At 72.7% G+C, this 54,827-nt stretch carries 59 protein-coding genes, 1 tRNA gene and 4 pseudogenes (2 of these 64 running past the window's edge); 21 read left to right on the forward strand and 43 right to left on the reverse strand.

Annotated features, from left to right (window positions below; genetic code table 11):
• A protein-coding gene (rsmA, locus tag AB0O48_RS02925; protein WP_357241345.1) for a 16S rRNA (adenine(1518)-N(6)/adenine(1519)-N(6))-dimethyltransferase RsmA crosses the window boundary here: on the reverse strand, positions 1 to 177 show its 5' portion. 693 nt of this gene lie to the left of the window's left edge; only the first 177 of its 870 coding nucleotides appear in the window; it begins with the start codon at positions 175 to 177; the stop codon falls past the left edge of the window.
• Between the two features lie 46 nt (positions 178 to 223).
• Positions 224 to 1,123 (reverse strand): TatD family hydrolase, encoded by a 900-nt coding sequence (locus AB0O48_RS02930; protein ID WP_365062535.1) that lies wholly within the window; start codon positions 1,121 to 1,123, stop codon positions 224 to 226.
• Positions 1,124 to 1,224: 101 nt separating this feature from the next.
• Between AB0O48_RS02930 and AB0O48_RS02935 the strand changes: the two genes are divergently transcribed.
• A complete protein-coding gene (locus tag AB0O48_RS02935) occupies positions 1,225 to 2,472 on the forward strand; it encodes a hypothetical protein (protein ID WP_365062537.1) in 1,248 nt (415 codons plus the stop codon).
• Positions 2,473 to 2,517: 45 nt separating this feature from the next.
• Here the strand turns inward: AB0O48_RS02935 and metG are convergent, their stop codons facing one another.
• Complete coding sequence (metG, locus tag AB0O48_RS02940; RefSeq protein WP_357241336.1) at positions 2,518 to 4,320, reverse strand: methionine--tRNA ligase; 1,803 nt, start codon at positions 4,318 to 4,320, stop codon at positions 2,518 to 2,520.
• Between the two features lie 479 nt (positions 4,321 to 4,799).
• On the opposite strand from metG, the gene AB0O48_RS02945 reads away from it, so the two are divergent.
• Positions 4,800 to 5,672, forward strand: a complete 873-nt coding sequence (locus tag AB0O48_RS02945; RefSeq protein WP_365062540.1) for a hypothetical protein — start codon at positions 4,800 to 4,802, stop codon at positions 5,670 to 5,672.
• Between the two features lie 24 nt (positions 5,673 to 5,696).
• Here the strand turns inward: AB0O48_RS02945 and rsmI are convergent, their stop codons facing one another.
• Positions 5,697 to 6,545 carry a 16S rRNA (cytidine(1402)-2'-O)-methyltransferase gene (gene rsmI, locus AB0O48_RS02950; RefSeq protein WP_357241330.1) on the reverse strand — a complete coding sequence of 283 codons (849 nt, stop codon included), beginning with the start codon at positions 6,543 to 6,545 and terminating at the stop codon, positions 5,697 to 5,699.
• Between the two features lie 132 nt (positions 6,546 to 6,677).
• Between rsmI and AB0O48_RS02955 the strand changes: the two genes are divergently transcribed.
• The 4 genes from AB0O48_RS02955 (at position 6,678) to AB0O48_RS02970 (ending at position 11,755) form a co-directional block, all read left to right on the forward strand.
• Positions 6,678 to 8,339 (forward strand): phospholipid carrier-dependent glycosyltransferase, encoded by a 1,662-nt coding sequence (locus AB0O48_RS02955; protein WP_357242355.1) that lies wholly within the window; start codon positions 6,678 to 6,680, stop codon positions 8,337 to 8,339.
• A gap of 367 nt (positions 8,340 to 8,706) precedes the next feature.
• The gene (locus AB0O48_RS02960; RefSeq protein ID WP_357241327.1) at positions 8,707 to 9,990 is read left to right on the forward strand and encodes a VWA domain-containing protein; all 1,284 of its coding nucleotides are present in this window, start codon (positions 8,707 to 8,709) and stop codon (positions 9,988 to 9,990) included.
• Positions 9,990 to 10,769, forward strand: coding sequence for a peptidase (locus AB0O48_RS02965; protein WP_357572723.1), 780 nt, complete (start codon positions 9,990 to 9,992; stop codon positions 10,767 to 10,769). Before AB0O48_RS02960 ends, AB0O48_RS02965 begins: the two co-directional genes overlap by 1 nt.
• A 329-nt stretch (positions 10,770 to 11,098) precedes the next feature.
• Entirely contained in the window at positions 11,099 to 11,755 is a 657-nt protein-coding gene (locus AB0O48_RS02970) for a 4'-phosphopantetheinyl transferase superfamily protein (RefSeq protein ID WP_365062543.1), read from the forward strand.
• 251 nt (positions 11,756 to 12,006) lie between these two features.
• Here the strand turns inward: AB0O48_RS02970 and AB0O48_RS02975 are convergent, their stop codons facing one another.
• From AB0O48_RS02975 to AB0O48_RS03065, 19 genes are read right to left on the reverse strand one after another with little or no spacing between them, the layout of a single operon-like run.
• The gene (locus AB0O48_RS02975; protein WP_357572724.1) at positions 12,007 to 12,888 is read right to left on the reverse strand and encodes a beta-ketoacyl synthase N-terminal-like domain-containing protein; all 882 of its coding nucleotides are present in this window, start codon (positions 12,886 to 12,888) and stop codon (positions 12,007 to 12,009) included.
• Entirely contained in the window at positions 12,881 to 14,068 is a 1,188-nt protein-coding gene (locus AB0O48_RS02980) for a beta-ketoacyl-[acyl-carrier-protein] synthase family protein (protein WP_357241314.1), read from the reverse strand. Before AB0O48_RS02980 ends, AB0O48_RS02975 begins: the two co-directional genes overlap by 8 nt.
• 21 nt (positions 14,069 to 14,089) lie before the next feature.
• Positions 14,090 to 14,998 (reverse strand): alpha/beta fold hydrolase, encoded by a 909-nt coding sequence (locus AB0O48_RS02985; RefSeq protein ID WP_357241311.1) that lies wholly within the window; start codon positions 14,996 to 14,998, stop codon positions 14,090 to 14,092.
• A gap of 25 nt (positions 14,999 to 15,023) precedes the next feature.
• A complete protein-coding gene (locus AB0O48_RS02990; RefSeq protein ID WP_357572725.1) occupies positions 15,024 to 15,704 on the reverse strand; it encodes a DsbA family protein in 681 nt (226 codons plus the stop codon).
• Positions 15,705 to 15,711: 7 nt separating this feature from the next.
• On the reverse strand, positions 15,712 to 16,452 hold the full coding sequence (fabG, locus tag AB0O48_RS02995) for a 3-oxoacyl-[acyl-carrier-protein] reductase (protein ID WP_357241305.1): 741 nt from the start codon (positions 16,450 to 16,452) through the stop codon (positions 15,712 to 15,714).
• The gene (locus tag AB0O48_RS03000; RefSeq protein ID WP_357241302.1) at positions 16,449 to 16,949 is read right to left on the reverse strand and encodes a beta-hydroxyacyl-ACP dehydratase; all 501 of its coding nucleotides are present in this window, start codon (positions 16,947 to 16,949) and stop codon (positions 16,449 to 16,451) included. The genes fabG and AB0O48_RS03000 overlap by 4 nt, the downstream gene beginning before the upstream one ends.
• Positions 16,946 to 17,326: a hypothetical protein gene (locus AB0O48_RS03005; RefSeq protein ID WP_357241299.1), complete on the reverse strand. Its 381-nt coding sequence runs from the start codon at positions 17,324 to 17,326 to the stop codon at positions 16,946 to 16,948. The genes AB0O48_RS03000 and AB0O48_RS03005 overlap by 4 nt, the downstream gene beginning before the upstream one ends.
• Positions 17,323 to 17,586 (reverse strand): acyl carrier protein, encoded by a 264-nt coding sequence (locus AB0O48_RS03010; protein WP_357241296.1) that lies wholly within the window; start codon positions 17,584 to 17,586, stop codon positions 17,323 to 17,325. The genes AB0O48_RS03005 and AB0O48_RS03010 overlap by 4 nt, the downstream gene beginning before the upstream one ends.
• Before the next feature lie 7 nt (positions 17,587 to 17,593).
• The gene (locus AB0O48_RS03015) at positions 17,594 to 17,878 is read right to left on the reverse strand and encodes a hypothetical protein (protein WP_357572726.1); all 285 of its coding nucleotides are present in this window, start codon (positions 17,876 to 17,878) and stop codon (positions 17,594 to 17,596) included.
• The gene (locus AB0O48_RS03020) at positions 17,871 to 18,986 is read right to left on the reverse strand and encodes a beta-ketoacyl synthase N-terminal-like domain-containing protein (RefSeq protein ID WP_357241289.1); all 1,116 of its coding nucleotides are present in this window, start codon (positions 18,984 to 18,986) and stop codon (positions 17,871 to 17,873) included. Before AB0O48_RS03020 ends, AB0O48_RS03015 begins: the two co-directional genes overlap by 8 nt.
• Positions 18,987 to 19,019: 33 nt before the next feature.
• Positions 19,020 to 19,838: an SDR family oxidoreductase gene (locus AB0O48_RS03025; RefSeq protein ID WP_357572727.1), complete on the reverse strand. Its 819-nt coding sequence runs from the start codon at positions 19,836 to 19,838 to the stop codon at positions 19,020 to 19,022.
• The gene (locus tag AB0O48_RS03030; protein ID WP_357241283.1) at positions 19,822 to 20,757 is read right to left on the reverse strand and encodes a beta-ketoacyl synthase N-terminal-like domain-containing protein; all 936 of its coding nucleotides are present in this window, start codon (positions 20,755 to 20,757) and stop codon (positions 19,822 to 19,824) included. Before AB0O48_RS03030 ends, AB0O48_RS03025 begins: the two co-directional genes overlap by 17 nt.
• Positions 20,754 to 21,944, reverse strand: coding sequence for a beta-ketoacyl synthase N-terminal-like domain-containing protein (locus AB0O48_RS03035; protein WP_357241280.1), 1,191 nt, complete (start codon positions 21,942 to 21,944; stop codon positions 20,754 to 20,756). The genes AB0O48_RS03030 and AB0O48_RS03035 overlap by 4 nt, the downstream gene beginning before the upstream one ends.
• Positions 21,928 to 22,908: a thioesterase gene (locus AB0O48_RS03040; RefSeq protein ID WP_357241277.1), complete on the reverse strand. Its 981-nt coding sequence runs from the start codon at positions 22,906 to 22,908 to the stop codon at positions 21,928 to 21,930. The genes AB0O48_RS03035 and AB0O48_RS03040 overlap by 17 nt, the downstream gene beginning before the upstream one ends.
• The gene (locus AB0O48_RS03045) at positions 22,905 to 23,696 is read right to left on the reverse strand and encodes an alpha/beta hydrolase (protein WP_357572728.1); all 792 of its coding nucleotides are present in this window, start codon (positions 23,694 to 23,696) and stop codon (positions 22,905 to 22,907) included. The genes AB0O48_RS03040 and AB0O48_RS03045 overlap by 4 nt, the downstream gene beginning before the upstream one ends.
• Before the next feature lie 5 nt (positions 23,697 to 23,701).
• On the reverse strand, positions 23,702 to 24,625 hold the full coding sequence (locus tag AB0O48_RS03050) for a beta-ketoacyl synthase N-terminal-like domain-containing protein (protein ID WP_357572729.1): 924 nt from the start codon (positions 24,623 to 24,625) through the stop codon (positions 23,702 to 23,704).
• On the reverse strand, positions 24,622 to 25,761 hold the full coding sequence (locus tag AB0O48_RS03055) for a beta-ketoacyl synthase N-terminal-like domain-containing protein (RefSeq protein ID WP_357572730.1): 1,140 nt from the start codon (positions 25,759 to 25,761) through the stop codon (positions 24,622 to 24,624). Before AB0O48_RS03055 ends, AB0O48_RS03050 begins: the two co-directional genes overlap by 4 nt.
• Positions 25,758 to 27,008, reverse strand: a complete 1,251-nt coding sequence (locus tag AB0O48_RS03060) for a beta-ketoacyl-[acyl-carrier-protein] synthase family protein (protein ID WP_357241265.1) — start codon at positions 27,006 to 27,008, stop codon at positions 25,758 to 25,760. Before AB0O48_RS03060 ends, AB0O48_RS03055 begins: the two co-directional genes overlap by 4 nt.
• 11 nt (positions 27,009 to 27,019) lie before the next feature.
• Positions 27,020 to 27,292: an acyl carrier protein gene (locus tag AB0O48_RS03065; protein ID WP_357241262.1), complete on the reverse strand. Its 273-nt coding sequence runs from the start codon at positions 27,290 to 27,292 to the stop codon at positions 27,020 to 27,022.
• A 1,234-nt stretch (positions 27,293 to 28,526) separates the two neighbouring features.
• Between AB0O48_RS03065 and AB0O48_RS03070 the strand changes: the two genes are divergently transcribed.
• From AB0O48_RS03070 to AB0O48_RS03090, 5 genes and pseudogenes are all read left to right on the forward strand, one after another.
• Positions 28,527 to 29,231, forward strand: coding sequence for a response regulator transcription factor (locus AB0O48_RS03070; protein ID WP_357241259.1), 705 nt, complete (start codon positions 28,527 to 28,529; stop codon positions 29,229 to 29,231).
• Positions 29,232 to 29,265: 34 nt separating this feature from the next.
• Entirely contained in the window at positions 29,266 to 30,012 is a 747-nt protein-coding gene (locus AB0O48_RS03075) for an SGNH/GDSL hydrolase family protein (protein ID WP_357241256.1), read from the forward strand.
• Positions 30,009 to 30,686: a TetR-like C-terminal domain-containing protein gene (locus AB0O48_RS03080; RefSeq protein ID WP_357572732.1), complete on the forward strand. Its 678-nt coding sequence runs from the start codon at positions 30,009 to 30,011 to the stop codon at positions 30,684 to 30,686. The genes AB0O48_RS03075 and AB0O48_RS03080 overlap by 4 nt, the downstream gene beginning before the upstream one ends.
• A 312-nt stretch (positions 30,687 to 30,998) precedes the next feature.
• Positions 30,999 to 31,454 (forward strand): MaoC family dehydratase, encoded by a 456-nt coding sequence (locus AB0O48_RS03085; protein WP_357241247.1) that lies wholly within the window; start codon positions 30,999 to 31,001, stop codon positions 31,452 to 31,454.
• A gap of 62 nt (positions 31,455 to 31,516) precedes the next feature.
• Positions 31,517 to 31,645 (forward strand): annotated as a pseudogene (locus AB0O48_RS03090) (peptidase); the annotation flags it as partial.
• Between the two features lie 78 nt (positions 31,646 to 31,723).
• Here AB0O48_RS03090 and AB0O48_RS03095 read toward each other — a convergent pair.
• Positions 31,724 to 31,993, reverse strand: coding sequence for a hypothetical protein (locus AB0O48_RS03095; protein ID WP_357241244.1), 270 nt, complete (start codon positions 31,991 to 31,993; stop codon positions 31,724 to 31,726).
• Positions 31,994 to 32,193: 200 nt separating this feature from the next.
• Here AB0O48_RS03095 and AB0O48_RS03100 point away from each other — a divergent pair.
• Positions 32,194 to 32,674, forward strand: a pseudogene (locus AB0O48_RS03100) (4-phosphopantetheinyl transferase).
• A gap of 78 nt (positions 32,675 to 32,752) precedes the next feature.
• Positions 32,753 to 33,118 carry a hypothetical protein gene (locus tag AB0O48_RS03105; RefSeq protein WP_365062555.1) on the forward strand — a complete coding sequence of 122 codons (366 nt, stop codon included), beginning with the start codon at positions 32,753 to 32,755 and terminating at the stop codon, positions 33,116 to 33,118.
• An 81-nt stretch (positions 33,119 to 33,199) separates the two neighbouring features.
• On the opposite strand, the gene AB0O48_RS03110 is transcribed toward AB0O48_RS03105, so the two are convergent.
• Positions 33,200 to 34,207 carry a hypothetical protein gene (locus tag AB0O48_RS03110; protein ID WP_365062557.1) on the reverse strand — a complete coding sequence of 336 codons (1,008 nt, stop codon included), beginning with the start codon at positions 34,205 to 34,207 and terminating at the stop codon, positions 33,200 to 33,202.
• 495 nt (positions 34,208 to 34,702) lie between these two features.
• Here AB0O48_RS03110 and AB0O48_RS03115 point away from each other — a divergent pair, with 495 nt between their 5' ends.
• A complete protein-coding gene (locus AB0O48_RS03115; protein ID WP_365062560.1) occupies positions 34,703 to 35,491 on the forward strand; it encodes a hypothetical protein in 789 nt (262 codons plus the stop codon).
• A gap of 88 nt (positions 35,492 to 35,579) precedes the next feature.
• Positions 35,580 to 36,326, forward strand: a complete 747-nt coding sequence (locus AB0O48_RS03120; protein ID WP_365062562.1) for a hypothetical protein — start codon at positions 35,580 to 35,582, stop codon at positions 36,324 to 36,326.
• Between the two features lie 171 nt (positions 36,327 to 36,497).
• Here the strand turns inward: AB0O48_RS03120 and AB0O48_RS03125 are convergent.
• The 6 genes from AB0O48_RS03125 to AB0O48_RS03150 form a co-directional block, all read right to left on the reverse strand.
• Positions 36,498 to 36,571: transfer RNA gene (locus AB0O48_RS03125), tRNA-Ala, on the reverse strand.
• Positions 36,572 to 36,840: 269 nt separating this feature from the next.
• Positions 36,841 to 37,623, reverse strand: a complete 783-nt coding sequence (locus AB0O48_RS03130) for a hypothetical protein (RefSeq protein ID WP_357572095.1) — start codon at positions 37,621 to 37,623, stop codon at positions 36,841 to 36,843.
• 180 nt (positions 37,624 to 37,803) lie between these two features.
• Positions 37,804 to 38,454, reverse strand: a complete 651-nt coding sequence (locus tag AB0O48_RS03135) for a GNAT family protein (protein ID WP_357241219.1) — start codon at positions 38,452 to 38,454, stop codon at positions 37,804 to 37,806.
• Between the two features lie 79 nt (positions 38,455 to 38,533).
• A complete protein-coding gene (gene glp / locus AB0O48_RS03140) occupies positions 38,534 to 39,847 on the reverse strand; it encodes a gephyrin-like molybdotransferase Glp (RefSeq protein WP_357241216.1) in 1,314 nt (437 codons plus the stop codon).
• The gene (locus AB0O48_RS03145) at positions 39,844 to 40,806 is read right to left on the reverse strand and encodes a UTP--glucose-1-phosphate uridylyltransferase (protein ID WP_357241213.1); all 963 of its coding nucleotides are present in this window, start codon (positions 40,804 to 40,806) and stop codon (positions 39,844 to 39,846) included. Before AB0O48_RS03145 ends, glp begins: the two co-directional genes overlap by 4 nt.
• 9 nt (positions 40,807 to 40,815) lie before the next feature.
• On the reverse strand, positions 40,816 to 43,134 hold the full coding sequence (locus AB0O48_RS03150; RefSeq protein WP_365062565.1) for a diguanylate cyclase: 2,319 nt from the start codon (positions 43,132 to 43,134) through the stop codon (positions 40,816 to 40,818).
• Between the two features lie 85 nt (positions 43,135 to 43,219).
• On the opposite strand from AB0O48_RS03150, the gene AB0O48_RS03155 reads away from it, so the two are divergent.
• Together AB0O48_RS03155 and AB0O48_RS03160 are read left to right on the forward strand one after the other, a co-directional pair.
• On the forward strand, positions 43,220 to 43,897 hold the full coding sequence (locus AB0O48_RS03155) for a 5-formyltetrahydrofolate cyclo-ligase (RefSeq protein WP_365062567.1): 678 nt from the start codon (positions 43,220 to 43,222) through the stop codon (positions 43,895 to 43,897).
• A pseudogene (locus tag AB0O48_RS03160) lies at positions 43,894 to 44,100 on the forward strand (FmdB family zinc ribbon protein); the annotation flags it as partial. The gene AB0O48_RS03155 and the pseudogene AB0O48_RS03160, both read left to right, overlap by 4 nt.
• 14 nt (positions 44,101 to 44,114) lie before the next feature.
• Here AB0O48_RS03160 and AB0O48_RS03165 read toward each other — a convergent pair.
• Positions 44,115 to 44,372 carry a hypothetical protein gene (locus AB0O48_RS03165; protein ID WP_365063302.1) on the reverse strand — a complete coding sequence of 86 codons (258 nt, stop codon included), beginning with the start codon at positions 44,370 to 44,372 and terminating at the stop codon, positions 44,115 to 44,117.
• A 302-nt stretch (positions 44,373 to 44,674) separates the two neighbouring features.
• Between AB0O48_RS03165 and AB0O48_RS03170 the strand changes: the two genes are divergently transcribed.
• The gene (locus tag AB0O48_RS03170; protein WP_357241205.1) at positions 44,675 to 45,286 is read left to right on the forward strand and encodes a flagellar biosynthesis protein FlgA; all 612 of its coding nucleotides are present in this window, start codon (positions 44,675 to 44,677) and stop codon (positions 45,284 to 45,286) included.
• Positions 45,287 to 45,315: 29 nt separating this feature from the next.
• On the opposite strand, the gene AB0O48_RS03175 is transcribed toward AB0O48_RS03170, so the two are convergent.
• The gene (locus AB0O48_RS03175; RefSeq protein WP_357242431.1) at positions 45,316 to 45,495 is read right to left on the reverse strand and encodes a hypothetical protein; all 180 of its coding nucleotides are present in this window, start codon (positions 45,493 to 45,495) and stop codon (positions 45,316 to 45,318) included.
• A 105-nt stretch (positions 45,496 to 45,600) separates the two neighbouring features.
• Between AB0O48_RS03175 and AB0O48_RS03180 the strand changes: the two genes are divergently transcribed.
• Positions 45,601 to 45,933: a hypothetical protein gene (locus tag AB0O48_RS03180; RefSeq protein ID WP_357241202.1), complete on the forward strand. Its 333-nt coding sequence runs from the start codon at positions 45,601 to 45,603 to the stop codon at positions 45,931 to 45,933.
• Positions 45,934 to 45,939: 6 nt separating this feature from the next.
• Here AB0O48_RS03180 and AB0O48_RS03185 read toward each other — a convergent pair whose 3' ends face one another.
• Positions 45,940 to 46,422, reverse strand: a complete 483-nt coding sequence (locus AB0O48_RS03185; RefSeq protein WP_357242351.1) for a hypothetical protein — start codon at positions 46,420 to 46,422, stop codon at positions 45,940 to 45,942.
• A gap of 185 nt (positions 46,423 to 46,607) precedes the next feature.
• On the opposite strand from AB0O48_RS03185, the pseudogene AB0O48_RS03190 reads away from it, so the two are divergent.
• Positions 46,608 to 46,916, forward strand: a pseudogene (locus AB0O48_RS03190) (transcriptional repressor); the annotation flags it as partial.
• Between the two features lie 60 nt (positions 46,917 to 46,976).
• On the forward strand, positions 46,977 to 47,840 hold the full coding sequence (locus AB0O48_RS03195) for an oxygenase MpaB family protein (protein ID WP_365062570.1): 864 nt from the start codon (positions 46,977 to 46,979) through the stop codon (positions 47,838 to 47,840).
• A gap of 21 nt (positions 47,841 to 47,861) precedes the next feature.
• Here the strand turns inward: AB0O48_RS03195 and AB0O48_RS03200 are convergent, their stop codons facing one another.
• The 9 genes from AB0O48_RS03200 to AB0O48_RS03240 form a co-directional block, all read right to left on the reverse strand.
• Positions 47,862 to 48,782 (reverse strand): PD-(D/E)XK nuclease family protein, encoded by a 921-nt coding sequence (locus AB0O48_RS03200; protein ID WP_365062572.1) that lies wholly within the window; start codon positions 48,780 to 48,782, stop codon positions 47,862 to 47,864.
• Positions 48,783 to 48,826: 44 nt separating this feature from the next.
• On the reverse strand, positions 48,827 to 49,441 hold the full coding sequence (locus AB0O48_RS03205) for a MarC family protein (protein ID WP_357241193.1): 615 nt from the start codon (positions 49,439 to 49,441) through the stop codon (positions 48,827 to 48,829).
• A 41-nt stretch (positions 49,442 to 49,482) separates the two neighbouring features.
• A complete protein-coding gene (locus tag AB0O48_RS03210; protein ID WP_365062574.1) occupies positions 49,483 to 50,355 on the reverse strand; it encodes a PHP domain-containing protein in 873 nt (290 codons plus the stop codon).
• A gap of 61 nt (positions 50,356 to 50,416) precedes the next feature.
• Positions 50,417 to 51,676, reverse strand: a complete 1,260-nt coding sequence (locus AB0O48_RS03215; RefSeq protein WP_365062576.1) for a hypothetical protein — start codon at positions 51,674 to 51,676, stop codon at positions 50,417 to 50,419.
• A complete protein-coding gene (locus tag AB0O48_RS03220; RefSeq protein ID WP_365062578.1) occupies positions 51,673 to 52,455 on the reverse strand; it encodes a SigE family RNA polymerase sigma factor in 783 nt (260 codons plus the stop codon). Before AB0O48_RS03220 ends, AB0O48_RS03215 begins: the two co-directional genes overlap by 4 nt.
• Positions 52,456 to 52,558: 103 nt before the next feature.
• Positions 52,559 to 53,434, reverse strand: a complete 876-nt coding sequence (locus AB0O48_RS03225) for a PH domain-containing protein (RefSeq protein WP_357241182.1) — start codon at positions 53,432 to 53,434, stop codon at positions 52,559 to 52,561.
• A gap of 6 nt (positions 53,435 to 53,440) precedes the next feature.
• Complete coding sequence (locus tag AB0O48_RS03230) at positions 53,441 to 53,599, reverse strand: hypothetical protein (RefSeq protein WP_007455302.1); 159 nt, start codon at positions 53,597 to 53,599, stop codon at positions 53,441 to 53,443.
• A 116-nt stretch (positions 53,600 to 53,715) separates the two neighbouring features.
• Positions 53,716 to 54,462: a DUF6758 family protein gene (locus AB0O48_RS03235; protein ID WP_365062581.1), complete on the reverse strand. Its 747-nt coding sequence runs from the start codon at positions 54,460 to 54,462 to the stop codon at positions 53,716 to 53,718.
• A gap of 10 nt (positions 54,463 to 54,472) precedes the next feature.
• Positions 54,473 to 54,827, reverse strand: the 3' portion of a protein-coding gene (locus tag AB0O48_RS03240; protein WP_365062583.1) for an RNA methyltransferase. 269 nt of this gene lie beyond the right edge of the window; the window shows 355 of its 624 coding nt (coding positions 270-624); the start codon falls outside the window, past its right edge — the gene reads right to left on this strand; it ends in the stop codon at positions 54,473 to 54,475.

Below are 54,827 nucleotides of genomic sequence, written 5' to 3' on the forward strand. Positions count from 1 at the left end.
GCCGAGCCCGGGGCCGACCTCCAGTGCCACGTCGTCGGGGGTCAGCCCGGCGGCGGTGACGATCCGGCGGACGGTGTTCGGGTCGTGCACGAAGTTCTGGCCCAGCTTCTTGGTGGGCGCGACGCCCAGCCGGGCGGCGAGTTCCCGGATCTCCGCCGGGCCGAGGAGACCGGTCATGGTTGGCAGCGTAGCGACGGGGTCGGGGCCGACCGTCGGGCCGGGCTCACCACGGGCCGAAGGCCCGGTCACCGGTGGCGGAGATGGCCGCGCACAGCTCGTCCAGGTCACTGCCGGTGGTCGCGGCGAGCGCGCGGACGGTGAGCGGGATCAGGTACGACGCGTTCGGCCGGCCCCGGTGCGGCGTCGGCGTGAGGTACGGCGCGTCGGTCTCCACCAGTAGTTGGTCCAGCGGGGTGAGCGCGGCGGCCTCGCGCAGCGCCGTCGCGCTGCCGAAGGTGACGGTGCCGGCGAAGCTCAACAGGTAGCCCCGGCGCACGCACTCACGGGCGAACTCGGCGTCACCGGAGAAGCAGTGCAGCACCACCGTCTCCGGCGCGCCCTCGTCGTCGAGGATCCGCAGCACGTCGGCGTGGGCGTCCCGGTCGTGGATGACAAGCGCCTTGTCGTACCGCTTGGCGATGGCGATGTGCGCCCGGAAGCTGGCCTCCTGCGCGGCACGCCCCTCGTCGCCGGTCCGGAAGAAGTCCATGCCGGTCTCGCCGATCCCCCGGACCCGGTCGCGGGCGGCGAGGGACTCGATCTCCCGCAGCGCCTCGTCGAGGTCGGTCAGGCGGGGCGCCTCGTTGGGGTGCAGCGCCACGGTGGCCAGCACGGCGGGATACCTGTCGGCGGTGTCCGCGCCCCATCGCGAGGAGGCGACGTCGACCCCCACCTGGACCAGCCGGTCCACGCCGACCGTGGCGGCGAGCGCGATGGCCACCGCGACCGGGTCGTCGGCCGGGCCGCCGCCCGGCACACCGGCCTCACTGACCGTGATGTCCAGGTGGGTGTGGCTGTCCAGCACCGGCCGGGGCAGCGGCTCGGGGGCGGGCGGAAACTCTCCGGCCCGCCGGGCGGCACGCTCTCGACGGGATTCAGTGGGCTCGCTCATCAGCGACAGCATCACACACCGGGCCTGTCCATCTGCCCGCCACCCGACGTTCACCCCGACTACGCCGCGCGACTCTACCGTCGCCGCGTGAGCGAGCGAAGCGAGGCGGCGGCGTGAGCGTCACACCCCACGCGAGCGGCGCGGCCGAAGAACGCACCGGGCTGCACGTGGCGTTCGGCGGGGGCGTCTACCCGGCCGAGGAGATCGCCCGGGGTGCCGCGTACGAGTTGTTCAGCGCCGACGAGGTGGCCGGCTTCGAGTGGGCGCCCCGACCGGGCAGCGCCCTGCCGTGGCACCGGTTCGTGCACGTCACCGAGGTGACCGCGGTGCACGGCGCCACGGAGCCCTCCGACGAGCCGGAGACGCCGCTGATGGTGCCCGCGCACCGCGAGCGGGGTTGGGCGTACCTGCACCAGCTCAGCCAGCAGCCCGCCGCGGCGGCCGATCCGACGCTGGCCGCGGCACGGGCGTCGGCGGTGGTCCGGCGGGGCACCCGGATGGTCAAGGTGCTCTCCGCCCAGCAACTCGCCGGGTACGTGCGGGGCTGGTTGCCGCACGGCTTCTGCTACCGCGAACACGACGTGGCGCACCTGCGTACGCCGGCGACGACGACGGTGCTGCGGACCGACGGTGAGGTCAGCAGGGACGGTCCGGAGGTGGCGTACGCGTTGCGCTGGCGGGCGTCCGACCCGGGCGACTACGACGTGCCGGTGGGTGAGGCGCACCGCGGCCTGACCGCGCTGGGATCCCGGGACCGGATCGGCGCGCCGGTGCTGGGCACGGGCTTCGTGCCGAGCAACGGTCACCTCATCCCGGAGTTCATCACCCGCGACTTCGCCGACCTGCCGATGCCGGCGAACGCCGCCCTGATCGCCTATCCGGCGGAGGGGGTGGAGGTGGTGCTCTACACCTACCAGGCCGAGCAGCGCGGTTGGCTGCGGATGGTGGGCCCGCAGTGGCGGCACCTGCTGGCCGCGGTGCCGGGCCTCTCCCCGGACCAGGAGTACGTGCCGAACGCCGACGCGCCGCGTTCCACCCAGCTTGTCGGTTGGTACGGCGACAGCGAGTACGAGGCGGTGGCCGACCTGCCCGGCGGGTTCCGGGTGCTGGCGAAGACCCGGGCGGCCCGTTACCCGGTGAGCGCGGTCGCCCGTCGGGTCCGGTTCGCCCAGTGGCGGGGCGTGCCGTGCCTGGTGCTGCGGGAGGAGGCCGGTTGGTTGCGGCTGCGGCTGCGCTACCCGAACCCGGACGCGGTGGTCGCGGCCGGTGCGCAGTGCCAGGAGCGGGGGGTCTACGAGGCTTGGGCGCCGGGCGCCGAGGTGACCGACGACCAGGTGATGGACGCCCGGTACGTGATGTGACGGCCCCGGGCGGCAGGATGACCCGCCGCCCGGGGCGTCGCGCGTTCAGTCGGCCAGCCGGGCCAACTCCTCGTCGACGATCGACGGGTCGAGCTTGCGGAACACCGGCTTCGGCGCGGCCAACGGCCGGCCCGACTCGATCGACACCGACTCCCAGCGCGCGCCGACGGTGTAGTCCCCGGTCAGCACCGGGTACGCCGGACCGCCGTCCAGGTCGTCGACCTGCTCGATGACCGGCATCGGCGCGTGTACGCCGGTGCCGCCGAGCAGCTCGTGCACCTGCTGCGCGGAGTGCGGCAGGAACGGGGTGAGCAGCGTGTTGGCGTCGCTGATCACCTGGAGGGCGACGTGCAGGATGGTGCCCATCCGGGGCTTGTCCGCCTCGGCCTTGAGCTTCCACGGGGCCTGCTCGGACAGGTACCTGTTGGCCTCGGCGACCACCTTCATGGCCTCGCCGATGGCCTGCTTCTGCCGGTGCCGGCCGATCAGGTCGCCGACCGTGGTGAACCCGGTCCGGGAGACGGCGAGCAGCGCCTCGTCGGCCTCGGTGAGCCCGGCCGGGTCGACCGGCGGGATCGCGCCGAAGTTCTTCGCCGCCATCGAGACGCACCGGTTGACCAGGTTGCCCCAGCCGGCGACCAGCTCGTCGTTGTTGCGGCGGAGGAACTCGGCCCAGGTGAAGTCGGTGTCGTTGCTCTCCGGACCGGCAGCGGCGATGAAGTACCGCAACGCGTCGGCGTCGTAGCGGTCCAGGAAGTCGCGAACGTAGATGACCACCTTGCGGGACGAGGAGAACTTGCGCCCCTCCATGGTCAGGTATTCGCTCGACACCACCTCGGTGGGCAGGTTGAGCCGGCCCAGCTGGCCCGGCTCACCGTCGCGGGAGCCCTCGCCGGAGTATCCGGAGAGCAGCGCCGGCCAGATGACCGAGTGGAAGACGATGTTGTCCTTGCCCATGAAGTAGTAGGAGCGGGAGTCCTTGCCCTCCCCGTCGGTCGACCACCACTTCCGCCACGCCTCCGGGTCGCCGGAGCGGCGGGCCCACTCGATGGAGGCGGACAGGTAGCCGATCACCGCGTCGAACCAGACGTAGATCCGCTTGTCGGACCGGTCCCGCCAGCCGTCGAGCGGGATCGGCACGCCCCACTCCAGGTCCCGGGTGATTGCCCGGGGCTGGAGGTCGTCGAGCAGGTTGCGGGAGAAGCGCAGCACGTTGGGTCGCCACCCGTCCCGGGTGTCCAGCCACTGCCGCAGCACCTCGGCCAGCGCGGGCAGGTCCAGGAAGAAGTGCTCGGTCTCGACGAACTTCGGGGTCTCCCCGTTGATCCGCGACTTGGGGTCGATCAGGTCGATCGGGTCGAGCTGGTTGCCGCAGTTGTCGCACTGGTCGCCGCGCGCGCTGTCGTACCCACAGATCGGGCAGGTGCCCTCGATGTAGCGGTCGGGCAGGGTGCGCCCGGTGGACGGGGAGATCGCGCCCATGGTGGTCTTCGGCACGATGTAGCCGTTGCGGTACATCCCCTCGAACAGCTCCTGCACCACCGCGTAGTGGTTGCGGGTGGTGGTGCGGGTGAACAGGTCGTAGGAGAGGCCGAGGCCGTGCAGGTCCTCGACGATCACCCTGTTGTACCGGTCGGCCAGCTCGCGCGGGGTCACCCCGTCGGCGTCGGCCTGCACCTGGATCGGGGTGCCGTGCTCGTCGGTGCCGGAGACCATGAGCACGTCGTGGCCGGCCATCCGCATGTACCGGGCGAAGACGTCGGAGGGAACGCCGAAACCGGAGACGTGGCCGATGTGGCGGGGGCCGTTGGCGTACGGCCAGGCCACTGCCGCGAGAACGTGACTCATGAGCAGCAAGCCTAGTGACCCGGCCGGGGCGACCGCGAACCAATAGGGGGTGCCGGGCCGACGGACCGGACCGACCACCCCGCCAATTGGTCCGATTTGTCGCCGACACGCGGCTCAACTGCCCGATCCGCCCTCCCGATCGGTGTGCAATGAACCTCGTGACTGGCAGACGAGCGGCGCGGGATCACGAGGACCCTCCCACCGGCCCGACGGTCGACGGCGACCCCGAACCGGCCGCACCCCGCGGTGCCGGGGTCGCGCCCCAGCCCAGGCCGGTGCCCGGTGTCGACCCGGCCTCCGCGCCGCGACCGAGCCCGGCCGCACGACCGGGCGCTGCCACCCGTCCGAGCCCGGCCCCACGACCGGGCGCTGCCGCACGACCGGGCACTGCCGCACGACCGGGCACTGCCGCCGACCGGCCGGCGGAACAGCAGCACACACCGTCCGGACGGGCGGTCGCGCCGAGACGCGACGACGCCATGAATCTCGCCGCCACCCCGGCCCGGCCCACGCCGGCCGCACCGACGCCCACCCCGGTCCGTCCGACCCCGGCGGCACCCGTACCCAGCCCAGCCCGGCCCGACCCGCCGGTCCCACCGGTCGGCGCGGAGGCCGTCGAGGTGGAGCCGACCACCGGGGCGCCGGTGGACGCGGTGCCGAGTCGGGTGCCCGTCCGGCAGCAGAGCAGCCGGGAGCGGGGCCTCCGGGCCGGCGGTGACCAACCGGACGACGACGGCGCCTTCTGGGCGCCGATCGAGCAGGTGCACTGGGACGGCACGCCGGTCCGGGAGGACCCGTCGCCGCAGCGCGACCGCGGCTCACGCCAGGCGCGACGGCGCGCGCCGAGCCGTGGCGTCCCACCGCCGGATCCGCTGCCCGGGCTCGCCGCGCTGGTTTCGCTGACCCTGGTCACGGCCTTCTTCGCCTGGGTCAGCGCCGGCCCGTTCTGGCTGGCGGTCGGGCACGCGCGAGCGGGCACCGTGGTGATCGCCGAGTGCACCGGCGGCGGGCTCACCCAGCGGTGCCGGGGGATCTTCACGGAACGGGACGGGCGGTTCGTCGCGCACGGGGTACGCGTCAGCGGCGTGCCCGCCGGGGCGGACGCGACCGGCACACCGCTACCGGCGCGGATGACCGGCTCCGACGGCGGTACCGCGTACGCGGACACCGGACTGGTCCGGCACCTGCGCTGGCTGCCCGGCCTGCTGGTGGTGCTGTGCTGCACCGCCGGCATCGTCCGGTGGACCGGGTCGGCCCGACTGCCCGGCCGCCGGCACCGCCGCTGGGCCGTGGCGGTCGCCGTCACCGGCCCGGCGCTGATCACCGTCGGCTTCCTGGTCGCCGCCTGGTAACCCGCCGTCCGCCGGGACCCTCGGTCAGCTGTGCACGATCGTGTAGACGTCCCGGCGGCGCAGCGCGTACTCGGTCGCGACGTCGGTGATGGCGTCGCGGCGGGACCGGCCGGCGGCCTCCCGCTCGGCGACCGCCGCGCGCAGGGTGTCGTCGTCGGGGCGCTCCGGTGCGGTCACCGGCGCCCCGGCCACCACCAGGGTGATCTCACCGCGCGGGTCGCCCTCGGCGGCCCACCGGGCCAACTCGCCGAGGGGGCGGCGGACGACCTCCTCGTAGGTCTTGGTGAGTTCGCGGCAGAGCGCGGCCGGCCGGTCCGCGCCGAACGTGTCGGCCAGGTCGGTGAGCGCCGCGCCGATCCGGTGCGGGGCTTCGAAGAAGACGAGCGTGCGTTCCTCGGCGGCGAGGGCGCGCAGCCGGGATCGGCGGGCGCCGGGGGTGCGGGGCAGGAAGCCCTCGAAGCAGAACCGGTCGCAGGGCAGCCCGGACACCGCCAGGGCGGTGGTGACGGCGCTCGGCCCGGGAGCGACGGTGACCGGCGCGCCGACGTCCAACGCGGCCCGCACCAGCCGGTAGCCGGGGTCGGAGACGCTCGGCATCCCCCCGTCGGTGACAAGTGCCACCACGTATCCGCCGAGGATGACCTCGACCAGCTCGGGCGTACGCCGCTCCTCGTTGCCCTCGAAGTAGGAGACGATGCGACCGCCGACGGTGATGTCGAGATCGCGGGCCAGCCGGGTGAGCCGGCGAGTGTCTTCGGCCGCGACGACGTCGGCGCTGATCAGCACCTCCCGAAAACGGGCCGAGGCGTCGGCGGGGTTGCCGAGCGGGGCACCGAGCAGGATCAGGCGCCCAGCTTCGGACATTTCACCCACGAATTCGTCTCCTTCATCGACAGCGAGTACCGGTATCGGGGACGACGGGCGCCACCGAGCACCTTGGCAGCCTACGATCGCCGGGTGACGAGTGCGTCGACTGCGCAGAGCCCGAGCGCCGATCCTGCCAAGATGGTCGAGGTGACGGGCGAGCCCAGCCCACACCAGGAGCCGACGGCGCCGCCCGCCGGTGACGGCGGCGTGCCCGCCCAGATCCGGCGACGGTTCGCCACCATCGACAGCCAGGTGGACCGGTTCTCCTGGGCGGCCACAGCCGTGGTCGTGGCCATCGCGGCGATCCTGCGCTTCGTCGGGCTGTCCAGCATCAAGGGCAAGATCTTCGACGAGACGTACTACGCCAAGGACGGCTACGGGCTGATCAGCCGGGGCGTCGAATGGAACTACAAGGACAACGGCCCGTCGTACGTCGTGCACCCACCGCTGGGCAAGTGGCTGATCGGCCTCGGCGAGTGGGCCTTCGGCTACCAGGACGCCGACTCGAAGGTCTCGGTCCCCGGGCACCTGATGACCACCGCGCCGGAGTTCGGCTGGCGGTTCTCGGCGGCCGTGATCGGCACGCTGTCGGTGTTGCTGCTGGTGCGCATCGGTCGGCGGATGTTCCGCTCGACGGTGCTCGGCTGCGCCGCCGGCCTGCTGCTCGCCCTGGACGGCTTCCACCTGGTGCTGTCCCGGGCGGCGCTGCTCGACATCTTCCTGCTCTTCTTCGTGCTGGCCGCGTTCGGCGCGTTGGTGCTCGATCGGGACGCCCGCCGCCGCCGCTGGGCACGGGCGCTTGACGACGGGCTCGACCTGAGCCAGCCGGGCCGGGCCGGCCGACCGCCGACCGGCTGGCGCACCTGGCCGTGGTGGCGGTTGGCTGCTGGCGTCCTGATCGGCTGCGCCTGCGCCGTGAAGTGGAGCGCCCTGTACTTCGTCCCGGCCTTCGCGCTGCTGGTGATTCTCTGGGAGGTCGGCGTCCGCCGCTCGGCGGGGGTCCGCCGGCCGTGGCGGGACGCCCTGCTCGACGAGCTGCCCTGGTTGGTGCTGGCCGGCGTGCTCATGATCGGCACCTACCTGGCCACCTGGTCGGGCTGGCTGATCACCGACGACGGCTACTACCGGCTCGCGTCGGCCTACCCGGCCGCCCCGCTCAGTGACCGCCCGGTGATCGGGCCGCTGATCAACCTCTTCGAGTACCACCGTGCGGCGTACGGCTTCCATGCCCAGCTCGACGACGCGCACAAATACCAGTCGTGGCCGTGGCAGTGGTTGCTGCTCGGTCGGCCGGTGGCGTTCCACTGGACCGGTGACGGCGCCTGCGGCGCGCCGACCTGCGCCTCCGAGATCCTGCTGTTGGGCACCCCGCTGCTCTGGTGGTCCTTCCTGCCCGCCCTGGCGGCGCTGGCCTGGCTGGGCGTGGCTCGTCGCGACTGGCGGGCCGGCGCGATCCTGCTCACCGTGGCCGCCGGGCTGCTGCCGTGGTTCTGGTTCGCCCTCGACGGCCGGACGATGTTCTCGTTCTACACCGCGCCGGCGCTGCCCTTCCTGGTGCTGGCGGTGGTGTACGTGCTGGGCGCGCTCATCGCTCCCGCCGGGGGTGACGTGGGCACGGTGACGCCGCTGGTGCCCGGTGACCCGAGTTACGAACGCCGACTGGTGGGCAGCATCGCGGCCGGGGCGTACGTGCTGCTGGTGGCGCTCTGCTTCGCGTACTTTTATCCGATTTTCGTCGGCAAGACCATCCCGTATGCGGACTGGTTGTCCCGAATGTGGCTCGACGGCCGGTGGATATAAGCACCGACAGGCGACGCGCCGCATAGCGCGACGGAGAAGGGCCCGCACGCCGAAGCGTGCGGGCCCTTCTGACATAGACGCGCGCCCCGATCGCCTGCCACGGGGGAAGCGGGCGATTGGGGCGCGCATGAAGAGCTTAACCACCGCGCACCACCGGCACAACGGGTCAACTTAAGTCAGATTTCCGACCGATGGCGGCCGAGCCGATGCTTACCATCGGGCAGTTGACCGAGGGTGACCTGGCGTGGACCCAGCGCGCGATGGGGGCCGGCCAGCGGGGCTCGTCGATTCAGGCCGGGGGTGGCGGGCCGCCAACCCCCGCCATCCCAAGTGATCATCCAAAGTGGATCTCACTACACTGCGGGCCGTGATCAACTTCAAACGATCGGCGGCTGTCCTTCTCGGACTGTTGGCGACCACCGCGCTGGCCGGGCCGGTCCCGGCGCAGGCCGACGAGGAGCCGGTTCCCGAGCCTCCACGGGTTGAGCTCGTGCTCGACGTCAGCGGCTCGATGCGCGCCGCCGACATCGACGGACGCAGCCGGATCTCGGTCGCCCAGCAGGCCTTCAACGAGGTGGTGGACGCGCTGCCGGAGGACACCCAGCTCGGCATCCGGGTGCTCGGCGCGACCTACCGTGGCAAGGACAAGAAGGTCGGCTGCCAGGACACCCAGCAGATCGTGCCGGTCGGTCCGGTGGACCGCTCCGCGGCCAAGGCCGCGGTGGCGACGCTGCGGCCGACCGGGTTCACACCTGTCGGCCTGGCACTGCGCTCGGCCGCGCAGGACCTGGGCACCGGGGCCACCACCCGACGGATCGTGCTGATCACCGACGGGGAGGACACCTGCGCGCCGCCGGACCCGTGCGAGGTGGCCCGCGAACTCGCCGCCCAGGGCACCAGCCTGGTCGTCGACACCCTCGGCCTGGCCCCCGACGAGAAGGTCCGGCGTCAACTGCTCTGCATCGCCAGCGCGACCGGCGGCACCTACACCGCCGCCCAGAGCGCCGAGGAGCTGACCGGCCGGATCAAGCAGCTCGTCGAGCGGGCCGGCGACACCAACACCCGGGCGCCGACGGTCGTCGGCGGCGCGAACGCCTGCGACACGGCACCACTACTCGCCCCCGGCGTCTACGCCGACCGGGAGGCGTTCTCCGAGCACCGCTACTACCGGGTGCCGGTACGCCCCGGGCAGGAACTTCGCGCATCGGTGAGCATGGCGCTGGACCGAGCGGTCAACCGGGACTACGGGGTGCTGCTGCGGGCCACCGCAGCGGACGGCCGGGAACTGGTCCGGGGCGCGGACGCCGGCAGCGGGCGAGCCGACGTGCTCTCCGCCGGACTGCGCTGGTCGGCCACGGCCGACGACGAGGACGCCGCGCGAATCAAGGAGAGTGCCACCCCCGTCGTCGAACCCACCACCGTCTGCCTGGTGGTGAGCAACTCGTTCGCCCCACGCCCCGGCACCGCGGCGACTCCGGGCATGCCGGTGGAGTTGACCATCGACGTGGTCGCCGCCGCGCCCGAGCCGGACGGGCCGGATCTCGGCCGAGGTTGGGCCCTGCTCGCCCTGCTCACCGTCGTCGGGCTGCTCGCCGGCCTGCTCGCCGGCCTGCTCACCCGCTGGTGGGTCGCCACCTGGAGGGAAAACTGATGCGTACCGCACTGTCGCGTTCGCTGGCGGCCCTGCTCGCCGCAGGCGGAGCCGCGCTGCTTCCCGCCCCGGCCGTCGCCGCGCCGACCCCCTCCCCCGGAGCCACGCCGGTGAACCGGGCCGGTACGTCGTTCCTCGGCGCCACCCCGATCGCCGCCGGACAGCCGGTGCGGGTGGACGCCTCGATCGGCGACCACCTCTACTGGTCGTTCCCGGCGACCGCCGGTCAGGTGCAGGAGATCAGCGCCACCGTCACCTTCCCGAAGGGGCGCAGCGGCGCATCCACCTGGACGGTCGACGTCTTCGACGGTCTGCGGCGGCGTCAGGCGTGCACGGCGGGGGCGCAGACCCCGACCGTGGACGCCACGGCGACGAGCGTGGCGCTGGGCTGCACGCTGCGCGAGGTGCGGCCGTGGGCCGAGCCCTGGTCGGCCGACCCGCTGCCCGGCTCGTACGTCGTCCGGCTCTCCGTGATCGACCTGCCCGAGCCGGACCTGGGCGCGCCGATCGACGTGGACCTGCTGGTCGGCACCATCGCCGACCGGGGCGCCTCGACCGACGACGGCGAGCTGGCCGCGCCGCTGGTGCCGAACACCAAGGCGGGCACGGTGCTCAACGCCGTACCCCCGGCCGACCCGGACGCCGACGGCGAGGGTGACGCGGCGGACTGGTTGCCGGATCTCGGCTCGCGGTGGATCTGGACCGGCATCGGCGGCGTGCTCGCCGCGGTCGCCGGCGTGGTCGGCTTCGGTCTGACCCGGCGTCCCCGGCGCGGCTGACCCGCACGCACGCCCTGGTGGCCGCCGCCGGTCGGCGGCGGCCACCGGTGTGTTGCGCAGATCCTCGGAGGCGGCAGCGAGGCAGGAGCCCGGGTAGACGCTGAGGATCGCCCGGCCGGCCCAGTACTCCTCCAGCAACCGGCTGCGCTTGGTCGCGCGCGGCCGAGCGGATGGTGCTCGCCCTCCCCCGGTGGCGACCGGAGAGCGCTGCGGAAAAATCCGGCGTTACATCCCTGCGGTACCTTCACCCCTCATGGCAGTCGGAAATTTGACGGTTGACCAGGTGCTGGCGTGGCGGCCGGGCCGGGCATGCCTGGTGGGAGGCGGCGATGCGTGATCTGCTGCCCGCCACGGTCGCGGTGGCCGTCGCCCGGCCGGACGACTTCGGCGGGGAACTGCTGGCGGCCGAGCTGGCCTGCCTCGGCGAGCGGGCCGTGGAGAGCCGCCGGCGCGACTTCACCGCCGGGCGCGTCTGCGCCCGCCGGGCCATGGCCGGGCTGGGTCTGCCGCCGGCGGCCGTGCCGGCCGCCGCCGACCGGGCGCCGGTCTGGCCGGTCGGGCTGGTCGGTGCCATCACCCACACCCAGGGCTACTGCGCGGCCGCCGTCGCCCGCCGGGCCGACATCCGGTCCGTCGGCATGGACGCCGAGCAGCACCGCGAGCTCAACGCCGGGGTACGCCGACTCGTCCTGCTGCCCGAGGAGGAGGCCGACTGCGCGCGGTTGCCCGGCGGCACCTTCTGGCCGATGGTGCTGTTCAGCATCAAGGAGACCGTCTACAAGGTGTGGTACCCGGTTGTCGGCAGTTGGCTGGACTTCCACGACGCCCGGGTAAAGATCGACGCGGAGGCCGGTACGTTCACCGCGCGCATCGCGCCGGCCCGGGTCGACGCGGCGGCCGTCGCCGACCCGCCGAGCACGGTGGCCGGCCGGTTCGCGCTCGCCGACGGACTGGTCCGCACCGCCGCGATCCTCGAACACCGCTGACCGTCCAACGGGTCAACGAGTGGTCGCCGCCGGGTGGGACGGCGCCCGGCGCGACGATCGGGTGGTCATGAGCGCACGGTAGCGTCGGCGGGTTCGGAGAGGCGATGGCATCGAGGCTGGTGGGCTGGCTCTAGGTGGCTCGCAGCGCCAGCGCCGAGTTCCGCCAGGACGGTTGGTAGGAGTTCGGGTTGGCTGCAGTCGCTGTTGGCGCGTAACAGCAGCGTGGTCAGCGCCTCGTCCTGCGGCCGCCGTCACCGAGCCGGGGTGAGCCGGACCGCCGCCGCGTGGCCGGCGGGGTCGCTCACGGCGATCAGAGTGGCCGCGGGCAGCGGGCCGGTCAGTGCCTCCGCGACGGTCAGCAGCCCGCCGGCGCCGGCGCGGTCGACCGGTTGCGGCCGCGGGACGAATGTCGCGGTCCGGCCGGCCGGGTCGGCCCCAGCGGCCGCCCGGCGGGCCCCGGCGGCCGGGTCGCGGTCCCAGGTCTCGGCGACCCCGGCCAGGACGGCCAGGGCACGCGCACCCCGGGCGGCCACGTGGCCGGCCGACTCGAGCACCACCACCACCACCACCTCGGCCTGCGGGAAAGAGCCGCGGACCGGCGACGGGACGTCCACCGCCGCCACGACGGCGACGTCGAGGTCACCCGCCGCCACACAGTCGGCCGCCGCCACCAGCGCACTCAGACCCGAGCACGAGCCGCTCGCGAAGGTCATCACCGCGCCCTGAGCGCCGAGCCCTTTGGACAGCTCGGAGGCGGCGCCGTTGTAGCTGGACTGCGGCGCCAGCACCGGGCTCAGCGTCGTCGGGCCGGCGCAGAATCCGTCGCGCAGGGCCTCGAGGTACATGCCGAGGCCGGCCGCCGTCGACCCGACGAAGACACCGGTCCGTTGCGGATCCGCCGGAGGCACCTCCAGGCCGGCCGAGTCGGCGGCGTGGTGCAACAGGCGCGCTTCGGGGCTGAGCCGGCGCAGTTGACGCCGTCCGAGCGGCGCCGGAGCCGGGTACGCCTCGGCCGGAATCCGGACCGGCCACGTCGTCCGCGAGCCGGGGTAGGTGTCGGCCGCCGAGATCTCCGGTCCGGTCGGGACGGCGCCGGTGAGCGCGTGGACCCTGGTCAGCAGCAGCTCAGTCACGGCCGTACCCCGATCCGATCCGCGCGAAGACACTGCAGGAAATGTTGCCGCCGAAGCCGAACGCGTTGTTCAGCGCGACGTCGACCCGGCCCTGCCGAGGCTCGCCCAGCACCAGCTCGAGCCGGCAGTCCGGGTCGATCCGGACGAGGTTGGCGGTCGCCGGGATCACCGAGTCGCGGATGGCGAGCAGGCAGCCGATCGCCTCGATCAGGCTGGCCGCCCCGTGCATGTGCCCGAGCGCACCCTTGAGCGAGGTCACCGGCAGGGCGTCGGTGACCGGGCCGAAGACCTCGCGGATCGCCTGTGCCTCGATGGTGTCGTTGGCCCGGGTGCCGGTGCCGTGGGCGCTGATGTGACCGATGTCGGCCGGGTCCAGCCGGGCCGAGGTCAGGGCGGCCCGCATCGCGGCCTTCGCGCCGCGGCCCTGCGGGTGCGGCGAGGTGATGTGGTACGCGTCGCTGGTGTCCGCGCAGGCCAGGACCTCGCCGTAGAGGTGCGCCCCGCGCGCCCGGGCGGACGCCTCGGACTCCACCACCAAGGCCGCGCCGCCCTCGGCCACCAGCATGCCGGTGCGCTCGGCGTCGAACGGCCGCACCACGTCCCGGCTCATCGCCCGCAGGCTGCCGAACAACATGAACATGCTCGGCGCCAACTCGTCCACGCCGCACACCACGGCCGCGTCCAGCCGGCCCGCCCGGATCGCCCGGACCGCCACGCTGAGCGCCGTGTTGCCGGCGGCGCAGGCGGTGCCGACCACCACGCTGGGCCCGGCGGCGCCGAGCTCCCGCGAGATTTCCGCCGCCAGCTCACCCGGGCCCGGCACCGGCCCGGCGTCCGGCTGAGCGGCCCCGCCCTGATGGAAGGCCAGCGCCGGCGCCTCCAGCACGCTGCGGTTGCCGAGCACCGCGCCGACGTAGACGCCGGTCCGGTCGCGGCCCGGCGGCAGGCCCGCGTCGGCCACCGCCTGACCGGCGGCCTGCAGTCCGAAGCCGAGGCACAACGGACGACCCCGTACGCCGGCCGGCACGACCTCCCCGCCCACCGCGTCCGGCAGGCCGGGCACCGTGACCCGCCGCAGCGGGCCGGTGCCCACCTTGCCGGCCAGCAGGCCCTGCCACAGCGGTTCGACGCCCACGCCCAGCGACGACACCGCCCCGAGTCCGGTCACCACCACGCGCATCGGTTGCTCCCCCGCCGTCGGTCATCCGGTCATGGCGCGCTCGAGGAAGCCGAGCACGGCCGTGCTGTACTCCGGGCCGCCGGCCCGCAATCCCTGCAGGTGCACCGCGCCCGGCACCACCTCGACCCGCGCGCCCGGGTAACGGGCAGCCATCTCCTCGACCGCGGCCACCGGCGTGATCGTGTCCCGATCGCCGACCAGCATCAGCATCGGCGGCGACCCGGCCCGTTCGACCGACGGCGGCCAGTCGGCCGGCGAGTCCAGGACCGCCGCCCCGAGCCGGCCGTAACTGCGGGCCAGCAGGGAGTAGGCCGGTCGGGCCCGCAGCGGACCCGGCACCGGCACGATGCCAGAGAGCAGGAAGTTCTCCACGACCGCGGCCACGTCGAGCGTCGGCCCGCTGTCGCACACGATGGCCGCGATCGGCTCGGTCATCCGGGACACGGCGTAGAGCATCGGGAACGTGGAGAACGAGAAGCCGAAGAGGGCCAGCTGCGCGCCGTGATACCTCTCGTCGCCACGCACCCGGTCCACGACCGCCAGGACGTCGTCGGTGAACCGCCGGCTGAACGACGTCACCGACCGGTCGTCCCCGCTGCGGCCGTGGTTGCGGAAGTCGAGAAGCACCACGGTGTAGCCGGCTTCGCGCAGCATCGCGGCGTGGCGCAGGCTCCAGGTCTTGTCCAGGCCGATCCCGTGTCCGACGACCACCACCCGGGCCGGATCGGCGGGCAGCACGAGCAGGTCGAGTTCGACCCGGCCGCCGTGCACCCGGACCGGCCAGTGTTCCTGGTGCCACCGCGCCAGCACGTCGCCGGCCTTGGGCTTGCGGCGCGGCGGGTGCACCATCAGGTACGCGAGGGTCAGGGCGTAGAGCGGGGCCAGGGGTGCCAGCAGCACACCGGACAGCCGGTTCCCGGAATTCGTCATCAGCCCATCCTGCCGGCCCCGGCGGTCAACCACAGCCACCGGCGTGTCCCTGGTCCGCGCCCATGCTCGCCCGGTGCGGCTCGGCCGGCGGTTCGGCCACATCGGACGGCACGGCGGCGGTTGCGGCGACGAATGCGGGCAGCCGGTCGATGCCCCAGAACTTCTCCCGGCCGGCCACGAAGAACGGCACGCCGAACACCCCGTCGCGGTGCACGGCCAGCAGTGCCCGCACGCCGGCCGCCCGCCGCTCCGGATCCTCGGCGGCCCCGGTCAGCATCTTCGGATCCAGCGACAGGTCGGCGGCGAGCGACGCCATGGTCGCCGGGTCACAGATGTCGCGGCCCTGCTGCCAGCGGGCCCGGTAGACGGCGTCGATGAATTCGCGGCCCCGGCCGGCGTCGGCGGCGACCAGGTAGGCCAGGTGCGGCACCTCCCACCGCGGTTGCCGGTCGATCGGCCAGGCCACCTCGAGGCCACGGTCGGCCGCCAGCCGCCGGACGTCCTGCAGGATGTAGAAATGCTTGGCCCGCGACATCGCCACGTACGGGAAGTCGCCCCGGGCCGACCGCAGCGCGGTCAGGCTCTGATCGTCGGGCTCGAAGAACATCCGCCACTCGACCCGGGCGGCCGTCTCGGGATAGCGGTGCAGCAGGTCGTGGTGCGCGAGCCACGAGTACGGGCTGCGCAGCGAGAAGTACCAGTGCATGCCTACCTCACATCGCTATTCCGCCGTCGACCCGGACGACCTGGCCGGTGATGTACGTGGCGCGCTCCGACGCCAGGAAGGACACCAGATCGGCGACCTCCTCGGCGGTGCCGAACCGGCCGAGCGGGATCTGTCCCGCCGCCTTGTCCCGGACCTTGGGTGTGAGGTCCCTGGTCATGTCGGTTTCGATGAAACCGGGCGCCACCACATTGGCCCGGATGCCGTACGGCCCGCATTCCTTGGCCAGCGCCAGGGTCAGGCCGATGATCCCGGCCTTGGAGGCCGAGTAGTTGGTCTGGCTGGCGTTTCCGAACACGCCGGCGACCGACGACATGGTGATGATCGACCCGGTACGGCGCTTCATCATCGAGAAGATCGCGGCCCGGCAGGCGTGGTAGACGCCGTCCAGATTGGTGCGCAACACCGTGGTCCAGTCGTCCTCGGCCATCATCACCAGGGCCCGGTCGCGCACCACACCCGCGCACGGCACGAGCGTCGCCAGCGGGCCGAGCTTGTCCTCGACTGTGGTGACGAAGGCGCGCATCTGCTCGCCGTCGCTGACGTCGACCCGTTCGGAGACGATCTGGCCGCCGAAGCCGGCCGCGAGCTCGGCCACCTCGGCCGCCGCCTCCGCACTGGCGTGGTAGCACAGGCCCAGGTCGTACCCGTCCTCGGCGAGGCGCAGCGCGACCGCCCGGCCGATGCCGCGCGAGGCCCCGGTGACCAGCGCGACCGGCCGCGCGCTCATCGTGGCTCCCCGGCGCCGGCCAGGGACGGGCGCAGCACGTCGATCGGGCGCATCGCCATGACGAACTGCGCCACCGTCAGCACTGGTTCGCCGGCCACCACGCTCTCGCCGGTGAGGATGGCCGCGTCCGCGGTGGCTCGCAGCATCCGGACCCGGTGCTCCACGACATCGCCGGGCCGGGTGTCGCCGCCGAACTCGACGCCGTTGATCGCGCCGCCGAGCATCACCGCACCTGTGCGGACGTCCGGGTTGGGCCGATCCCAGGCGACCAGCAGCGCCGCCGCCTGGCACCAGGACTCGACGAGCAGGACCACCGGGTAGGCCTCGGGTCCCGGCGCGACGGCGTCCAGGTCGGCCGCGTACCAGCTCTCGGCGTACGTGACCGCCTTGAGTGCGGTCAACCGCTCACCCGGCACGATCTCGGTCAGCCGGTCGAGCAGCAGAATCGGATAGCGGTGCGGCAGCGCCGCGGCGATCTCGGGGGGTCCGAGGTTCATCGGCGGTCTCCTTCCCGGTCGGTCTGATAGCGCAGGCGGATCTCGGCCGCCGTGCCCCGGTCCGTTTCGGCCACGCAGCGGAACGCCCCGGCCGGATCGGTCTGTTCGATCCGGAACCGGACCTCGTCGCCGGGCAGCACCGGGCTGTGGAACCGGCTGCGTTCCACCCCGGCCAGCCGCCGGGGACCGGCGACCGCGGTGATCGCCCGGTGGGCGCACTCGATGAGGAAGACCGCGGGGAACACCGGGAACCCCGGGTAGTGCCCGCGGAGTAGGGGAAGGTCGGCCTCGGCGACGGTACGGGCGATGATCACCCCGTCGGCGCCGGAGTGCGCGTGCACCGGGATGCTCAGTGCCGACCGGATGCCGGCGCTCACGCCCGGGCCGCCAGCTTGCCGGACAGCAGCTCGGCGACCGCGTCGAGCGAGGTGACCGACTTCAGCTCGGATTCCTGCATCTTGACTCCGTACTGCTTCTCGACCCGGACCACGATCTCCAGCGCCATCAGCGAGTCGACCTCGAGCTCGGTGACGAAATCGGTGTCGTCGCCGACCTCCTCGACTCCCACGTCGACAGCGTCGGCGATAAGCTGGCGCAGCTCGTCCTTGTCGACCAGCGGCTCGGTGTTGTCACTCATGGCGACCTCATCTCTCTCCGTCACCGGAGCTCATGGATTCGACCAGTCCGAGGCGGTACGCCCCGGACCGGAACTCGGGGTGCCGCAGCAGTCGGCGGTGAAACGCGACCAGAACGACCGGGTGGCCACCGACCCGGGCCGGGCCGTGGATCGCCGCCTCGGTCGTGCCGGACCGCTGCCGGGCCTGCTCCACCCGCTCGGGGTAGGCGATCCGGTCGGTGAGGCCGAGAACGTCGGCCGGCAGCGCGTCGATGCCGACCAGCACCCGGTCGCGCTGCGAGAGCTCAGTCATCGTCTGCCTCGTCGCCGGCCCGGACCCGAACCAGGGCACAGCCGAGCGAGCCGTCCCGGTCGACCGAGGTCACCAGGGCCGTCCCGGCGGACGCCGGCGCGGGCGCGCCGGGCACCGGCAGCAGCGCGGCGATCTGGAACGCCGCCGACGCGGCCGAGGTCTCGCCGAGCCGATCGGCCACCTCCAGCCATCGGGCCCGGGTGCCGGGCAACGCGCTGCGCAGGGCCGCGGACTCCAGCCGGCCGAGCTCGCCGGCCGGCTGCGACGGCACGACCGTATCGATGTCGTGCGGGCGCAGCCCGGCTTGGTCCAGGCAGCGGGTGATGACGCGGGCCAGGACGGTGTCCGGGCTCGCGTGCCGCCCGTGCACCCCAAACTCCAGCCCGAGCACCTCGGCCAGCGGTCGGCGCCCGGCGGCCCGGGCGTGCCCCTCCGGCTCGACCAGGAAGATCACACAGCCTTCGCCGAGCACCCGCTCCCGCGGATCGGTCGGGCGTTCGGTGTGGTAGTCGAGCCAGCACCGCTGGTCCGAGAACTCCTCGGCGGCGCCGCACAACAGACTTGCCGCGTACCGGCCGTGCTGCATGCGGATGGCGTAGCGCAGGGCGAGCAGGGCGGCGGTGCGCCCACCGGCGATGGTGGTGTTCGGGCCGCGCAGGCCGTACCGGATGCCGCACTGCCCGGCGGCGCAGTTCATCACCGTGTTGGGGAAGCGTGCCGGATCGACGTCGTACGGCCGGCTGCGCACCAGCGAATCCCGGGTGAAGTCCATGATGCTCTGCAGGCTGCCGTTGCTGGTGCCGAGCACCAGACCGAGCGGGTCCTCGCCGGCGGCCAGGTCGGCGCAGCCGTCCGCGAGCAGGTTGCCTACGGTCGCCACGGCCAGGGCGGTGACACGGTCCATCGAGCGGGTGCCCTTCTTGCCCAGCGCGGCCGCCGGGGAGAAGCCGGGAATGACCGCGCCCCTGGGGTACGGCATCGCCGCGCCGTCGCCGGGCAGGGTGCTGACCGCGCTGAGCTGATCGCGGAGCCCGTCGGTGAAGGCGGCGGCGCTGGCGCCGAACGCCGACACCGCGGACCAGTGTGAGATGACCGGCCGCAGGGTCATGGCTGGGGTGCTCCTCTCGGGTAGAGCGGGTCGTCAGATTGAGACGAGTTCGCCACCGTCGACTCCGATCACGTTGCCGGTCAGCCAGGAGGAGTCCGACAGCGACAGTCCGAGCACCGCCTCGCCGACGTCCTCGGGCACGGTGATGCGTCGGTGCGGGTTGCGGGTGCGCGCGAGCTCGGCCAGGGCCGGGCCGCCCGGGATGAGCTCGAGGGCGGGCGTCATGGTGATGCCGGCCCGCAGCGCGTTGATCGCGACGCCGGCCGGGGCCAGCTCGACCGCAAGCTGGCGCACGTGCGACTCCAGCGCGCACTTGGCCGCCGAGACGGCGCCGTAGGACGGCATGATCCGGGAGGTGCCCGAGCTGGTCAGGGCGTAGATCTTGGCGCCCGGCCGGAGCAGGCGGGCGCTGTGCAAGGCCTGCGTCCAATAGACCAGACTGTGCGCCATGACATCGACAGTCATCGCCATCTGGCGCGGCGCCACCGTCTCGGCCCCGGGTTCGCCGAGGTACGGCAACAGGGTGCCGAACGCCAGCGAGTGCAGGGTGATCCGCAGACCGGCCGGGCCGGTGAGCCGGGCGGCCGTCTCGGTCACCTCCTCGCGGGTGCTGGACGAGGCGGCGTTGCGGTTGAAGAAGTGCGCCTCGACGCCCTGCTCGCGCAGCTCGCCGGCCAGTTCCTCGGCCATCTTCTCCCCTTCGTCGCGGTCGAAGTAGACGCCCAGGACGTTCACCCCCTCGGCCGCCAGCGCCCGGGCCGTGGCCCGGCCCATGCCGCTGGAGACGCCGAGGATCAGCGCCCAGGACCCGCGCAGCGGGACAAGCATCGTGATCTCACCTGCTTCCTTCATGCCTTCGTGCCGGGGTCCGGACGGCCACCCGCGAGCGCGCGAAGGCGACGTTGCCCTCGGCGGCGGCGGCGACGACGACCAGGTCCGCGCCCGGCCGGCGAAACGACTCGGTCAGGTGGTGCAACGGTGTGAGACAACCCGGGCCGGGCGGGTAGAGCGTCACCCGGTGCCGACGCCGGACCAGCCAGGTCAGCACCGCCGCACCGGTCGCGGTGTCGTCGGCGAACACGCTCACCGCCAGCTCCGGCTGGCCGAGCCGGGACCACACCCGGTCGAGGACCGGCTCGACCGGCTGGTCCGGCGAGAGGTGACCGGTGGCGACCTCGAAGCTTCCGTACGGGTTGAGGTCCGGCCCGCCTGGATGGGGCCGGGCGCAGATCAGCGCCACCGCGCCCACGTCGCCGTCGCGGTGACCGGGTTCGCCGGGCGGCGGGCTGTCCTCCATCGCACCCAGCACGGCCAGGTCGGCTCGACCGGCCGCGATCGAGCGCAGGCACACCGCGGCGGCCTCCAGCCCGGCGGTCCGCGGCGAGGTGATCGTCAGGTTTCCGCCGCGCAGGGCGTACTCGATGGACAGCCGGCCGGCGAACAGGCTGAGCGAGAAGAACGGGGCGAGCATCGGGCTGATGTCATCCGAGCTGCCGCCGATGATCGCCTCGTCCATCTCGGCGAGCAGGCGGCTGCCGGCGTTGTTCGTGCCCACGAAGGCCCCGCGTCGCTCCGGCGGAACCGATCCGATCAGCTCGCCCGAGTCATCGACCGCCCGCTGCGCGGCGGCCAGCAGGTACTGGCAGGCGGCGGGCAGCCGGCGGTAGCCGCGGCCGCTGAACGAGCGGGTGATGTCGAAGTCGGCCGGCTCCCCGCCACCCTCGGTCCGCAGCGCGACCGAGCCGATGCCCCACACCTGGACCGTCCTCACGTCCCGAGCCCCTTTATCAGCAGGGAGACGTTGTTGCCGCCGAAGGCGAGCGCGTTGAGCAGGATCGCCGCCGGGCCGATCGGCACCGGCTCGTCCTGCGGGATCCACACGTCGCACTCCGGATCCTGCTCACCCAGGCGCGGGCTCGGCGGGATCAGGCCGTGCCGCAGCACCAGGGCGGCGGCCACGCAGGCGAACGCCATCGCCGCGCCGGCCGTGTGCCCGAGCGACGACTTGAGGCTGAGCAGCGGTGGGCGGTACGTGCCGAAGAACTCGCACAGGGCGCGGCTCTCCATGACGTCGTTGTGCCGGGTGCCGGTGCCGTGCGGGATCACGCAGCCAATCTGGCCGGCGCCGAGCCCGCTCTCACCGAGGGTCTCGCCCATCGCCCGCAGCAGCTGCCGGGCGGTCGGCTCGGGCGCCGTGGCGTGGTAGCCGTCGCAGCTCCAGGCGCCACCGGCGACTTCGGCATACGGCGTCCGGCCGTGCCGGCGCGCGGTCGCGGCGTCCTGCAGGACCAGCATCGCCGCTCCCTCGCCGAAGATCGTGCCGCGGCGGTGCCGGTCGAACGGCCGGCACCGGTCGGGGTCGACCGCGCCCAGCCGGTTGAAGGCGCCCAGGGCCACCCGCGACCGGCCCTCGGCCCCGCCGACCAGCACCGTGTCGTGCTCGCCGCTGCGGATCATGTCCAGCGCCACCACCATGGCGTAGCCGCTGGCCGCGCATGCGTTGCTGATGCTGGTGCTCGCTCCGGCCAGGCCGAGCGTCGTGCTGACCGCCGCCGCGGTCACCGCGGCCGAGTGCCAGCGCGACCTGGGATCGGAGGCACCGTCGGCCCGCCGGCTCTCGTCCACATCGGAATTGCCCATCTCGGAGCCGAAGACCAGGGCGGCCGCCCGGGTCTCGGGTTCGGTGAGCCCGGCGTCGGCGACCGCGGCCCGGCCGGCGGCGACGGCGAACCGGGCCGCCCGGCCGAGCGGCACGTCGGCCACCGCCTGCGGCCCGGCCGGCACGCCCCGGTTGTCGACCTGGTAGACCAGCGGGTACGGCATGTGGGCCAGCGGGTCACCGATCGCGGACGGTGCCGAGCGCGCCGCCAGCAGACCCCGCCAGAACGCCGGAACGTCCGCGCCGAGGCAGGAGACGGCGCCGATCCCGGTGACCACGACACTACGCAAGGTCGTCACCGCTCAGCACCCGCCGGCCGGACGGCCGGCTGACCGCGTGGTAGAGCCGGTCGTCGAAGTCGACCAGGGTCCAGTCGCTACGGTCCAGGATGACCGCGTACCCGTGGGTGATCTGGCCGGTGGCGGTGCGCACCAGCCGGCCGTCGCGCTCGACGAACCAGTCCAGCCGGGCGGTGTAGGTGGCCCGCTTGAACACCTGCTCGACGGTGAACAGGGTGTAGATCGTCTCCTCCATCAGTGCCTCGTCGAGGATGGTCACGTTGGAGTGCGGGACCACCGGGATCCAGTTCTGCTCGTCCAGCAGGGTCTTGATCGAGGCGCCGCGCTCGGCCAGGAAGACGTCCACCGCCTCCTCCATCAGGCGCAGGTAACCCGACATCTGCAGCCGCTCGGTGAAATGGCAGTAGAAGTAGGGGATCCGGCTGCGCCAGACCACCGCGTTGCCCTCGGCCGCCAGTTCGGCCACCGTCAGCGGCAGCGCCCGCCGGGCGTCGACCGGGCCGGCGTCGCGGGTGATGTGGTCGGTGACCAGATCCGAAACCGCGGACGGCGGCGGACTGGCCGGCCCGCTCCCGGCGGCGACCCGCAGCTGGACCCGGACCGTCGAGGTGACCGCCCGCACCGGGCCGGACTCGCGGTCGACCTCGATCGTGACCGCCAGGACCAGCTCGCCGCCGCTGACGTCCTTGAAGGTCACCGTGGCCCGGGCCAGGTCGTCGAGGTGGAAGGCGTGCGCGATCCGGGTGTTGAGCACCACCAGGTCCAGGCCGAGGGCGTGCTGCTCGTAGAGCTTCCGCGACGGCAGGCCGCTCTGCCGGAAGTAGTCGAGCACAGCCTCCTCGACCAGGTAGTTGACGTGCTTGAAACCGATCCAGGAGCAGATGTTCGAGCCCTCGTAGCGCGGGCGTACCAGGGTCTCGGTGCTGGACAACAGGTCTGCGGTGGCGGGCAGGGTGGTGGTCATCGAAGCTCCTGATCTCGGGTCGGCAAGCAGTGGGCGAGCAGCAGGGCGGCGACCTCGTCGGGCCGCTCGGCCATCGGGAAATGTCCGCAGTCCGCCAGGACGTGTAGGACGGCGTGCGGCAGGTGGCGGCTCAGCGCCTCGGCGTCGGACGGTCGGGCCGCGAAATCGTCCGCGCCAGCGACCACGACCACCGGGCCGGGCCAGGCGCTCAGGTCCAGCGATGCGGTTTGCAGGTAGGCGTCGAAGAACCGCATCCAGCCGTACGGGCCGATCACCTCCCGCAGGCGCGCACCGAGGTCGTGCAGCAGCTCGCCGCTGACCCGGCCGCCGGAGCGGACGGTCAGCCCGGCCTCGAGGATGCGGTGGAAGTCGTTGAGGTAGTAGGTGATGTCCGACCACTCGAAGTCGGTCGGGTGCGCTCGGTAGAACGGCGAGATCAGCATCAGTGCCGGCGGCGGGCCGGCCGGCCGACGGGCCAGGTGGTGCAGCGCGAGCGTCGCCGCGTACGAGTGCGCGACGACGACCTCGCACCGGCCGCCGACGCCGTCGATCGCCGCGCCGAGGGCCGCCACCGGATCGCCGCTCAGCGCCCAGTCAGGGTCGCCGCCGCTGTTCCACGGCAAAGCCGCCTCGTAGACATCACAGGTCCCGCGCAACCGGGCGGCCAGCGGCTGCCAGATCCGGGCGCCACCGGCCAGTCCCGGCAGCAACAGCACCCGGCCGGCTCCGCCGCGCGGCGCCGGGAAACCCGGTGCCGGCCGAACCGTCACACTGCTCGGGCTGGGCACCACGCTCACCTACGCCCGGTCAGCAGCAGGGCACCGGCCGAGTCCGCGTCAGCCGCCGTGGCCAGCACCGGACCGGTGCGCCCGGAGTCGAACCAGCCAATCGCGGCGACCGCCTGCAGCACGCCGAGCGCGCCGGAACAACGGCCGAGCGCGGCCGCGAGATCGATCACGGCTGGACCCTCCCCGGCCTCGCCGGGCCGGCCCAGCACCAGGGCCGGATCGGTGCCGGGCGGGCAGACGACGCCGATCGCGCCGGCGAGATCGGCCCGGCGGGCGTACCCGGCCACCTCGCCCCGGTTCACCGTGCCGCGGGCGGCGGCCGATCCCTCGGCCTCCAGGACCAGCGCGGCCGCGCCGTCGAACCGGGAGCCGGGCGGCCCGCCCAGCAGCCGCTGGACCACCGTGTTGTCGGGTTCGCAGCCGACGACCAGGACCCGCTCGGCCCGGCCGGCCCGGATCAGTAGCCGGCCCCAGCTCACCGCGTCGAGGCCACCGGCAATGCCGTTGCACAGCGTGATGTTCGGCCCGCGCAGGTGGTGCTGGATGGCCAGCCACGACGCGGTGACATTGCTGGACGTGTTGGGTAGGTCCATCGGGCTGGTGCCGTCCACGCCCTCCTTGGCGATGGTGCCGGCGACCGTGCAGACGCTGTCGAGGTTGCCCAGGTCGGTGCTGACCACCACGGCGGTCCGGTCCCGGCCGGAAGCCGGCGGCTCGGTGTCGGCCAGCCCGGCGTCGCGCAGCGCCTCCCCGGCGGCGAGCAGCGCCAGCCGGGTGGCACGGTCCTTGTACCGCAGACCGCGCCCGGTCAGCCAGTCCGGTGGAGCGATGGCGGCGGGCCCGGCCAAGGCGAGCAGATCGGCCGGTTGCCGGACGCCGGCCACGGCCAGCCCGACACCGCTGATCAGCGTGGCCGTCCCGGCGCTCACGACGCCACCGCCTCGATCACCGAGACCGCGTTGACGCCGCCGAAACCGAAGGCGTTGACCTGGGCCACGCGAACCGGGCCGTGCCACGGCCGGTCCCGGACGAGGCGGAAGCCGGCGGCCGCCGGCGTCGGATCGGTGAGCCCGAGGACGGGCGGCACCACCCCGCGGCGCATCGACTCGGTCGCCATCAGCATGCTGAGCAGCCCCGAGCCGCCGGCGGTGTGCCCGGTGACCGATTTGATGGCGGTCATCGCCGGGTTCGCCCGGGGCGGATCGAAAACCTCCCGGACGGCGCCGGCCTCGGCCTCGTCGTTCAGCGGGGTGCCGCTGCCGTGCAGCATGACCAGGTCGATGTCGCCGGCCTCGACCGCGGCCCGGGTGTGCGCCTCGCGCATCACCCCGGCGATGTTGGCCCGGTCCGGCGCGGTGGGGTGCCGGGCGTCGCAGTTGAGCGCAACCGAACGGACCCGACCGTACCGTTTCGCCGCCGGTAGCCCCGCGCGCTGCAACACGACGGCGACCGCGCCCTCGCCCATCAACATGCCGCGGCGTGCCCGGTGGAACGGAAGCAACGCCGCCGGCGGTTCGGCGTGGACCCGGTCCAGCAGCCCGAACGCGCTCTCGGTGATGGCGTCGACGCCGGCCACCACGACCCGGTCGGTGAGGCCGAGCTCGATCAGGTCGGCGCCCATCCCCAGGGCGTACAGCGAGGCGGCACAGGCGTTGGCGACGGTGTAGGTCTCCCGGGCGCCGAAGGCGCGGCGCAGGGCCGGCCCGAAGTGCAGATCGTCCGGGCTCAGATCGGCCTCCCCGTACCACCACAGCTCGGCGGTCCGCAGCTCGCGCAGAGTGGTGCCGACCAGCACCGGCGCGGTCAACGGCTGGTCGCCCAGGCCGGCGTCGGCCAGGGCCGCCCCGATCGCGTGCACCAGCCACCGGGTGGCCCGCAGCGGCTCGTCCACACCGGGCTCCTTGCGGTCGTCCACCTCGTACGCGTGGTGGGTGTGGAACCGGTCGAGATCGAAGGCCCGCAGACCGGCCAGCGCGGTGCGCCCCGCACACAGCGCGGCGAACGAGTCGCCCAGGCCGGCGCCGATGTTGGAGCGCACCCCGGCGCCGACGATGTCCCAGCTCACGACATCAGCTCCGCGGACTGCTCGGGAGCGCGGCCGAGGATCAGCACGGCGTTGTTGCCGCCGAAAGCCAGGCCGTTGTTCTGTACGACGTTGAGCCGGGCCGGCACCGCCTCGTTGGGTACGCAGTCCAGGTCACAATCGGGATCGCTGGTGCGGTGGTTGATGGTCGGCGGGATGAAGTCGTTGGTCAGGGCCAGGGCGCAGGCCGCCGCCGACAGCGCGCTCGCCGCGCCCATCGTGTGCCCGATCATCGCCTTGATCGAAATGGCGCGGGGCGCGTCCGCACCGAACACCTGACGGATCGCGGCCGACTCGGTCACGTCGTTGGCCTTGGTACCGGTGCCGTGGGCCGAGATGAAGTCGATCTCGTGCGGCTTGACGCCCGCGTTGCGGTGGGCCAGTCGCATGCACTCGGCGATGCTGTCCCGGTCGGGGGCAACCGGGTGCGAGGCGTCGCAGTTCAGCCCGTACCCGAGCACCTCGGCGTAGATCCGGGCGCCGCGGGCGCGGGCGGAGGTGAGGCTCTCCAGGGTCAGGATGCCGGCACCCTCGCCGGTGAGGATCCCCTTGCGGTCGCGGTCGAACGGCTGGCACACCTCGGGGGCGATGGTGCCCAGCCGGTAGAAGCCGGTGAAGGTCTTGCGGCACAACGCGTCCGCTCCGCCACACAGGGCGATCTCGACGTCGCCGGCCCGCACCGCGTCGAATCCGTAGCCGAGGGCGTAGTTGCCCGCGGCGCAGGCGGTCGGGATGGTCACGGCTTCCACATCGGTCAGTTCGAGTTCCTGGGCGATGCCGGTGGACAGCCGGGTGGCACCGATCCGGCTCGCCACCCCCGGCGCCATCGCCATCGGCCCGCCCTCGACTTCCTGGCCGACCAGCTGGTCGAGGTCGCGGGACTCGCCGTCGGTGGTGCCCACGGAGACCAGGGTCCGCCGGCCCCGGATGTCGTCCAGACTCAGGTGCGCGTCACGGACCGCCATACCAGCGGCGGCCACCGAGAACTGGGTGGCCCGGCCGAGCTCGTCGACCGGGGTCCGCTCGATCCATTGCCCCGGATCAAAGTCGGCGATCTCGCAACCATTGGCGTACGCGTAGCCCTCGGTGTCGAAGGCGGAGATGGGACGTACCCGGCTGTGGCCGCCGAGCAGACCCTCGAGAAAGGCCTGCACGCCGACGCCGATGCTGGTGACGACACCCAGACCGGTGATGACCACCCGATGACGCGGATCAGTGACGTCGCCCATGCCCGGTCCTGTCAGGCTTTCCAGCCGGCGCTGGACTGCAGCGTCGCGTAGACGCCGGCCAGGTTCACCATCCGCGCCAGCTCGGCCTGGTCGATCGTCACGTCGAAGGCCCGCTCCAGCGCGGCCAGCAGCTCGATGGCCCGCAGCGAGTCGGCGCCGTGGTCCTCCTTGAAGAGGCTGGTTTCGGTCATCTCGTCGAGTTCGACCTCGAGGACCTCGGAGACGATCTCCCGGATCATCTGTGTGCGTTCCTCGTCGATTCCGATCGCGCCGTCGACGGTCATGAGGCAACTCCTCGCATTCGGCGGGATCCGATATCCCGTGAATTCGTCCGGCAGCACCGGAGGACGGGGAGCACGCTAATTGGGCCGGGAGGGCGGCGTCTTCCACACACAATGAAAACGGGGTACGCGTTCTGTCCAAATCTGCGATGGCCGGCTCAACGCAGGCGCACCCAAACCTTGATCGTCATTCAGAAGGCTCCGGCGGTCCACTGTGGCTGACCTCATGGTGTCACTACGAGTAACGGCGCCCGCCTCGCTGTGGATCACCAAGGTCGCGGACCAAGGAGATCATCGAAGGCCAGCCGCCGCGCTGTCAGACCATGACGGACTTCGCATTGATCAAGTCGCTGAACTGGTGACCACGATGTTCGCTCTGCTGGGTTCACCGGCCACCGTCTCACGGGTCATCAGGCGGCTGCGACCGGTGCTCGGCCGGGCCACCGCCGAGCTGGCACGCGCAGGCGAAACGCCCGGCGGTCCTGGGCCGACGGATTCCTTCCCCTACCGGAGAACGCACCGGCGTGACCGGGATGTGCTCCGGCGAGCGGCCGACGAGCGAGTTCAACGTTCGAGCGGAAGCCGACCTGGGCGGCCGTCTGGTCGACACCGGGCTCCCGTGCCCTGGCGCCCGTCAGGACAGCAAGGCCCTGACCGGGTCAGGCACCGCCGAGCGGTGGGCCACACACCTGCGACCGAATGGACCTGGCAGCTCGCCGCCTCGGCTAGCTGGGTACCGCCGCGCTCACCGGCAGGCGCAAACCCCGCGGCCGGGACCTCACCGACGTTCAACGCACCTGCAACAGCACCCGCAATCGGCTGGCACGGACGCCTGGAAGACTTCCCGGAAGTGCTACACACCGTAACGGGCCTGGAAATCCATCGGACCTGGGGCTGGAGACTTTCTGAATAACGCTCCTTGACTTGGCATGTCGACAAAAAAGGATATAACACCGTAATTTGTAATTATCGAGTGCTTTGTTAATAAGAGGTAACGCCGCCGAGATATAGCTTGACGCCGATGATCCGACAGGACATGCTGGGCACCGAGATGGGATTCCTGACGCATTCCGGTCCGATGTGATCCCGGTAGCGTCAATTCCGTCGGCGACCGGCGTGACACCGCCGGTACGGACATCAGCTACCACCGGGCCGGGTGGCGCGGCTGATTCCCGGTGCCGGGTTCAGGGAAGGCGGGCCCGCTTTCCCGGACGACGCGTCGACTCTTCATGGGGGAATGTTGAACTCCGCAGTCATCAAGGTCCAGCTGAGAGAACTCCCGTCCATAGTCCGCGCCGGCGTCGCCGCGGCCCTGCGTAACGAGCCGGACATCATCCTCGCCGACGACAGCGTGGTGACCACTGTGCACCCGCGCGCGCCCGAGGTGATCGTGATCGACCTGATGGAACGCACGCTCGACGACCGGCCGGACGGCCCGGGCGACGGCACCGCCGAGCCGCACATCGTCGCCCTGTGCTCCGGCGCCGAGCACGCGAGCGCCCTGCAGGCGATCCACCACGGAGTGCGGGCGGTGGTCCACCGGGACGGCCCGGTCGGCCACATCGCGATGGCGATCCGCGCGGTCGCCGCCGGCGAGGCGTTCCTGTCCCCGCCACTCACCCGCTACCTGCTCGAAGGGGTCCGGATCGACCGGCCCGGGCCGTGCCGAAGGCCGGTGGCCGCCAGCCTGAGCCGCCGGGAGCTCGAAGTGATCGCCCTGCTGTGCGACGGCGTCGCCAACCCGGAGATCGCGCGCAGGCTCTCCATCTCGGCGACCACGGTGCGCTCACATATCCACCACATCGCCACCAAGTTCGGGCTGCGGGACCGCACTCAGGTCGTGGTGTACGCCTTCCGGCACGGGTTCGCGGCACCGGACCCGGGCGAGGGGTCTTCCGTTGCCTCGGTCCGACCCCGGCTGTTAAGGTCGGCTATGTCATAACGGTGTTATTTGGACGGCGAACGAGGTGGTCGGCATGGCGGTGAACCGGTGGTTGCCCCGTTTCCTGCGGGAGATGCCCCGACTGCCCGACGCCGCCGGCGACCACCTCGGCGAAGCCCCCGGCGACGGACCCGTCATCCGGATGGTGATCGTCGGCGACTCGGCCGTCACCGGCGTCGGAGCCGACCACCTGGACAGCGCCCTGGCCGGTCAGCTCGCCACCGCGGTGGCCGGGCTGACCGGCCGGGGCGTCTGCTGGCGGGCACTGGGGCGTACCGGGGCCCGCGCGCGCACCCTCGACACCTACTTCCTGCGGCACCTCAGCGACCCGTGCACGCAGTGGCGCCCCGACCTGGTGATCGTTTCCATCGGGGTCAACGACGTGACCCGGCTGCTCCCGCCGCGGCTCTGGGAGCGTGACTTGCTCGCCCTGATCGACCGGATCCGCCACCGGCTCGACCGCTCGGTGCCGATCCTGTTCATCCAGCTCCCACCGGTCCGGCAGTTCATCGGGCTGCCGGCGCCGCTGCGGCGGTCGCTGGGCCTGCTGGCCGAGCGGTACAACCGGCGCCTGCGGTTGCTGGCCCGGCGCGACCCCGACGTCTACCGCCTGCCGGCCGATGACCTGCTCGTGCCGCTGGCCGACTTCTTCGCCTCCGACGGCTTCCACCCGTCGCAGATCGGCTACCGGGCCTGGGCCCGGTCGATCGCCTCACAGATCGCCACCGTCGTGGACCTGCGGGCCGGCCGGTCGCCGGCAACCGCCCGGAGTGGCCGGTGACGCCGGCCCGCCGGACGACGCCGGCCCGCAGGCGGGGCGCACCGGCGGCCGCCGCCGAGGTCCGGGAGGCGCTGTTGACCGTCGGGTGCCGCCTGCTCAGCTCGGACGGCCCGGCCGCGCTCTCGGCGCGCCGGCTGGCGGCCGAGGTCGGCACCTCCACGATGGCCATCTACACCCATTTCGGGGGTGTCCCCGACCTGGTCGAGGCGATCGTGCAGATGGGGCTCGACCGGCTCGCCGAGCGGCTGGCGGCGGTCCGACCGACCGACGATCCGGTCACCGATCTGGCCCGCCTCGCCCGGGTGTACCGAGACAGCGCACTGGCCGACCCCCATCTGTACGCCGTCATGCTGGGCGGCGTCGCGCAAGCCCACTTCGGCCTGAAGCCTCGCGATCTCGAACTCGATTCGCTCACCCTCGGCGCCGCCGACGTGCACGTCCGCCGAAGCATCGAGGCGGGCCGGTTCCGGGCCGGCCCGCACTGGGATCTGACCGTCCGGGTCTGGGCGATGATGCACGGTTGGGTGATGTTGGAAATCGCCGGTTACGGGATCGGAGCCAGCGTTGACGACTATCTTCTCCACGTTCTCGTCGGGGCCGGCGACAGCCTCGCCGACGCCACCCGGTCGGTGCGGCGATCGGGTGGCGTCGGCCCGACGGCTGGGCCTAGCTGAGCAAACAGACTAGATCATCTTGTATCCACGTACGTCAATGCAGTTGTGATCGCGGAAAAAGTCTTACCGGGCTACGCCCAGGCACATTCGCCCGGCAGCATGGTCGGCAGTGACAGCCATCGGGGGGTTGATCGTGGGTACGTCGTCGGCGCCGCTCGCCATTCCTCCGATTCCGCCACCGCTGCGGCGATCTTGCCGCAGCGGACCGCTCCTGATCGCCGGCGCCGCGACCGGGGCGCGCGCGATCAGGCCACCGCTGCGGTCGGCCCGGTCGCGGAACACGGATAACTACTGTGGAGAGGTGCACGGGGGATGGGATATTTCGACAGCATCGACGATCTGCTCGGCCACGACGGCGAGCAGATCGGTACGACCGAGTGGCACCAGATCGACCAGAAACAGGTCGACGAGTTCGCCGAGGTGACCGGCGACCACCAGTGGATCCACACCGATCCGGTACGGGCCCGCGACGAGGGCCCTTACGGTGGCACGATCCTGCACGGGGCGCTGACCCTGTCGCTGTGCACCGCCTTCCTCGGCGAGATGGTGCAGGTGGCCGGGGTCAGTCACGTGGTCAACGTCGGCTTCGACCGAGTCCGGTTTCGCGAGCCGGTGCCGGTCGGATCCCGGCTGCGGGCCACCGCCAAGCTGATCGGCGTCCGCCGGATGGGCGATGGCGCCCGGGTGATCGTGCAGGTCAGGGCGGAAATCGAGGGCTCGGCGAAGCCGGCTTGTGTGGCCGACCAGGTGCTGGTGTTCTATGGCTGACCCGGCGGCGCCGGCTTCCCCGGGCTCGGCGGCACGGCCTTCTCCGGCCGATCGGGCACCGACCTGCCCAACCTGACCTGGGCGCGCCGATCGACGTGGACCTGCTGGTCGGCACCATCGCCGACCGGGGCGCCTCGACCGACGACGGCGAGCTGGCCGCGCCGCTGGTGCCGAACACCAAGGCGGGCACGCGATAACCCGGCGGCCGCGGCGCCGCTGAGGCGTCCGGCCCCGCTGGTGGCCCCGCCCGACGGCGGGGCCACCAGCGGTCAGCCGCGTCGAGGTCGGCGGGGCAGCCAGCCGATGAAGCGGTCCTGAAGCGACATCACCGGGGCGGTGCGCAGGTCCTCCGTGGCCGCGGCGAGGCAGGAGCCCAGATAGACGCTGAGCATTGCCCGATCACTGCCGTACTCGGCCAACAAACGGCTGCGTTTGGTCGCGCACGGCCACTCGTCACCGCAGGAGCCGCAGCTCCAGCAGGGGGTCTTCGGGGCGTGGTCTTCGGCCCGCACCCCCGCCCGTTCGGCACCATCGGTCATCGCACGTCCTTCCAATGTCCACGGGACTGGCCAGCAGCGGTGCCCGGCCAAGGTTCGATGGTGGTCCCCCCGGAGCCATCAGAGAGGGCGGCACGCGGCCCTCCGGTGTTACATCCTTGCGGTACCTTCTCCGGTTGTGGGAGTCGGAAATTTGACGCTTGACCCGATACTCCATTCCTACCGACGGGTAAGCCAGCGCGATGCGTGACCTGTTGCCGCCGACGGTCGCGGTGGCCGTCGCCGGGCCGGCCGACCGGGTCGGCGAGCTGCTCGCCGCCGAGCAGGCGTGCCTCAGCGACCAGGCCGTGCCGACCACCGGAGGGACTTCACCGCCGGGCGGGTCTGCGCCCGTCGGGCGCTGACCGAGCTCGGCCTGCCACCGATCGCCGTGCCGGCCGCCGCCGACCGCGCGCCGGTCTGGCCGGCGGCACCTTCTGGCCGATCGTGCTGATCAGTGCCAAGGAGACGGTCTACAAGGTCTCGCATCCGGTCGTCGGGAGCTGGTTGGATTTCCAGGACGCCCGACTGGACATCGATCCCGACGCGGGCACGTTCACCGCCCGGATCGCACCGGCCCGGCTGGACGAGGCGGGGGTCGACGATCCGCCGGCGTCGATCAGCGGCCGTTTCGTGGTCGTCGACGGGTTGGTCCGCACCGCCGCGGTGCTCCCCCTGCGCTGACCGCCGAGGGCCATCGGCCCCGCACGGTAGCGTCGGTGGAGTTCGCGAACCGCACGTACCGAGGCGTCAAGGAGTACGGTGACCCACCCCCAGCCCACCGTCGGGCCGCACCACCGTCAGCAGTCGAACCTGGAACCACCGGACCGCCCCGTTCCAGCAACACCGCAGCCGCCGTTCTCGGGTGCCGCGTATCCGGCGGCCGGCGCTGGGCACCCCGGCACCGGTCAGGGTTTCCCGATGACCGGTCTGCCGGGCTATCCGCTCGTCGCACCGGCGACGGCACGGACACACGCCTCCAAGAGAACCGCCGTGGTCGTCGCGATCACCACGGCCGTGCTCACCCTGCTCTGCTGCGCGGGCGGCATCGTAGCGGCCGTCGTGAGCACCAACCAGGACGACGACACCAAGACCAACACGATCGGGACCACCGGCCGGAACTCGTAACCCAGGCGCGGGGCGGCCGCGCGTGCAGTGTGGGCGGGCACCCGTACGGGTGCCCGCCCACACTGTCAGTTGTCCGTGGTGTCAGCAGCCCGTCCAGCGCACCGGGGTGACTCGCTCCCCGTTGCGGAACCCGACGATGGTGCCCGTGTCCGAGATGGAGCGCGCACCGATGCCCACCCCGTCGCTGGCGCCCGGCAGCACCCGGGAGGTCGCGCCGCGCACGACCCGGTCAGCGCCCACCACGACGCCCTTGGCGTTGACGTCCTCCAACGACGGCCACTGCGGGTCGAGCGTCGTGTACGAGCCGTCCCGGAGGTTCCAACGCACCGGGACCCAGATGCTGTCCGGCAGGTCGACATGGCCGATCGCCCAGTGACCGGCCGCTTCGCTGACGTAGGACATCTGCGCGCCGGGGACCGTGAGTGCGTCGTACCGGCCGTTCGGCCGGCGGACCCAACTGGTCCAGTACCCGAAGTCACCGGCGGTACCGACGATGGTCCCGTTGGCGGTGATCCCTCGCGGCTGGGCATTGGCCGGGGCGTCGAGCACCTCGACCGTGCCCGGCCGAGCGGCCGGCCAGCGCACCGCGAAGTACTCCCCGGTGTCGATGTCATTGCCGAGGCCGACGATGTCGCCGGCCGTATTGATGGCGGTGACGTAGATGCCCGTGCCGGACGGCACCACCGGCAGTTGCTCGACCCGGCCGTCGCGGTACCGCCACGGCTGGCTGCTGTTGCCCCAGCCGTTGCCGATCACGACGCCGTCGGCGTTGACGTCGGCAGGGGTCGCCATGCTCGGCGCCTCGACCTCGGTGAGCCGATTCCGGTCCCAGAACAGCAGCAGGTACTGGTTGTCGGTGCCCTCTTTCCGTAGGGCCGAGCCGGCGACGAAGCGGCCCGTCGGGTCGATGACGTTCGCATCGGCACGGTAGGTGTCGGTCGGGTACGGCAGCGTGCTGATCTTGCAGGTGCCGAGGGCGGCGGCCCTGGGCGCGGCGGTCGCCGGTGCGGAGACAGCGACGCCGAGAGAGGCGGTCAGCAGGCCGGCGGCGGTGACGCCGGCCAGCGTCCGTCGAGCGGTGTGAGTCATCTTTACTCCCCGTGTAAGCCCGGGTGAACCCGAGCGCCGATTACTACTGGTGTCACCCGCGGGTGGACCGTCCGGTTGCGGGGTGTCGGCGAGATGACAGCAGCGGAATCACGCGGACCTACGGTGCCCACTGTTGAGCTGGGGGAACGACCGGCCCGCCAGCGCGTACCGAATCTCATGGTCCTGACACGCCTCGGCCAGGGGATACGGCGTCGCCGCTGCCATCCGGGCACCGCCCGCCGGATTCGGGGCGTACGCGGCGACTGGTGGCGGACGCTCCTCTTTGTTCGGCTTGTCGCACCGGCCGATTATGACCATCAATCCGTGCCGTAATGAGCTGACAGTAACCGCCGGGCAACCGCCCGTGCGGCTGTCTCGCCTCAGAGAGGAACGGGGATGCAGGGATCCTGGCGTAGGGCGGCACTCACAGCCGCCCTGTCGATCGTTTGTGTGTCGGGTGGGTTGGCCCTTACCACGCCCGCACAGGCGCAGATCGTGGAGTCCGGTTCGGTCTCCTTCGACGGCGACCCCGGTGACTACATCACCGGCGGGGCCTCCTACTCGTACTCCACCGACGACAACGACCAACTCACGGCGGACAGTCCGCTCGACAACAGCCGCGTGACGGTCAGCATCAGCGGTTACAACGGCGACCAGTGGTCCCTCACCTTCGACGCGCCCGGCAGCGCGGCGCTGGTGCCGGGCACCTACGAGACAACGAGCCGATACCCGTACAACGGGGCCGGACCCGGCCTCGACCTGTCCGGCAACGGGCGGGGCTGCGACGACGCGACCGGCATCTTCACGATCAACAACGCGGTGTTCGGCTCCAACGGCTACGTACAGACCCTGGACGCCACCTTCGAGCAGTACTGCAACGGCGCGACGGCGGGTGCTCGCGGCGAGGTGCACATCGCCAACCCGCCACCGCCTGAGCGGCTGCAACTCGCTCTCGCCGTGGCGACCGACGGCATCGCCCACCGGGTGAACGGCAACGCCGTCCTGCACGGCACGGTGACCTGCAGTCAGCCCATCTCGGTGTCCGTGGACGGCACGGTCACGCAGATCGTTCGGAAGGTGCTGGTTCGGGGCAACTTCTCCACCCAGGTGACCTGCACCCCGGGCAGCCAGATCCCGTGGACGGCCGCGGCCGTCCCGACCGGCACCACCCCGTTCGGCAAGGGGCTCGCCGAGGCCATCACCCGGGCCATCGCCTACGACATCCCGTACGACGAGTACGTCTTCGTGACCGACACCTCGACCGTCAGGCTCACCCGGTCCTGATCCGTCCCGCCTGGCGGCCGGCACGACCCGGCCGCCAGGCGCTACGGTGGCCGGGCCCACGACGGAAGCACGACGAAAGATGGCACAGATGGCTGCCAACCCCGTGCACACCGCGCCTAGTCCGGCGGTCACCACGGCGCACCGGTCACCGTCCTCGCTGGACTACTACCTGGTCCTGCCTCGACCCGACGACCCTGACCCGCCCAGCGGGGTCGCGGGGCTCGTCGTCGAGGAGTTCACCCGGGAGCACGACCACGTCAGCACGGGCCTGGACAGCGCGGGCTGGACGCCGACCGCCGGCTGGTGGAGTTCCGCCGCCCTCAGCCGGAGCATCCGCACCGACCCGGACACGTCGGCGCGGGTGGTCCCCACGTCTCGCGTCGAGGCCGAGGGTCACTACCGCAGGCTCGGTGGCGGGCAACTGCCCGACGACACGGAGCTGCGCTCGTACTTCCTCGTCCACCAGCCGATTCCGACCGCCGCGCCGCTGCGGCTCGGCCCGGCACAGCCGCCGGCCGGCTGGCACGAGCGGCGCGTCTACCGGGTCCTCTTCGCCAAGGATCTCCGTCCGGACCAGGTGACGAGCCTCCGGGCGAGCTGGCGTACGCCGGTTGACGCCACGGGCGCATCGGCCGCGAGCGGTCACCTGGAGAAGGGCGGCGACCGGTTCGACTGGGAGCTACGGCGGGTCGCCCACACCCGGGCCTGGGCTCTCGACGTGACAGTCCTGCTGGTCGCCGCCGCCGACGGCGCGGTGGGTTCGACCCTGTCCGACCTGACGACAGTGCTGCGACAGCACGGTCTGATACCCGTGACGACCGAGCGGTTCAGCTAACTGTTCCAAAGGCGGAGGATCACCCCCGTCTTGCTGTCGTCAGCCCTCGGGCAACCATGCAAATCTCCAGCGGGCGGAACGCTAGCTAGAGGCGACTTCGACTGTCGCACTTCAGGGGTGCGAAACCGGAAAAGACCGTTTCCGACTCGCGGAAACGGTCTTGACGTGGGGTGGAGCTGAGGGGATTTGAACCCCTGACCCCCTCGATGCGAACGAGGTGCGCTACCAGTCTGCGCCACAGCCCCCCACCGGCGAACCGGCTTCGGTCCCACCCGGCTTACACCGGGCGGGCCGGCAGCAAGGCTAACAGGTCGCCGGCCCTCACCGCGAATCCGCCCCCGGTGCGGCGCTCGACCTGGCCCGGAGATCCACTCGCGTTAGAGGAACCCGGGGCATTCGGGACGCCCCGACACCCCGATTTCCGGGAAATCGAGTCGATCAAGCGCCCGTCGGCTGGGCACCAGGCCGGGCAGCCGGCCAGCACGAGGCGCCGGCCAGCACGGGATGCCGGCGGTCAGGCGCCTCGGCCGGCCTCGTAGGGGCGCCCGCGGAGCCCGCCGGCCCGTCGGTACGAGACCGAGCCACCGTTGACCGCCGCCGGCAGGTCGCCGGGGCGGTCCAGGCCCATGGCGGCTCGGCGCACCCCCTCGCGCTGGGCGGCCAGGCGGCGCTGGGCCTCCCGGCGGGCCGCTGCGCGGCGGGCCTGCTCCCGGCGTACCTCGGCCTGCCGGGCGGCCAACCAGGCGGCCTCCCGGGCTCGGGCGCGGCGGCGGCGACGCCCGGCGAGGGCGCGACCTCGCAGGTGGACGACGTACATGGTCAGGAGCAGGAAGGTGACCGCGAAGCCGATCCAGAACCCGGGGCTGGCGAACAGCACGCCGATCAGCTCGACGACGTTGAGCAGCAGCAGGGCGGCGAGCACCCGGCGACGCCGGTACACGGCCGGGGTGTGCTGACGGCGGGACGACGGGCGGCGGCGGGATCGCTTCGATGCGGGTGGCACGGCGCGCAGTCGACCGGAGCGGCGGCCCGCCGGCGGCCCGGAGACCGGCGCGGTCAACGCTCCGGTAGTCGCGTCCTCGCTCAGGGTGACGACTAGTGAGCGCGGCGGGTGGACCGGCTGCCGCCCGGGGACAGTACGTCGCCGCCGGCGGCGCTGGAGCACCCGCGCCGTCGACTGCGCCCGCTCCGCCACCAACCGCTCGGTGGCGTCGTACCGGCGAACCAACGCCGGGGCCAGGGCGAGCAGGCCGGCGGCGGCGAGGACGGCGAGGAGCACCGAGGTCGGCACCCTCACCCCTCCCGTCACCGAATTCGGAGCAACCGCCACCCCACCGCAGGATCTTCCACCGATCGCGCCTAGGTGCGTGGATCGTCCGGCCGGAGAGCGCTCGCCGCAACTTGCAGTTACTTGAGGTTACGGTGGACCGACCAGGAAGCCGTCGCGCCGCGCCGATCCCGTGCGTGGGACAGCCTCTCAGCGGGCGGAGGCGCGGACCCGATGCCAGCGGGCCAGCAGGCCGCCCTCGGCAGCGATCTCCTCACTCGTCATCGCGTATCCGATGTGGTCACGCCAGGCACCGTCGATGTGCATGTAGCGCACGTGGTACGACTCCTCGCGGAATCCCAGCTTCTCCACCACCCGCCGCGACGGCCGATTCTCCGGACGGATGTTGACCTCCACCCGGTGTAGCCCGCCGGGGCCGAACGCGTGGTCCACGGCGAGGGCGAGCGCCGTCGGAATCACGCCCTGGCCGGCGACCCGGGCGTCCACCCAGTAGCCGACATAGCCGGAGCAGAGCGCCCGTCGCACGATGCTGCCCACGTTGATGTGCCCGACCAGCAGGTCCCGACTGCCCTCGCGGAGACAGACGGCGAAGGGCATGCCGTCACCCTCCCGGGCCGAGCGCCGCTGGTCACGCAGCACCCAGCGGAACGCGGCAGGTGAGTTCAGCTCGTCCCAACCGCCGGGCAACGACGACTCCCAGGGCGCCAGCCAGGCCCGGTTGGCCCGGCGGATCTCCGACCACGGCACCGCGTCGGAGCGCCGGTAGGGCCGCAGCAACACCGGGCCGTCCGCCAACTCCACCGGCCAGCCCGGTGGCCGCGGGGGTCCGAAGAGACTCACCCCCACAGTCTCCCGCGCGGGGCGGTGACGCGCGCAAGTGGATCCGTCAGGACCCGCCAACCGTCCGTCCGGGACACCGTCACCGGCGGCGGTCCAGCAGCAGGACGTCCACGGTAGAGCCGGCCGCGGCGGTGGTGACCCGCTCACCGAGCACCAGCAGCCCGTTCGCCTCGGCCAGCCCGGAGAGGGTGAACGGTCCACCGCTGAGTGGTTGCACCGTGTACCCGCCCCCGCGCCGCTCGGCGACGTGCGCCGGCCGGAACTCACGCAACCCGGCCGGGGACGACACGGTCTCCAGCAGGTGCGCTCGCACGCTGGGGCGGAACACCGGTTCGGCGCCGGCGAGCAGTTGGATGGCGGGACGGGCCAGCACCTCGAACCCGATCAGGGCGGCACCCGGGTCGCCGGGCAGGCAGACCACCGGCACCTCCTCGGCGCCGACCGTGCCGAACCCGAGCGCGGTGCCGGGATAGAGCGCCACGTCGGTGAACGTGACCGGCCCGACCCGGCCACCCTCGCGGCGGGACAGGATCCGGCGCACCATGTCTCCGGGGCCGGTGCCGGTGCCCCCGGTGGTGATGATGAGGTCGGCGCGCAGGGTCTGGTCCTCCAGCAACCCGCGCAGCCCCTCCGGGTCGTCGTCGCAGATCCCCACCCGGTACGCCAGTGCGCCCACCTCGGCCGCGGCGGCCGTCAGCGCGTGCGAGTTCGCGTCGACGACCTGCCCGGGCTGACTGCCCCGACCCACGTCGACGAGTTCGTCACCGGTGGCCACGATGACCACCCGCGGGCTGGGGCGGACCACCACGTGCCCGATGCCGGTGGCGGCGAAGACCGCGACCAGGGCCGGGGACACGTACGTGCCGGCGCGGGCGAGCAGGGTGCCGGCGGGCAGTTCCGCACCGGCGCGCCGGACCCCGTACCCCCGTTTGGGGGTGCGGAAGATCTCCACCGCGGCCATGCCCTGGTCGGTCCACTCCACCGGGACCACGACGTCGGCGGCGACCGGCAGCGGCGCCCCGGCGGCCACCGAGAAGCACGAGCCCGGGGTGAGTCGCACCGGCCGCCAGCTCGCCGCCCCGAGATCGCCGACCACGTTGAGCCGGATGGTCCGGCCACCGCGTGTGCCGGAGGGGGCCGGGACGTAGCTCGGCCCCCGACCCCCTCCGGAAATGTCCTCCCAGCGCGCCGCGTAGCCGTCCACGGCCGCCTGGTCGAAGGCCGGGAAGGCGTGCGGCGCGACGACGTCCTCGGCGAGGACGTTGCCGTGCGCCTGGGTGAGCTCGAGGTCGAGTGGCGGCAGCGCGCGCAACCTGCGCAGCACGCTGCCCAGGTAGTCGGCGAGCGGCGTCAACTCGTTCGCGGCCGCCTCGGCGTCGGCCGTCGCGGTCATGTACCAGATCCGCCTGCCGCGTCGGCCTTGACGAAGTCGGCCAGCCAGGACCGGAACTCGGCGCCCAGGTCCTCGCGCTCGGCGGCGATCTGCACCACCGTCTGGAGGTAACCCAGCGGCATGCCGGTGTCGTAGCGGGTGCCCCGGTAGACGATCGCGTGCACCGGAGTGCCCTCGGTGCGCAGCAACTCCATCGCGTCGGTCAGCTGGATCTCGCCGCCACTGCCCGGCTTGGTCCGCCGGATCGCGTCGAAGATCTTGCCCGGCAGCACGTACCGGCCGAGCACCGCGAGGTTGCTCGGGGCATCCTCGGGCTGCGGCTTCTCCACCATTCCGGTCACCCTGACGACCTCACCGATGTCGGTCAGCTCCGCCTCGGCGGGCTCGACGGAGGCGATGCCGTACCGCTTGGTCTCGGCCGGGTCGACCTCGAAGAAGGCGAGCACCACACCGCCGGTGCGGGCCTGCAACTCGAGCATCGCCGGCAGCAGCGGCTCCGAGGGCTTGACGAACTCGTCGCCGAGAAGCACCGCGAAGGGCTGGTCGCCGACGTGCGACTCGGCGTACCCGACGGCGTGGCCGAGCCCGAGCTGCTCGGGCTGCCGCACGGTGTAGATCTCGGCCAGCTCGCTGGGCCGACGCACCGCGGCCAGCCGCTCGGTGTCACCCTTCTCCTCCAGCCTGGTCTCCAGGTCGGGGCGACGGTCGAAGTGGTCCACCATCGACGTCTTACCCCGACCGGTGATCAGCAACACGTCACCGATGCCGGCCTGGGTGGCCTCCTCGACGATGTACTGCAGAACCGGCCGGTCCACCACCGGCAGCAACTCCTTGGGCACCGCCTTGGTGGCGGGCAGGAACCGGGTGGCCAGTCCGGCGGCCGGGATGACGGCCTTGACCGCCAGGGGACGGCCGTTCGCGGCGGCCGTCGATGAGGGGTTCGCTGAGTGCTCCGACATGCCGCGAGACTATCGGCCACGGCTCTGTCGCGGCGGGTGTGGCCCAGAAGACGCGCCGCCACCCGGCCCCGGCCGCGCGGGATCCGGGCCGGCGCGGGCCGCATCCTCGTCGATGTCCGCCGGGTCGTCGGCCGGAACGGGCCACGCGTGCGCCGGCGACCCTTCCGGTACGCCCACCGCCGGCTCCGACCGGGCGGACCCGCCCGGCTCCCGGTTGACAGGCACCGGCTGGCCGGCGCGCGGCAGCCCGTCGGGTGGGCTGACGGCACCCGCGAGCACCGGTATCTCCCGGGTGGTCACGTCCGGGCGTACCTCGGCGACCCGGTAGGTGTCGCGGCCGGCCGCCTTGGCCGCGTAGAGCGCGTCGTCGGCGGCCTCCAGCACCTCCCGGCCGGTGCTGCCGTTGTCCGGGTAGACGGCGATGCCCACCGACACCGTCACCAGCACCGGCCCGGCGTACGCCTCGACGGCGATCGGCGTCTCGCGGACCGATGCGCCGAGCCGCTCGGCCACGATCGCCGCGCCCCGCGCGTCGGTCTCCGGCAGCAGCAGCACGAATTCCTCACCGCCCTGCCGGAAGGCGAGGTCGACCTCACGGATCTCACCGCGCATCCGCCTGGCGAACTCGGCCAGCACGGTGTCCCCCGCGGCGTGCCCGTACGTGTCGTTGACGTCCTTGAACCGGTCGAGGTCCAGGGCGAGGACGCTGAGCATCCGCCCGAAGCGGCTGGCCCGTTCCACCTCACGTCGGATCGACTCGCGCAGGTAGCGGTAGTTCCACAGCCCGGTGAGCGGGTCGGTGAGGGAGAGTCGTTGGGCCTCCTCGTGCACCCGGACGTTGTCGACAGCCACCGCCGCGTGTCCGGCGAAGGTGCGCAGGGTGGCCAGGTCGTCGTCGTCGAACTCGTCGGCGCCCAGCCGGTCGTAGAGGGCCAGCACGCCGAGCGCCGCCGCCACGCCGGCCTCGTCGGCCGGGCCGGAGGATCCGCTGAGGGTGGCCGCGGCCGAGCCCGGGGTGGCGAACGGGACCGCGACGTACGTGCGGCAGCGTGGCTCGATGGACGGGGCGTCGGTCGGCTCCGCCCTTCCCCGCTGTGGCTCCCCGGTGGCGGCGACGGCGCCGACCACACCGACCCCGACCGGCACCCGGAGCGTCGGCGGCCCGTCCCCGTCCGCCTCCGGCCAGCGCCCGTCCAACCCCTCGGTGCACTGCGCGACGAGCATCCCGCCGGTCTCCACCAGCAGCACGGCGCCGGCACGCGCGCCGGTGGCGCCGATGGCGCTGCGCAGGATCACCCGCAGGATGCGTTGCAGGTCGTGCGTGCTGGCCAGGGTGTCGCCGAGCACCGCGAGGTGACCGCGGAGCTGGTCGCGGTTGCTGGTCAACGCCGCGACGTAGGAGCCGGTCTCCCGGGTCATCCGGTTGAACGCGGCGGCGAGCCGGCCCAACTCGTCGCGGCTGCGGACCGGCACCCGGGCGGTCAGGTCGCCGTGCGCGACCCGGTCGACCGCGCCAGCCAACTCGATAAGCGGTCGGGTGGTCATCCGGGCCAGCCGCCAGGCGGTCAGCACGGCGAGCAGCGCGGCCACCACGACCACCCCGATCAGCGTGGCGTGCAGCCCCGCCGGGCGCTCGCTGGGCACGGACACCACGAGCGGCAGCGGCTGCGCGTCGGTGGGCCCGATCCTGCGCACGTACCGGCCCTGGCTGGTCTCGGTCACCCGCTCACCGTCGACGGCGCTGGCGGCGGCCAGCACCGCGTCGCGTACCTCGCGGGATTCGGTCGTGTGGGTGACCCGGGCGGCGCCGGCTCCGCTGTCGAGCAGGGTGACCGCCACCCCGGTCACCGCCGCCAGCCGGGCCACGAACGCCGGGTCGACACGGTGCGCGGCGGTCACCGTGCCCAGCAGCGCGCCGGCGCGGTCGCGGAGGTCGACGTGGGCGGCCAGCGCGCGGACCGGACCTGTCGCATCCGTGGTCGGGCCGGAGCAGTCCCGCCACGGGGTCGACGGCGCCCCGGGCGACAGAAAGGTGGTCTCGCCGCTCACGTCGGTGATCAGCACCGCGGCGACCAGACCCCGGCCGATCAGTTGGGCGGCGGCGACGGACGGATCGGCGCTGAGAGCCAGCACGTCGGCGGTGGCGCGGAGCTGCTGGCAGAGCGCGTCGACCGAGGTCCGCACGGTGGACGCCGCCACCGCCAGGCGCTCGGTGGAGCGGCTGCGGTCGACGGCGCTGACGGTGGAGGCGACGAAGAGCGCGCCGAGCAGGACCGGGCCGAGCACCACCACGAGGAAGGCTGCCGTCAACCGCCCGCGTAGCGTCACTCGGTCCCCCCGGAAGTTCCGCCTCCGTTGCTTGCGATGCTGACACAGTGCAACCGTGAGAGAGGCGTTGCGTCAGGAGTGTTGCGTGGCGGAATTTTCTGATGAAGCGGAAGTGACCCGAATGGCGAAGCGGGACGCCCGCGTCGAGCTGCTCGCCCGCCGCCGGTCACTGAGCGGCCCCACTCGGGCCGTCGCCGCCGGGCGCGTGCAGGCCGAGCTGGTCACGCTGGTACGCCGGCTGCGCCCCCGCCGGATGACGGCGTACGTGCCGGTCGGCTCCGAGCCGGGCGGCGCGGACCTGCCGGAGGTGCTGCGCGCGGCCCTTCCGGCCGACGCCGAGCTGCTGCTGCCGGTCCTCCTCGAGGACCTGGATCTGGACTGGGCGGCATATACCGCCCCCGGGGCCTTGATCGCCGCCGGCCGGGGTATCCGGGAGCCGACAGGTGCCCGTCTCGGGGTGGCCGCCGTGGCGGAGGCGGACCTGGTGCTCGTACCGGCCCTCGCGGTCGACCGCCTCGGTCGGCGACTCGGACGCGGCGGCGGCTCGTACGACCAGGCACTGGCCCGGGTGCCCGAGACGACGCTGACGGTGGTGCCCCTGCACGACGGCGAGCTGGTCGAGGCGCTGCCGGCGGAGCCACACGACCGTCGTGTCCGCGCGGTCGTCACCCCCGCCGACGGGGTGCGTACGCTTGACGCCGACCCGGGTGCGCCGCATGATGTCGCGCCTCACACGTCCGCTGGACGAACCCGGGGCGAATGACGCACCATTGGCACTCGAATACGTCGAGTGCCAACTGGCTGAGCCCAGATCCGGAGGAGAACGTGCCCACGTACCAGTACGCCTGCACCACGTGCGGTCACCAGCTCGAGGCGGTGCAGTCCTTCTCTGACGAGCCGCTGACCGAGTGCCCGGCGTGTCAGGGGCGGCTGCGCAAGGTCTTCAACTCGGTCGGCATCGTCTTCAAGGGTTCGGGCTTCTACCGCACCGACTCGCGGGCGTCCGGCTCCGAGGCGACGGCCGGCGGCACGACCGGCAAGCCCGGTAAGTCCGAGTCATCGTCCTCGGGTGCGGACTCCGGGTCGTCTGGCTCGTCCTCGTCGGGTTCGTCCTCGTCGGGGTCGTCGTCGTCCGGGTCGTCCTCGTCGGGGTCGTCCTCGTCGGGGTCGGGCTCGTCGGGGTCGTCCTCGTCCGGCGGGTCGAGCGGCGGCGGCAAGGCCGCGGCGGCCAGTTCCATCTCCTGACCCGCCAGGGTCGACTCGCTCGGCGATCAAACTTTGATCCACTCGGGTTCACGGAACTCGGCCCGTCCAGGCAGGCCGGACACCCCGGCTTCCGTGACCCCAAGTCGATCAGCGGGCCGCCCTGCTCGGCACCTCCGCTCGCGTAGCAGATCGAGCCGGCAGGCGGGCGTTGTCCACAGGCCGTCGAGTTATCCACAGGCGCCGGCGAACGGCCGGTTGACCACGGCGTGAGCCGCCTAGTCTGCCGCCCACGGGTCGTCACCGCGACGCCCCAGGGCGGGAGGCGACAGAGGCGATGGGCGATCCAGACTCCGCGCGGGCGTTACGGCCACTGCGCCGACCCACCCGGCCCGGCGGACCCCTCCTGTTCCGGGCCGGAATGGTCGCCGCCCTGCTCGGCCTGGCCGCAGCCGTCCTGCACCCGCCGACCGGCTGCCCACCGCCCGCCGCGCCCTCCGACGGGCCGACGGGAGCGGCTGCCACGTCCAGACCGGACGCCGACGGCAGTCCGATCACCAACGGCAGACCGGACGACGACGGCGCGGCCGGCCCCACGGACGGTGGCGGACCGCCCGGTCCACCCCCAAGCGGCCCAACCACCGGGAGCGGCACGGCGGGTCCGCTGCCGCTGCCGAGCGGCGCCGTCGGGGTGCCGGTCCGGCTGGCCGAGCCGGCCGCCCTGGCGGTGGCCCGTCCAGGAGTCCGGGTCGACCTGCTCGTGGTGGCACCGGGCGGGGTGGGCACGAAAGCGGTGTTGCTCGCTCCGGCGGCGCTGGTGCTGGACGTGTTGGGTGCCGCCCCGACCGACAGGTCCCCGGCGCTCTATCTGGCGCTCCGTCCGGACCAGGCGCAACGCACCGTCGGGTTGCCGGAGGGCACGCGCTTCGCGATTGTCGTCCGCGACTGAGTCGCGCCGGGAGTTGGCCGCGCTCCGCGTCAGTCCCAGTGCGGAGGACGCTCGGCGAGCAGCCAGTCGTCGTTGCCAGCCGCCCGCTCGCCCCAGCCCCGGTCGGTGTCGTCGGAGGTCTGCTCGGGCAGCACCACGAAGTCCTCGCTCAGGTCGACGGTGCGGTCGTCGTCGGGCGCGGCCTGGTTGCCGGGTTCCATGGGGCTCACGAGCGGCAAGACTAGCGCAGCGAACGGGCAGTGGACCGGTCGCCGACGGTGGCGCGTCGCGCAGAAGCGGACGGGCCGCCGGTCGCGTTGGTAGCGTCGGACGGCGTGACGACCCCCAGCGGTGGCAGCACCCCGGACGACTACTGGCGACGGCCCGGCACCGGTGACGAAGCGGTGGCGGCCCAACCCCCCGCCTCGTCCACGAGCACCCCCGCGAGCGGCTATGTGGGCCCGCCGCCGACCGTGCCGCCGCCGACCGGTTGGCGGCCACCCGTACATCTGCGGCCGGCGCCGCCACGACGGCTGCCGCCGCAGGACATGGCCGAGTTGGACGTGGCTGAGCAGCGCTCGCAGCGGGTCACCTACGGCTTCGGGGTGGGGGCCGCCGTGGTGTTGGTGGTCGTGGTCTGCCTGCTCTGCTCGCGAATCATCTTCTGAAGCGGGTCAGAGGGTGGTGCCCCAGACGGCCTCGGCGCCGCTGTGGCCGGTGAGATAGACGTAGACCAGGGCGGCGATGGACAGCGCCACGACCGCCACCGCCAGCACCGGCGTGACAAGCGTCGGCAGCCGCGGCACCCGGGGATGTCCACTGGTCGCCACCAGCAGCAGAATGGCCCCGATCCCGAGCGGCACCACGATCCGGAAGAGGATGTCGCCGTAGCGGGAGTGTTCGAAGATCTGGTCGAGGATCGGTCCCTGGAAGCCCCGGGCGACAAGCGCGTCGGTGAACACCTCACCCGACTTGACGGCCACGAACGCGGTCACCGGCGCCGCCACGGCGAGGAGGCCCAGAGCCCAGTCCAGCCGGTGCCGCCACCGCGGCAGCCCCACGTACGCCATGGCCAGCACCGCCAGCAGCGGCACGAACACGACGACCGCGTGGACCACCAGGACGTGTCCCGGCAGACCGAGGATCTCCTCGAACATCGAACCCTCCAGGTGGATCATGGTCAGGAGAGCGCAGGCGTACGGCCCGACCGGCCGTCCCCAGGCTCTCGACCGGTCACACGCGCGCCGCGTCGATCGGGTTCACCGTCGGAGGCAGCAGGCCCGATCTTCCCGGGCTGTGTCGGCGACCACCCGGGCCGGGCGACGGTTGTCGATGCTCGTTCAGCCGGCGCGTCCGGGAACGCCTCGACTCGGTCTCCACCCAGGCGGCGTACGACGTGCTGGGCGCGCTGTCCCGGGCCGGGTTGTCCCGCCGGATCGAGCCGGCCGGCGGTCCCGCCCGCTACGAGGCGCGTGTCGGCGACAACCACCATCACGTGGTCTGCCGGGGCTGCGGCGAGATCGACTGCGCGGTGGGCAGCGCACCGTGTCTGGAGCCGAACGTGACGCACGGGTTCGAGGTGGACGAGGCGGAAGTGACCTTCTGGGGTCTCTGCCCGGGCTGCCGGGCGCGCCGCTCCGACGACGTGTGACCGGGCGGCGCCGACGGGACGTGTCCGACGGGGTCGGCCCGAGCGTGGCACTCTTGGGCGGTGGACTCCGATGACCTCGGCCTCTTCGGTCCAGGTTCGGTCACGTGGAAGGTGCACGAGGAGCCGATCCTGATCGTCGCCGGCCTGCGCTCGCTCTACCTCCAGGCGTTGCACCCTCGGGCGATGGCCGGGGTCGCGCAGAACAGCAACTACCGCACCGACGCGTGGGGCCGCCTGGTCCGCACCGCCACCTATGTCGCAACCACCGTCTACGGGACCACCGCGGAGGCGGAGGCGGCCGGAGCACGGCTGCGCCGACTGCACGACCGGCTGCGGGCCACCGACCTGCGCACCGGCGAGGAGTTCCGGATCGACGAGCCGGACCTGCTGCGCTGGGTGCATGTCACCGAGGTGGAGTCGTTCCTCAGCACGGCCCGGCGGGCCGGGCTGCCGCTGAGCGACGACGAGGTGGACGGCTACTACACCGAGCAGCGCCGATCCGCCGAGCTGGTCGGTCTGGACCCGGCCACCGTGCCGGGCACCGCGGCCGAGGTCGAGGACTACTACCGCGACGTACGGCCGGAGCTGCGGATGACCCGCGAGGCCGCCGAGACGGCAATCTTCCTCACCGCTCCGCCGCTGCCGTGGAAGCTCAGCCTGCCGGCCCGGTTGGGGCTCACCCTCGGCCCGCCCCGCTGGGCGTACCTGGGGATCGCCGGCACCGCCTTCGCACTGCTGCCGGCCTGGGCTCGCCGGATGTACGGCGGGCTCGGTCTGCCGACCACCGCGGTGTCGGCGGACCTGACCGTGCGCGCGCTGCGGCTCGCGTTCGCCGCCGTGCCCCGTCGTTACCTGGAGGGGCCGTTGATCCAGGCCGCCAAGGAGCGGGCCGCGCGTCACGCCGCCAGCCAACTGGCCGGCTGACCCGGCCGCCGCCACCCGAGGTCAGCCGTCGACGTGCCGGTCCATGGCCGCCCACGGCTCCTTGCCCGGCACCTCCGCGCCCGTTGGGCAGTGCCGCCGGAAGTCGCACCAGCCGCAGCGCGGGCCGGGCGCCACCGGGAACGCCTCGTCCGCGTCGGCGCCGTCGGTGACCGCCCGTTCGGCGGCCATGATGTCGCGGGCCGTCTCCTCCGCGCGGGTCAACTGCCGGGCCAGTGACTCGACGGTGTGGTCGTGGCCGGCGACCGTGCCGGTCGGCAGGTGGTGCAACTCCACCCGACGGCACGGCTTGCGGAACACCCGCTCGGCCGCGTACGCGTAGAGCGCCAACGCCTGCGAACCCCGGGCGTCGTCGGTGTCCAGGCCGGTGCGACCGGTCTTGTAGTCGACGATGACCAGCTCGGGCCCATCCGGCCCGGGTCGTGAGTCGATCCGGTCGGTGCGGCCGTTGAACGCCAGCACGGCGGTCTTGACCGCCACCACCCGCTCCACACCGAGCGGGTCCGAGTCGGCGTCAAGCGTCTCGACGTACGCCTCCAACCAGCCCAAGGCCCGTCGGTAGGCGGCCCGCTCCTGCTCGTCGTCGCGGTAACCCTCGCGGACCCAGGTGCCCTTGAGCAGGGTGGCCAGGGCTTCGGGGCGACGCCGGTCGGCGGGCAGCGCATACCAGTTCTTCAGGGCGGTGTGCACGCTGGCGCCGAGCGAGTTGTGCGCCCACGGCGGGCCCTTGGGCGGGGCCGGCCGGTCGACGTAGGAGTAGCGGTAGCGGCGCGGGCAGTCCGCGTACGCGCCGAGCTTGCTCGGGGTGCAGACGAACAGGCGCTCCGGCATGCCCTCGAAGCCAAGCTGCTCGGCATCGCCGGCGCGCTGTCGGGGAGCCCGGCCACCGGCCGCCGGCCGTCCCGCTGAGGAGGATCGTCGCACGCCTGCGATCCTCCCACCCACCCCCGACACCGTGCGGGAGCCGGTCAGGTCATGTTCACGTACTGGGTGACGAAGGCGAACACCGCGTCGGCGATGAGCTGCACGGCGATCGCGGCCAGCAGCAGGCCGGCGATCCTGGTCAGCACCTCGATCCCGCCCGGCCGGAGGATCTTCACGATGCCGCCGGAGAAGCGGAGGACGATCCACACCGCGAGCATCACGGCGAGGATCGCCAGGGCGATGGCCGTGAAGTCGCCGAACCCGTCGGCCTGCTGGACGAAGAGCATGGTCGCCACGATGGCGCCCGGACCGGCCAGCAGCGGGGTGCCCAGCGGCACCAGGGCGATGTTCGAGGTGGCGTCCGCGCTCGGGCCGTCGGTCTTCCCGGTGAGCAGTTCGAGTGCGACGAGCACGAGCAGCAGCCCACCGGCCGCCTGCAACGCCGGTAGGTCCACGTGCAGGTAGTCCAGCAGGGTCTGCCCCGCCACCGCGAAGACCACGATCACGCCCAACGCCAGCGTGACGGCCTGCCAGGCGGCCCGGTTACGGTCCCGGGCGGGCAGCGGGCCGGTCAACGCCAGGAAGATCGGCATCATGCCCGGCGGGTCGGTGATCACCAGCAGAGTCACGAAGACCTCGCCGAACAGCTTCAGATCCACGTGATCAACCTAGCCGCGCCAGAGTGGGCAAAATACTCGGATCAGCCCGAAGCGACCTCGGTCACCCCGGCGGCGACGATCCGCTCGTACGCATCGACGCTCGTGGTGAAGGCACCGAGCTGGACGGCTTTGTGGGTGCCATGGAAATCCGACGAACCGGTGACGAACAGCCCCAACTCGGCGGCGAGCGCTCGCACGTGCTCCCGTTCGGCCGGGCTGTGGTCCTCATGGTCGGCCTCGAGCCCGGCCAGCCCCGCGGCGGCCAGCTCGGCGATCAACTCGTCGGGCACCACCCGACCGCGCCGAGTGGCCCGGGGATGGGCGAAGACCGGCACGCCGCCCGCCGACCGGACCAGGTGGATCGCCCGGAACACGTCGATGTCGTCCTTGGGCAGCCGGTAGCGCTCGCCCAGCCAGTCCGGGCCGAACGCCTCCCGGGTGCTGCTGACCAGGCCGGCCCGGATCAGCGCCTGCGCGATGTGCGGGCGGCCGACGGTGCCGCCGCAGGCACTGGCCAGGATGTCCGGCCAGCTCACGTCGATGCCGTCGGCTCGCAGCAGCCCGACGATCCGTTCGCCGCGCTCCTCCCGGGCGGCTCGCACCCGGCCCAGCTCGGCCACCAGTTCCGGGTGGTCCGGGTCGAACAGGTACGCGAGCAGGTGCAGCGGCACCGCCGGCCGGGTGCCGGACCATCGACACGACAGCTCCGCCCCCCGGATCAGGCGTAGTCCCGGTGGCAACGCCCGCACGGCCGGCGCCCAGCCGGCGGTGGTGTCGTGGTCGGTGATCGCCAGCACGTCCAGCCCCGCCTCGGCGGCAGCCCGAACCAGCTCAGCCGGGGGCAGCGTGCCGTCGCTGGCCGTCGAGTGGGTGTGCAGGTCGATACGCGGGGCGGAGCCGGTACGCGAGGTCACCGTCCGACGCTACCGAGGAACAACCGAGCCCGGTTCACGGAGGTCACCTCGATCGGTCGGGTCAGAGGCCGGCCACCAGGACCGGCCGGTCCCCGGCCGGCACGCCGGAGACCGCGGCGGGGCTCGCGGGTTTCCCGGCCCGCACCCGAGCGATGTCGACCTGGACCAGCGCGCCGGCGGCGTCGAGGTAGGAGGCGTGGGACTCGTCGGCCCAGACGATCGAACCGGTGATCGGTGGCCCGGCCGAGACGGCTGTCGGGTTCGACCCGAGCCGCCGCAGGTCGACCAGCAGCGCCCGGCTGGTCTTGCCGACCCGCCCGTTCACCAGCAGCCACCGCCCGTCGGCGGAGATTCCGCCGACGCCGTCCTGGCTGAGCTCCGGCCCGCAGCCGGTCTCGACGGGGCGCAGGTGACGGGTCGGGTCGAGCACGGCCAGGCACGTCCGACCCGGGTCGGTGGAGATCTGCCCGACGAGCCGCCCGTCGGGCAGCCCACCGTAGAAGTTGAGGGTTTCCTGGTCGACGGCCTCGGTCAACGGCCCCGCGCCGGGTCGCCAGAGGGTGTGGCCGGCGTCCGCCGGGTCGGGTCGGACCAGCACACTGTCGCCGACGAACCGGACGGGCACCGCGCCGGCGGGCGCCACGGTACGCGCCGCACCGATCAATTGACCGCCGACCACCCCCGCCACCAGCAGATCGCTGCCGTCCCGCCAGGCGACCTGGCGGCTGTCCGGGGCCAGCACGATCGAACCCGCTCCGGCCAGCAGCACCTGCACCAGGCCGTCGTTCTGCACCACCCGGAGGGAGCGGCCCGCGGTGGTCCGCGTACTGACCACCAGCCAACCGCCGCCACCGGGCAGGAGTTGGGCGCTTTCGGCCGACCCGACGTCGGGCAGCACCAGCCGTCGGCCGTCGGGGCTGACAAGCGTCTCGGCCCCGAGCAGGGCCGCTGACGGTCCGGGCGAGGGATCGGTGCCGGAAGCGCTGGCTGTCGGGATCGGCCGACCGGACAGGTCCGGGTCACCGATCACCACGATGGGTGAACCCTCGCGGCCGGTCTCGGCCCCGAGTTGTGCCATGCCGGCGCTGAGCAGGACGGTGGCGACCGCCCCGATGGCCAGGCCGGCCGCGGTACGCCGCCGCCGGATCCGGTTCGCGCGGCGGATGGCCTGGCCTGCCGGGTCGACGCCCTGTGGGCGGGCGAGGGCGACCTGGCGCGAGAGGGTCTCCCGCACCGCACCTTCCATCTCGTCCGGCCGCACCTGGTAAGAACGCCGCGGGCCGTCCGTCCGGTTGTCGGGCTGGCCCGGCAATGCGCTCACTGCTGCTCCCCGGGGCCAGTGCCGACTGGCACGGGCGCCGGGGCGGAGGGGAGCACGACCTGCGGGCCGATCGGCTGCGGCGCGGCCGGGCGGGGAGTGGCCGGGCGGGGCTCGGGGCGGCCGGCCGACTGGCGTGCTCTGCGCGCGGCGGCGGCACCGGCGGTCGGGACCGGTCCGGTCGGGGCGCTCAAGCCGCCGGACCGGCCGGCCGCGGCGGCCGACCCGCCGGCGGCACCGGCAGCGGCCGGCCGACCGGCAGCACCGGCTGCGGCGGTCAGGTCCGGCGTGTCGGCGCCCATCCGACGGCGCAGCGTGGCCAGCGCCCGGGACGACTGACTCTTCACCGTGCCCGGTGAGATGTTCAGCATCGCGGCGGTCTGCGCCTCCGACAGGTCCTCGTAGTAGCGGAGCACCAGCACCGCCCGCTGCCGGGTGGGCAACTCACGGAGGTGCCGCCAGAGCAGGTCCCGGTCGAGTTGCTGCGAGATCTCGTCGACACCGGCGCGTTCCGGCAACACCTCGGTGGGGCGTTCGCCGTGCCAGCGTCGCCGCCACCAACTGGTGGACGTGTTGACCATCACGCGTCGGGCGTACGACTCGACGGCCTCGATCCCCCCGAGCCGCTTCCAGGCGAGGTAGGTCTTGGTCAGCGCGGTCTGCAGCAGATCCTCGGCCGTGGCCCAGTCGCCGGTGAGCAGATAGGCGGTGCGGAGGAGCGCGGCGGAGCGGGCCGCGACGAACTCGCGGAACTGCTCCTCCAACGGATCCCTGCTCGCCACCGCCCACCTCCACACCCCAGCCGTCCTGGCAGAGTGCCACGTCAGAGGCGTACTGGTCCATGGCGAAAGGTGCGCACTTGCTCCGATGTTCGGTCGGAAACCTTCACGCCCCGTCGTCGGCCTTGGCCTCGTCGGCCTCCTTGCCGAGCCGAGCCTCGACTGCCTGCGGCTCGTACATCTCCTCGACCACACGCAGGTAGAGCTCGTTCGGGTTGGGCAGATTCTTGACCTCGCGGAGCGCCTGTTCCTGGCCGGCGGACTCCAGCACGAAGGTGCCGTAGTTGAGGGCGCGCCCCGTCGGCGTCTGCTCGTACTTCATGTCGGTGACCCGGACCAGCGGCATCATCGCCACCTTGCGGGTGACGATGCCGTTGACCACCATGACCCGCTTGTTGGTCAGGATGAAACGGTCATACCACCAGTCGGCGACCTTCCACGCCACCCACCCCATCACCGCGAACCAGAGCAGCACGGCGATGGTGGTCAGCGCGCCCACGTCGTTGCCGGCGAGGAAGCCGGAGAGGTAGCCGAGCACGAAGGTCGCCGCGACCCCGATGAGGAGCGGGTTGGTGAGGTGGATCCAGTGCCGCTTCCACTCACCCCGGTAGCGCTCGGTGGGGAAGAGGTAGCGGGCGACCAGCGAGCTGGGCTCGTCCTCCAGGGGCAGCACCCGTCGAGGAGTCGCGCCCGTCGCGTCGGCGCGCAACCCGGCCAGCTCGTCCTCGGAGATCTGCGGCTGCTGGTAGCCGGCCTCCGGGTCCCGGATCCACGCTCGACCCGAACGACCCTGGCCGGCGTAGCCGGGCCCGTCGCCATAGCCGACGTCGTCCGAAAGGGACGGACCGTCGGACAGGCCGGGACCGGCCCCGTAGTCCGGGCCGTCATCAGGCCCGATCCGTGGGATCGGCTCAGTGTCTCGCTCGCGACGTTCCCGGTCGGGGTCGTCCGGGTCGAAGGGTGGACCGGAAGGGCTGCCCATCGGCGGTTAAGCGACGAGGCTGGTGAAGAAGTCGCCGAACCCCTGGGCGATATCCATGATCCCGCCGCCGAGCGACTTGAACACATCCGCCGCCGAGTTTGGCCGGTAGGCGACGAAGAAGATCAAGAATGCGATTCCGGCCCAGGTGAGGACCTTCTTGACCATGGCGGGCCATCCTCTCGCGCGGCGCCGGGTCCCATTACCGCAGCGGCACCCAGAGTATCAGTGTGGTGTCGTACAGTGAAGATCTGCGTCCGTTCTCCGTCAACCCGGAAAGCTTGTCAAGCCCTCCCGGGTAGGTACGGGGACGGTGCGCCGTACACGAGCTCGGGCGGAGTCCACTCGGTCAGGTCGTGTAACACGACGTCTTCCGCGAGGAGATGACCCGCACTCGCCGGCCAGGCTATCGCATGGAGCCACATTCCCCGAGCTTCGCCGGCGTACGCGCTTCGATCCGTCGGAGAATTAACCAACCACAGTGGAGTCGGATGGCCGCCGACCTTGATCTTCGCCTGTCCGACGTGGTCGGGGTGACCTGGCCCCGGGTCGGTCAGCGCGCCGATTAACTCCGGCCCCGGGTCCGGGCCGGCCAGCCCGGCGAGTCGGGTGCCCAGGCCCACACCGGGTTCCTCGGCCACGAAGACGAGATCCGCCGGACCACCGCCGAGTGGCGCCGGACCGGCGCAGGCCACCGCGGTCGCCCGCACTCCCGTCCGCTCGTCCCCGGCGTACGCCACGCCGGTGAGTGTCCAACCGGGGGGCAGCGGCCACGGGCACCACAACGGCGTCACCGGTGGATCGCCGGTCGCGGTGATCTGCTCCACCACGCTCGCCACGATCTCCGCTCCGATGTGCTCGGGCACGTGCAACGGCGGCACCGGGCCACAGCGCACGCACCTCGAGTCGGTGTGCATCAGATCCGGCGCCCGTACCGGGCCCCCGCATCTCGGACAACTCACCGCGACACTCACATCCCCACCGTCTCCCCGGACCGCCGGCACGTCAAGCCGGAACGTCCGATTCGGCACCGTACGTGGGTCAGTCCGGCGGCGCGTCGGCGTGCGCACGGATCCAGGCGTGCATCGCGATACCGCTGGCCACGCCCGCGTTGATCGACCTCGTCGAGCCGTACTGGGCGATCGAGTAGAGCTGGTCGCACGCGGCGCGGGCCGGCGCGGAGAGACCAGGCCCCTCCTGACCGAACAGCAGCACACAGTGCCGGGGCAGGGTGCCGGTCTCCAGCGGGAGCGAGCCGGGCAGGTTGTCGATGCCGAACACCGGCAGTCGCCGATCGGCCGCCCAGGCGACGAACTCCTCGATCGTCTCGTGGTGTCGCACGTGCTGGTAGCGATCGGTCACCATGGCGCCGCGCCGGTTCCACCGGCGCCGCCCG

This window comes from Micromonospora sp. NPDC085948, from assembly GCF_040686315.1.
Lineage (GTDB): Bacteria > Actinomycetota > Actinomycetes > Mycobacteriales > Micromonosporaceae > Micromonospora.

What these genes read in the sequence shown, in the direction of transcription:
- AB0O48_RS02930 (WP_365062535.1), bottom strand. Translation starts at nt 1,123, where the DNA reads ATGCTGTCGCTGATGAGCGAGCCCACTGAATCCCGTCGAGAGCGTGCC.
- metG (WP_357241336.1), bottom strand. Translation starts at nt 4,320, where the DNA reads ATGAGTCACGTTCTCGCGGCAGTGGCCTGGCCGTACGCCAACGGCCCC.
- AB0O48_RS02945 (WP_365062540.1), top strand. Translation starts at nt 4,800, where the DNA reads ATGAATCTCGCCGCCACCCCGGCCCGGCCCACGCCGGCCGCACCGACG.
- AB0O48_RS02955 (WP_357242355.1), top strand. Translation starts at nt 6,678, where the DNA reads ATGGTCGAGGTGACGGGCGAGCCCAGCCCACACCAGGAGCCGACGGCG.
- AB0O48_RS02965 (WP_357572723.1), top strand. Translation starts at nt 9,990, where the DNA reads ATGCGTACCGCACTGTCGCGTTCGCTGGCGGCCCTGCTCGCCGCAGGC.
- AB0O48_RS02970 (WP_365062543.1), top strand. Translation starts at nt 11,099, where the DNA reads ATGCGTGATCTGCTGCCCGCCACGGTCGCGGTGGCCGTCGCCCGGCCG.
- AB0O48_RS02980 (WP_357241314.1), bottom strand. Translation starts at nt 14,068, where the DNA reads ATGCGCGTGGTGGTGACCGGACTCGGGGCGGTGTCGTCGCTGGGCGTG.
- AB0O48_RS02985 (WP_357241311.1), bottom strand. Translation starts at nt 14,998, where the DNA reads ATGACGAATTCCGGGAACCGGCTGTCCGGTGTGCTGCTGGCACCCCTG.
- AB0O48_RS02990 (WP_357572725.1), bottom strand. Translation starts at nt 15,704, where the DNA reads ATGCACTGGTACTTCTCGCTGCGCAGCCCGTACTCGTGGCTCGCGCAC.
- fabG (WP_357241305.1), bottom strand. Translation starts at nt 16,452, where the DNA reads ATGAGCGCGCGGCCGGTCGCGCTGGTCACCGGGGCCTCGCGCGGCATC.
- AB0O48_RS03000 (WP_357241302.1), bottom strand. Translation starts at nt 16,949, where the DNA reads ATGAACCTCGGACCCCCCGAGATCGCCGCGGCGCTGCCGCACCGCTAT.
- AB0O48_RS03010 (WP_357241296.1), bottom strand. Translation starts at nt 17,586, where the DNA reads ATGAGTGACAACACCGAGCCGCTGGTCGACAAGGACGAGCTGCGCCAG.
- AB0O48_RS03015 (WP_357572726.1), bottom strand. Translation starts at nt 17,878, where the DNA reads ATGACTGAGCTCTCGCAGCGCGACCGGGTGCTGGTCGGCATCGACGCG.
- AB0O48_RS03020 (WP_357241289.1), bottom strand. Translation starts at nt 18,986, where the DNA reads ATGACCCTGCGGCCGGTCATCTCACACTGGTCCGCGGTGTCGGCGTTC.
- AB0O48_RS03025 (WP_357572727.1), bottom strand. Translation starts at nt 19,838, where the DNA reads ATGAAGGAAGCAGGTGAGATCACGATGCTTGTCCCGCTGCGCGGGTCC.
- AB0O48_RS03040 (WP_357241277.1), bottom strand. Translation starts at nt 22,908, where the DNA reads ATGACCACCACCCTGCCCGCCACCGCAGACCTGTTGTCCAGCACCGAG.
- AB0O48_RS03060 (WP_357241265.1), bottom strand. Translation starts at nt 27,008, where the DNA reads ATGGGCGACGTCACTGATCCGCGTCATCGGGTGGTCATCACCGGTCTG.
- AB0O48_RS03065 (WP_357241262.1), bottom strand. Translation starts at nt 27,292, where the DNA reads ATGACCGTCGACGGCGCGATCGGAATCGACGAGGAACGCACACAGATG.
- AB0O48_RS03070 (WP_357241259.1), top strand. Translation starts at nt 28,527, where the DNA reads ATGTTGAACTCCGCAGTCATCAAGGTCCAGCTGAGAGAACTCCCGTCC.
- AB0O48_RS03075 (WP_357241256.1), top strand. Translation starts at nt 29,266, where the DNA reads ATGGCGGTGAACCGGTGGTTGCCCCGTTTCCTGCGGGAGATGCCCCGA.
- AB0O48_RS03085 (WP_357241247.1), top strand. Translation starts at nt 30,999, where the DNA reads ATGGGATATTTCGACAGCATCGACGATCTGCTCGGCCACGACGGCGAG.
- AB0O48_RS03095 (WP_357241244.1), bottom strand. Translation starts at nt 31,993, where the DNA reads ATGACCGATGGTGCCGAACGGGCGGGGGTGCGGGCCGAAGACCACGCC.
- AB0O48_RS03110 (WP_365062557.1), bottom strand. Translation starts at nt 34,207, where the DNA reads ATGACTCACACCGCTCGACGGACGCTGGCCGGCGTCACCGCCGCCGGC.
- AB0O48_RS03120 (WP_365062562.1), top strand. Translation starts at nt 35,580, where the DNA reads ATGGCTGCCAACCCCGTGCACACCGCGCCTAGTCCGGCGGTCACCACG.
- glp (WP_357241216.1), bottom strand. Translation starts at nt 39,847, where the DNA reads ATGACCGCGACGGCCGACGCCGAGGCGGCCGCGAACGAGTTGACGCCG.
- AB0O48_RS03145 (WP_357241213.1), bottom strand. Translation starts at nt 40,806, where the DNA reads ATGTCGGAGCACTCAGCGAACCCCTCATCGACGGCCGCCGCGAACGGC.
- AB0O48_RS03165 (WP_365063302.1), bottom strand. Translation starts at nt 44,372, where the DNA reads ATGGAACTGGCCGCCGCGGCCTTGCCGCCGCCGCTCGACCCGCCGGAC.
- AB0O48_RS03170 (WP_357241205.1), top strand. Translation starts at nt 44,675, where the DNA reads ATGGGCGATCCAGACTCCGCGCGGGCGTTACGGCCACTGCGCCGACCC.
- AB0O48_RS03185 (WP_357242351.1), bottom strand. Translation starts at nt 46,422, where the DNA reads ATGTTCGAGGAGATCCTCGGTCTGCCGGGACACGTCCTGGTGGTCCAC.
- AB0O48_RS03225 (WP_357241182.1), bottom strand. Translation starts at nt 53,434, where the DNA reads ATGGGCAGCCCTTCCGGTCCACCCTTCGACCCGGACGACCCCGACCGG.
- AB0O48_RS03230 (WP_007455302.1), bottom strand. Translation starts at nt 53,599, where the DNA reads ATGGTCAAGAAGGTCCTCACCTGGGCCGGAATCGCATTCTTGATCTTC.